The 57,671-nt window shown below is 43.4% G+C and carries 52 protein-coding genes and 4 pseudogenes (1 of these 56 running past the window's edge); 25 read left to right on the top strand and 31 right to left on the bottom strand.

Annotation, left to right across the window (positions count from 1 at the left end; genetic code table 11):
* The 3 genes in view from GVY04_13310 to GVY04_13300 are tightly spaced (at most 53 nt apart) and all read left to right on the top strand, a layout consistent with a single transcriptional unit that may run on beyond the window.
* Positions 1–451, top strand: partial view of a transposase gene (locus tag GVY04_13310; GenBank protein NBD17075.1) — the final stretch only. It extends 716 nt beyond the left edge of the window; 451 of the gene's 1,167 nt are visible here — the last part of the coding sequence; its start codon lies off the left edge, out of view; its stop codon occupies positions 449–451.
* Positions 448–969: a hypothetical protein gene (locus GVY04_13305; protein ID NBD17074.1), complete on the top strand. Its 522-nt coding sequence runs from the start codon at positions 448–450 to the stop codon at positions 967–969. Before GVY04_13310 ends, GVY04_13305 begins: the two co-directional genes overlap by 4 nt.
* 53 nt (positions 970–1,022) lie before the next feature.
* Positions 1,023–2,588 carry a hypothetical protein gene (locus tag GVY04_13300; protein NBD17073.1) on the top strand — a complete coding sequence of 522 codons (1,566 nt, stop codon included), beginning with the start codon at positions 1,023–1,025 and terminating at the stop codon, positions 2,586–2,588.
* Between the two features lie 138 nt (positions 2,589–2,726).
* On the opposite strand, the gene GVY04_13295 is transcribed toward GVY04_13300, so the two are convergent.
* The 3 genes from GVY04_13295 to GVY04_13285 all read right to left on the bottom strand — a co-directional run bounded on the left by GVY04_13295 (position 2,727) and on the right by GVY04_13285 (position 8,622).
* Entirely contained in the window at positions 2,727–4,118 is a 1,392-nt protein-coding gene (locus tag GVY04_13295; GenBank protein NBD17072.1) for an extracellular solute-binding protein, read from the bottom strand.
* A gap of 12 nt (positions 4,119–4,130) precedes the next feature.
* Positions 4,131–5,522 (bottom strand): extracellular solute-binding protein, encoded by a 1,392-nt coding sequence (locus tag GVY04_13290; GenBank protein ID NBD17071.1) that lies wholly within the window; start codon positions 5,520–5,522, stop codon positions 4,131–4,133.
* A gap of 676 nt (positions 5,523–6,198) precedes the next feature.
* The gene (locus GVY04_13285; GenBank protein NBD17070.1) at positions 6,199–8,622 is read right to left on the bottom strand and encodes a response regulator; all 2,424 of its coding nucleotides are present in this window, start codon (positions 8,620–8,622) and stop codon (positions 6,199–6,201) included.
* A 336-nt stretch (positions 8,623–8,958) separates the two neighbouring features.
* On the opposite strand from GVY04_13285, the gene GVY04_13280 reads away from it, so the two are divergent.
* The 6 genes from GVY04_13280 (at position 8,959) to dcm (ending at position 15,813) form a co-directional block, all read left to right on the top strand.
* Entirely contained in the window at positions 8,959–9,723 is a 765-nt protein-coding gene (locus GVY04_13280; protein NBD17069.1) for a phycobilisome rod-core linker polypeptide CpcG, read from the top strand.
* 186 nt (positions 9,724–9,909) lie between these two features.
* On the top strand, positions 9,910–11,295 hold the full coding sequence (gene lysA / locus GVY04_13275; GenBank protein NBD17068.1) for a diaminopimelate decarboxylase: 1,386 nt from the start codon (positions 9,910–9,912) through the stop codon (positions 11,293–11,295).
* Positions 11,296–11,418: 123 nt separating this feature from the next.
* Positions 11,419–12,354, top strand: coding sequence for a TIGR00159 family protein (locus GVY04_13270; GenBank protein NBD17067.1), 936 nt, complete (start codon positions 11,419–11,421; stop codon positions 12,352–12,354).
* Positions 12,351–13,106, top strand: a complete 756-nt coding sequence (locus GVY04_13265; protein NBD17066.1) for an isoprenyl transferase — start codon at positions 12,351–12,353, stop codon at positions 13,104–13,106. The genes GVY04_13270 and GVY04_13265 overlap by 4 nt, the downstream gene beginning before the upstream one ends.
* A gap of 213 nt (positions 13,107–13,319) precedes the next feature.
* Positions 13,320–14,441, top strand: coding sequence for a UDP-N-acetylglucosamine 2-epimerase (non-hydrolyzing) (locus tag GVY04_13260; protein NBD17065.1), 1,122 nt, complete (start codon positions 13,320–13,322; stop codon positions 14,439–14,441).
* 73 nt (positions 14,442–14,514) lie between these two features.
* Positions 14,515–15,813 (top strand): DNA (cytosine-5-)-methyltransferase, encoded by a 1,299-nt coding sequence (dcm, locus tag GVY04_13255; protein ID NBD17064.1) that lies wholly within the window; start codon positions 14,515–14,517, stop codon positions 15,811–15,813.
* Here the strand turns inward: dcm and GVY04_13250 are convergent.
* The gene (locus GVY04_13250) at positions 15,808–17,055 is read right to left on the bottom strand and encodes an aminotransferase class I/II-fold pyridoxal phosphate-dependent enzyme (GenBank protein ID NBD17063.1); all 1,248 of its coding nucleotides are present in this window, start codon (positions 17,053–17,055) and stop codon (positions 15,808–15,810) included. The genes dcm and GVY04_13250 overlap by 6 nt on opposite strands.
* A gap of 124 nt (positions 17,056–17,179) precedes the next feature.
* Between GVY04_13250 and GVY04_13245 the strand changes: the two genes are divergently transcribed.
* The 3 genes from GVY04_13245 to rplI all read left to right on the top strand — a co-directional run bounded on the left by GVY04_13245 (position 17,180) and on the right by rplI (position 19,016).
* Positions 17,180–17,992 carry an acyl-CoA desaturase gene (locus tag GVY04_13245; protein NBD17062.1) on the top strand — a complete coding sequence of 271 codons (813 nt, stop codon included), beginning with the start codon at positions 17,180–17,182 and terminating at the stop codon, positions 17,990–17,992.
* A 220-nt stretch (positions 17,993–18,212) separates the two neighbouring features.
* Positions 18,213–18,407 carry a transposase gene (locus tag GVY04_13240; GenBank protein ID NBD17061.1) on the top strand — a complete coding sequence of 65 codons (195 nt, stop codon included), beginning with the start codon at positions 18,213–18,215 and terminating at the stop codon, positions 18,405–18,407.
* 147 nt (positions 18,408–18,554) lie between these two features.
* The gene (gene rplI, locus GVY04_13235; GenBank protein ID NBD17060.1) at positions 18,555–19,016 is read left to right on the top strand and encodes a 50S ribosomal protein L9; all 462 of its coding nucleotides are present in this window, start codon (positions 18,555–18,557) and stop codon (positions 19,014–19,016) included.
* Positions 19,017–19,301: 285 nt separating this feature from the next.
* Here the strand turns inward: rplI and GVY04_13230 are convergent, their stop codons facing one another.
* The gene (locus GVY04_13230) at positions 19,302–19,940 is read right to left on the bottom strand and encodes a hypothetical protein (protein NBD17059.1); all 639 of its coding nucleotides are present in this window, start codon (positions 19,938–19,940) and stop codon (positions 19,302–19,304) included.
* Positions 19,941–20,530: 590 nt separating this feature from the next.
* On the opposite strand from GVY04_13230, the gene GVY04_13225 reads away from it, so the two are divergent.
* Positions 20,531–20,797 carry a hypothetical protein gene (locus GVY04_13225; GenBank protein ID NBD17058.1) on the top strand — a complete coding sequence of 89 codons (267 nt, stop codon included), beginning with the start codon at positions 20,531–20,533 and terminating at the stop codon, positions 20,795–20,797.
* On the opposite strand, the gene GVY04_13220 is transcribed toward GVY04_13225, so the two are convergent.
* From GVY04_13220 to GVY04_13185, 8 genes are all read right to left on the bottom strand, one after another.
* Positions 20,794–21,129 carry a ribulose bisphosphate carboxylase small subunit gene (locus GVY04_13220; GenBank protein NBD17057.1) on the bottom strand — a complete coding sequence of 112 codons (336 nt, stop codon included), beginning with the start codon at positions 21,127–21,129 and terminating at the stop codon, positions 20,794–20,796. The two genes, GVY04_13225 and GVY04_13220, sit on opposite strands and share 4 nt — an antisense overlap.
* Before the next feature lie 28 nt (positions 21,130–21,157).
* Positions 21,158–21,568, bottom strand: a complete 411-nt coding sequence (locus GVY04_13215) for an RbcX chaperonin protein (GenBank protein NBD17056.1) — start codon at positions 21,566–21,568, stop codon at positions 21,158–21,160.
* Between the two features lie 47 nt (positions 21,569–21,615).
* Positions 21,616–23,037: a ribulose-bisphosphate carboxylase large subunit gene (locus tag GVY04_13210; GenBank protein NBD17055.1), complete on the bottom strand. Its 1,422-nt coding sequence runs from the start codon at positions 23,035–23,037 to the stop codon at positions 21,616–21,618.
* A 447-nt stretch (positions 23,038–23,484) separates the two neighbouring features.
* Positions 23,485–24,207: a transferase gene (locus GVY04_13205; GenBank protein NBD17054.1), complete on the bottom strand. Its 723-nt coding sequence runs from the start codon at positions 24,205–24,207 to the stop codon at positions 23,485–23,487.
* Between the two features lie 95 nt (positions 24,208–24,302).
* Positions 24,303–26,351 carry a carbon dioxide concentrating mechanism protein CcmM gene (locus GVY04_13200; GenBank protein NBD17053.1) on the bottom strand — a complete coding sequence of 683 codons (2,049 nt, stop codon included), beginning with the start codon at positions 26,349–26,351 and terminating at the stop codon, positions 24,303–24,305.
* A 262-nt stretch (positions 26,352–26,613) separates the two neighbouring features.
* The gene (locus tag GVY04_13195) at positions 26,614–26,901 is read right to left on the bottom strand and encodes a carbon dioxide concentrating mechanism protein CcmL (GenBank protein NBD17052.1); all 288 of its coding nucleotides are present in this window, start codon (positions 26,899–26,901) and stop codon (positions 26,614–26,616) included.
* 8 nt (positions 26,902–26,909) lie between these two features.
* Entirely contained in the window at positions 26,910–27,251 is a 342-nt protein-coding gene (locus tag GVY04_13190; protein NBD17051.1) for a BMC domain-containing protein, read from the bottom strand.
* A gap of 125 nt (positions 27,252–27,376) precedes the next feature.
* A complete protein-coding gene (locus GVY04_13185; GenBank protein ID NBD17050.1) occupies positions 27,377–27,682 on the bottom strand; it encodes a BMC domain-containing protein in 306 nt (101 codons plus the stop codon).
* Positions 27,683–28,446: 764 nt separating this feature from the next.
* Between GVY04_13185 and GVY04_13180 the strand changes: the two genes are divergently transcribed.
* From GVY04_13180 to GVY04_13165, 4 genes and pseudogenes are all read left to right on the top strand, one after another.
* The gene (locus GVY04_13180) at positions 28,447–30,306 is read left to right on the top strand and encodes an NAD(P)H-quinone oxidoreductase subunit F (protein NBD17049.1); all 1,860 of its coding nucleotides are present in this window, start codon (positions 28,447–28,449) and stop codon (positions 30,304–30,306) included.
* Positions 30,307–30,393: 87 nt separating this feature from the next.
* On the top strand, positions 30,394–31,887 hold the full coding sequence (locus tag GVY04_13175) for an NADH-quinone oxidoreductase subunit M (protein NBD17048.1): 1,494 nt from the start codon (positions 30,394–30,396) through the stop codon (positions 31,885–31,887).
* A gap of 25 nt (positions 31,888–31,912) precedes the next feature.
* The gene (locus GVY04_13170; GenBank protein ID NBD17047.1) at positions 31,913–33,070 is read left to right on the top strand and encodes a CO2 hydration protein; all 1,158 of its coding nucleotides are present in this window, start codon (positions 31,913–31,915) and stop codon (positions 33,068–33,070) included.
* 290 nt (positions 33,071–33,360) lie between these two features.
* Positions 33,361–33,599 (top strand): annotated as a pseudogene (locus tag GVY04_13165) (acetyltransferase).
* A 306-nt stretch (positions 33,600–33,905) separates the two neighbouring features.
* On the opposite strand, the gene recA reads toward GVY04_13165, so the two are convergent.
* The 4 genes from recA to GVY04_13145 all read right to left on the bottom strand — a co-directional run bounded on the left by recA (position 33,906) and on the right by GVY04_13145 (position 36,839).
* A complete protein-coding gene (gene recA / locus GVY04_13160) occupies positions 33,906–35,018 on the bottom strand; it encodes a recombinase RecA (protein NBD17046.1) in 1,113 nt (370 codons plus the stop codon).
* Positions 35,019–35,195: 177 nt separating this feature from the next.
* Positions 35,196–35,522, bottom strand: a complete 327-nt coding sequence (locus GVY04_13155) for an iron-sulfur cluster assembly accessory protein (GenBank protein ID NBD17045.1) — start codon at positions 35,520–35,522, stop codon at positions 35,196–35,198.
* Positions 35,522–35,923, bottom strand: coding sequence for a cupin domain-containing protein (locus GVY04_13150; GenBank protein NBD17044.1), 402 nt, complete (start codon positions 35,921–35,923; stop codon positions 35,522–35,524). The genes GVY04_13155 and GVY04_13150 overlap by 1 nt, the downstream gene beginning before the upstream one ends.
* Positions 35,924–36,080: 157 nt before the next feature.
* Positions 36,081–36,839 carry a YebC/PmpR family DNA-binding transcriptional regulator gene (locus GVY04_13145; protein NBD17043.1) on the bottom strand — a complete coding sequence of 253 codons (759 nt, stop codon included), beginning with the start codon at positions 36,837–36,839 and terminating at the stop codon, positions 36,081–36,083.
* Between the two features lie 199 nt (positions 36,840–37,038).
* Between GVY04_13145 and gcvH the strand changes: the two genes are divergently transcribed.
* The 3 genes from gcvH to GVY04_13130 all read left to right on the top strand — a co-directional run bounded on the left by gcvH (position 37,039) and on the right by GVY04_13130 (position 40,951).
* Positions 37,039–37,428 carry a glycine cleavage system protein GcvH gene (gcvH, locus tag GVY04_13140; protein ID NBD17042.1) on the top strand — a complete coding sequence of 130 codons (390 nt, stop codon included), beginning with the start codon at positions 37,039–37,041 and terminating at the stop codon, positions 37,426–37,428.
* Positions 37,429–37,527: 99 nt separating this feature from the next.
* Positions 37,528–40,461 carry an aminomethyl-transferring glycine dehydrogenase gene (gene gcvP, locus GVY04_13135; GenBank protein ID NBD17041.1) on the top strand — a complete coding sequence of 978 codons (2,934 nt, stop codon included), beginning with the start codon at positions 37,528–37,530 and terminating at the stop codon, positions 40,459–40,461.
* Between the two features lie 151 nt (positions 40,462–40,612).
* Positions 40,613–40,951, top strand: coding sequence for a hypothetical protein (locus tag GVY04_13130; protein ID NBD17040.1), 339 nt, complete (start codon positions 40,613–40,615; stop codon positions 40,949–40,951).
* 340 nt (positions 40,952–41,291) lie between these two features.
* Here GVY04_13130 and GVY04_13125 read toward each other — a convergent pair whose 3' ends face one another.
* Both GVY04_13125 and purH read right to left on the bottom strand, forming a co-directional pair.
* Entirely contained in the window at positions 41,292–42,101 is an 810-nt protein-coding gene (locus GVY04_13125) for a DUF3800 domain-containing protein (protein NBD17039.1), read from the bottom strand.
* Positions 42,102–42,218: 117 nt separating this feature from the next.
* Positions 42,219–42,476, bottom strand: a pseudogene (gene purH / locus GVY04_13120) (bifunctional phosphoribosylaminoimidazolecarboxamide formyltransferase/IMP cyclohydrolase).
* Between the two features lie 337 nt (positions 42,477–42,813).
* Between purH and GVY04_13115 the strand changes: the two are divergent.
* A complete protein-coding gene (locus GVY04_13115) occupies positions 42,814–43,356 on the top strand; it encodes a hypothetical protein (protein ID NBD17038.1) in 543 nt (180 codons plus the stop codon).
* Positions 43,357–43,386: 30 nt separating this feature from the next.
* On the opposite strand, the pseudogene GVY04_13110 reads toward GVY04_13115, so the two are convergent.
* A pseudogene (locus GVY04_13110) lies at positions 43,387–43,658 on the bottom strand (hypothetical protein).
* A gap of 400 nt (positions 43,659–44,058) precedes the next feature.
* Here GVY04_13110 and GVY04_13105 point away from each other — a divergent pair.
* Positions 44,059–44,201, top strand: a pseudogene (locus GVY04_13105) (XisI protein).
* 107 nt (positions 44,202–44,308) lie between these two features.
* Here GVY04_13105 and GVY04_13100 read toward each other — a convergent pair.
* Positions 44,309–44,545 carry a hypothetical protein gene (locus GVY04_13100; GenBank protein NBD17037.1) on the bottom strand — a complete coding sequence of 79 codons (237 nt, stop codon included), beginning with the start codon at positions 44,543–44,545 and terminating at the stop codon, positions 44,309–44,311.
* Positions 44,546–45,035: 490 nt separating this feature from the next.
* Here GVY04_13100 and GVY04_13095 point away from each other — a divergent pair, with 490 nt between their 5' ends.
* Entirely contained in the window at positions 45,036–45,296 is a 261-nt protein-coding gene (locus GVY04_13095) for a helix-turn-helix domain-containing protein (protein NBD17036.1), read from the top strand.
* Between the two features lie 495 nt (positions 45,297–45,791).
* On the opposite strand, the gene GVY04_13090 is transcribed toward GVY04_13095, so the two are convergent.
* On the bottom strand, positions 45,792–47,216 hold the full coding sequence (locus GVY04_13090; protein ID NBD17035.1) for an MFS transporter: 1,425 nt from the start codon (positions 47,214–47,216) through the stop codon (positions 45,792–45,794).
* Between the two features lie 141 nt (positions 47,217–47,357).
* Between GVY04_13090 and GVY04_13085 the strand changes: the two genes are divergently transcribed.
* The gene (locus GVY04_13085) at positions 47,358–48,203 is read left to right on the top strand and encodes an alpha/beta fold hydrolase (protein ID NBD17034.1); all 846 of its coding nucleotides are present in this window, start codon (positions 47,358–47,360) and stop codon (positions 48,201–48,203) included.
* A gap of 99 nt (positions 48,204–48,302) precedes the next feature.
* On the opposite strand, the gene GVY04_13080 is transcribed toward GVY04_13085, so the two are convergent.
* Together GVY04_13080 and GVY04_13075 are read right to left on the bottom strand one after the other, a co-directional pair.
* Positions 48,303–49,148 carry a bacteriorhodopsin gene (locus GVY04_13080; protein ID NBD17033.1) on the bottom strand — a complete coding sequence of 282 codons (846 nt, stop codon included), beginning with the start codon at positions 49,146–49,148 and terminating at the stop codon, positions 48,303–48,305.
* A gap of 325 nt (positions 49,149–49,473) precedes the next feature.
* Complete coding sequence (locus GVY04_13075) at positions 49,474–50,148, bottom strand: Fe2+-dependent dioxygenase (GenBank protein ID NBD17032.1); 675 nt, start codon at positions 50,146–50,148, stop codon at positions 49,474–49,476.
* Positions 50,149–50,434: 286 nt separating this feature from the next.
* Here GVY04_13075 and GVY04_13070 point away from each other — a divergent pair, with 286 nt between their 5' ends.
* A complete protein-coding gene (locus GVY04_13070) occupies positions 50,435–51,484 on the top strand; it encodes an extracellular solute-binding protein (GenBank protein ID NBD17031.1) in 1,050 nt (349 codons plus the stop codon).
* A 23-nt stretch (positions 51,485–51,507) separates the two neighbouring features.
* Here the strand turns inward: GVY04_13070 and GVY04_13065 are convergent, their stop codons facing one another.
* The 7 genes from GVY04_13065 to GVY04_13035 form a co-directional block, all read right to left on the bottom strand.
* Complete coding sequence (locus GVY04_13065) at positions 51,508–52,329, bottom strand: prepilin peptidase (protein ID NBD17030.1); 822 nt, start codon at positions 52,327–52,329, stop codon at positions 51,508–51,510.
* Positions 52,330–52,515: 186 nt separating this feature from the next.
* Positions 52,516–52,884, bottom strand: a complete 369-nt coding sequence (locus GVY04_13060; protein NBD17029.1) for a rhodanese-like domain-containing protein — start codon at positions 52,882–52,884, stop codon at positions 52,516–52,518.
* A gap of 144 nt (positions 52,885–53,028) precedes the next feature.
* Positions 53,029–54,849, bottom strand: a complete 1,821-nt coding sequence (gene mrdA, locus GVY04_13055; GenBank protein NBD17028.1) for a penicillin-binding protein 2 — start codon at positions 54,847–54,849, stop codon at positions 53,029–53,031.
* 5 nt (positions 54,850–54,854) lie between these two features.
* Entirely contained in the window at positions 54,855–55,751 is an 897-nt protein-coding gene (locus GVY04_13050) for a DUF1517 domain-containing protein (GenBank protein NBD17027.1), read from the bottom strand.
* Between the two features lie 48 nt (positions 55,752–55,799).
* The gene (gene thiS, locus GVY04_13045) at positions 55,800–56,027 is read right to left on the bottom strand and encodes a thiamine biosynthesis protein ThiS (GenBank protein NBD17026.1); all 228 of its coding nucleotides are present in this window, start codon (positions 56,025–56,027) and stop codon (positions 55,800–55,802) included.
* Positions 56,020–57,075 (bottom strand): thiamine phosphate synthase, encoded by a 1,056-nt coding sequence (locus GVY04_13040; protein ID NBD17025.1) that lies wholly within the window; start codon positions 57,073–57,075, stop codon positions 56,020–56,022. The genes thiS and GVY04_13040 overlap by 8 nt, the downstream gene beginning before the upstream one ends.
* A 24-nt stretch (positions 57,076–57,099) precedes the next feature.
* Positions 57,100–57,671: acetyl-CoA carboxylase biotin carboxylase subunit (locus GVY04_13035; GenBank protein ID NBD17024.1), on the bottom strand; the 572-nt coding region annotated here is incomplete at its 5' end.

Below are 57,671 nucleotides of genomic sequence, written 5' to 3'. Positions count from 1 at the left end.
ACCCTGGGCTGTCATTACCAATACTGCTCCCTGTTTACAAACCTTCTTTCTTTATGGACAACGCTTTGGTGGGATTGAGCCTCACTTTAAGGATTACAAATCTTCCGGCTTTAGCTTACTCCGTTCCCGTCTCAGAACCCCTCAAGCTCTGCAGGGTTTACTGATGCTTCTAGCTACGGCAACGATTATTGCTATTTCCTTGGCGGTCCACTTGCTGATGCAAGGACAACGTTCTCGTCTTGATTGGCACTCTCAAAGAGGGTTCAGCTTTCTGCAACTCGGTTTACGGGAATTAAATCGACTTTGCTATCAAAGGCTTCCTCTTCCTGCTTGGATCGGGTTGCCACGAACTCATCCGCCATCAGCTTGTGCTTCACGGAAAAAAAGAGAGGAGCTCAGCACTCGCATTGAGTTTTCCAAAGTGACTGTTTTCCCTTATGGACTTCGATGAAAGTTTTCTGCACCACTAAGCTAACAAAAGTCTCAAAAGTTTCCCAAGCGTCCAAATTTACGAAGATTGGCAAACTAGCAGGACGAGCATCGGGGGTTTTAGCGGTAGCATCCGTCGGACTAGATATAGGTTTATCTATTTCCGAGTTGGAAGCCAAGAAAGACAAACTGGAGCAATATCTTAAAGAGTTAAATGATGGTATAGCAGAATCCAATCAAGACTTAACCGATTTGCGAGGGGAACTGAGAGAAATCAATCTGAGAATTAATGAACTACTCAATACCATTGAACCTAAGCAGACAGAAGAATCTTGGGATAATTGGGTCGAGGATAAAGCAGAAGCATTAAAGAAATTACGTAGTCGCTTGGTATCTTTTGAGGGCATCCGCGCTACCGCAATCAAAATAGCTCAAAGCACCAAAAGCCTACCCTATGATGTCCGCGTGGCGATGATTGTCGCCAGTGACCCGTCAATTGATGAAGAAGAAGCCAAGTCAATTATCGCTGATGTTGGTTAGTAAGTGAAAGTAACGATTGTTTTTTAGTACTTAATTGAAAGGAGAAGAAAATCATGAGCTTTATTAGTTTAATCAATGCAGCAAAAGCAGCAACTACTGCTGCGAGAGCATCTACCAAGTTTGAAAAGGCAGTGAAAATCTCTAAGGGTCTTTGGACTACCGTAGAAATTGCTGATGCTGGTATGGATGTGTTTCTGATCGGTAACGAAATTGCCAAAGCATTAGGGGTCACCGATCCAGAAATCAAGGCATTGATTGACAGGGTAACTGAAAAAGGAGTTGAGTATGACACAATGATGAGTCAGGTTACTCAAGCCAATACAGATATCACTAATTTACTGGCAGCTATTACCTCATTACACGGTATCAATGATGATTTTACCGAAAGACAAGGGTTAGCATTTGAACAGATTGCAGCATTAGATTCCTTGAAAGAGAAATTAAATAGTAGTATTCCCACAACCTATACATGGTTTGAAAATACAGCCTTACTAAGTAACAATCTAAGTGATGATAGCCAAGACAAATTAACAGCGATTCAACAACAACTCGGTCCCAATTATATGATTATTGGTCTTGCGAGTTCTGGTCTTGGTTTGAGAGCAGGATTCTTAGGTTATAGTCAGTACAAAAAGCGCGAGTCAGGAGCAAATGCTCCTGGAGCAGATACTAGTCCCAACAACATGGGTGTTGGTAGTCAAAACCCAGAGCAATTAAGCGACAGTCAGGAAGCCAAAAAAAACAGGGTCCAACAAGTCCGCTCTGGCATTACCAAATACGGAAGTATGATGTTACGGGGGGTTGATAAGCTGGTTAATGTCGGTTCTTTTGGATTCAGTATTTTCACCCTGATCCAACAGCAAAAAGCAGAAGCTGCAATAAAGCGAGATTTAAATGAAATGCTTCAAGATTATGAATCTACCATTAGTACTTATAACTTTGTGCTGAATGGTTGCAAAAATGCCGATGGCAGTGTCAATCAAGAAGCACTTGAGGCAGTTGCCACTGAATTCGATCTGGTTTTGGAAGAAGAAACTGATGAAGCCATAGAGACTTTAGTCATAGGATATTATGGCGTTCTTGAAGAATTCGACGCAACTGTAGACGATATAGTCGATAGCATGGATGATGCTTATGAATCGATGATCGAGCAGTTTAAGAGTGTAGAAATTGATTCTAAAGACTCACAAATTGTTGCCGATTTAGAAAGTTCCTACGATAGATTTAAAGACTTGAAGGATATAGGCAAGGACGAAAATTTAGCTGGAGATAAGAGAAAGACTGAGTTGGATAAAATTCGCGATGATTTTGCCAATTCCGTTGCTAAACAAATGAAGGTGATTAACCAAGAATTAGCAGTTGCGATCGCCAATCACAAGAGTTTGAGCATCTTGGAACCCTTTGCACAGGGTATCATTGACAAATGGCTGCTGTTCGTTCCGTCACTTCCTCCTTCAGAAAAATTCATAGAATTAGAAGCTGCAACAGTCAAAAGTACCCTGGATATATCTTTTCTAGAGCGCGAACGATTCAAAACAGAAGAGGAAATATTTGAGGGCTTAAAACAATTAATTCCCGAACTAGTTGCAGAAGAGTCAGCAGAGCCAGCATTAGTTTAGGAGCTTATAGCAATCACTACCCAAATACATTATTGAAGAGGAAAGATTTCAAGATTGACAATGTGATAATTTTAATCTTCTATCTTTTCCTCTTTTTTTTGGCATTGCTAGTTGGGTAAGGATTATGAACCAAGAAAATCAACTATCTCTATCCCATTCCTCAAAAATTTCTGTAATTCGAGCGATCGCTTTATCGGCAGCTTGTTCGGGAGAAATTTTATCCACAATAATACTATTAAAAGCCTCTCCCCAAATATTTTGTTCTAAGACCATACTATAAGCAGGATGTTGAGTAGAATAAAACAGTCTTGTTTGACCGTTAGTCAATGTCTTCGTTGCAGTCGAAACATGAATATTTTGAGGGTCTGTCCAGAAAGAGTCTTGTTTTGCTGCTGTTATTGCTGGTAAGTATCTTCCTCCAGCACTTTTTAGATAATTACCAATAACTTCTGGTTGAATCAGGAAAGATAGAAAATCTTTAGCTAATTTCTTATTTTTTGCTTCCGTTAAAATTACTGCTTGTCTGACAGAAACTAGATGTCGAATAGAATTTCCATCAGGCTTATAGGGAAACTCCATAGTACCTAAACTATTGGCAAAGTCTTCTCGATTTTCGTTTAAGGCAATAGCAATCGAAAGAGTTGGATTGGGTGTCATTATGACATTGCGGTTAAGAAATTCACGGTTATTGTCAGGGTCTAACCAATTTAATGCGCTAGATGGCACATAACCTTGTTGGTAGAAATTGGTATACCATTTCAAACAATCGACAATACTTTGACGTACATTCTCATCATCAACTTGTAAATTTCCGCGATCGTCAAATATTGCTACATTATAGGCTTCCAAAATCTGTTCAAATAAATAATATGTATCTGAAGCTTTTTGAGAATAAGGGATGCCAAAGGCATAAATATCTTGCTTTTGTTTTTGAAGTTCTTGCTGTATTGTCTTCCAGAATTCCCAAAATTCATCCCAGTCTTGAGGAATATCGCTAGGCTTTTTGCCGACTCGATCTAACAAGTCTTTCCAATAAAAAATATGAATAGTACCTTGATGAAGAGGAACACTATAATAGCTTTGTCTTTTGACAACGTTGTTGTAAAGATAAGCTGCTTTTCTCGAAGTATCTGTATAAAGTTGTTCTACAGGTTCAACTACTTCAGAAACGTCTGCAAGTTTACCTTGCCAAGCAAGTAGTGGATATTCAGCACGACTAGAAAATAAAATGTCAGGAGAGTTACCAGCCTGAATAGCCCTCCGAGTTTTTTGCGTTATTTTGTCAGGAGTATAAAATTTGATTTCCGCTTTTTGACCGCTTTTTTGCTGCCAACTGCTAACAATTTTCCTAAATGCTTCGTCTTCTTCAATAATATAACCCTTATCCCACCAGATTTGAAGCACATTAGGATCGACTAGCGATCGCGTCTTCACCTCATGATTCTGCAATTGAGTATCGGAGTTACAGGCAACGACTAGCATAATGGTAGTCATTGCTAGAGCAAAAGAACTTAAAAGTTTTTTGGTCATAGTTATCTTTATCTATTTCCATTCCTCAAAAATTTCTGCAATTCGAGCGGTCGCTCGATCAGCAGCTTGGGTTGGTGTCATACCTTCAAGTACAATTTTTTCTAGACTTTGACCCCAAATATTTTCTTTGAGAACAACACTATAAGCAGGACTGTTAGTAGGGTAAATCGATTTAATCTTACTTTTAGTTAAAGTTTTAGTTACTGTCGAAGTATGAGGATCTTCAGGATTAGTCCAATAAGGATCTTGAATAATTGATGAATGTGCTGGAGAGTGCCTACCTGACTCTTTGAGAAAAGTATTCATTACTTCTGGTTGTATCAAATAAGCCAGAAATTCTTTGGCTAATTTTGGATGTGCTGCATCATCAAAAATTACTGCTTGCTCTACCAGAAATATATGATTCATCGGTTCGCCGTTAGGTTTATTTGGTAATTCGACAATACCTAACCGATCGCGATAAGCATCAATATCTTGACGCAATGCAGCAGGAATTGAAAGGGACGCATTAGTAGTTGTCAGTATTTCTCGATTTAGTATTTGATGGTTGTTTGCAGCGTTATTCCAATCTACCGCATCCTTGGGGATATATCCTTGTAAATAAAACTGCGTATACCAATCTAGACATTGAATAATACCCTGACGTACTTGAGGATCGTTTACTAATAAATTACCATTCTCATCGAGCAACTTAACGTTGTAAGCTTCCAAAATATGCTCAAAGGCTTGATAAGTATCTCCCGCTTCCACAGACATAGGCAAACCGAGGGGAAAAATATTTTGTTGATGCTTAGTGTTTAAGTCTTTTCCTACATCTATCCAAAATTGCCAAAAATCATCCCAATCTTGAGGAATATCTGCTGCGGTGCGACCTGTTTTTTCTAGTAAATCTTTCCAGTAATAAACGTGCAGTGCAGCTCTGTGTACTGGAACTGCATAGTAACTCCATTTTTTGCTGACGTTATTGTAGTAGTAAGCTGTTTCGAGTGCGCCAGGGTCATAAAATTCTTTAACTGGCTCGATTAGATCGCTAACATCTGTTAATTTTCCTTCCCATGCTAAACTCGCGTTGAGAGTGCTTTCGGCTTTAAAACTCATAAAAATATCGGGAGCAATACCACTTTGAAGATATCTTTGAGGTTTTTCCGAACGTTTATCTAAAGTATAAAAATTAACTTGTACCTTGTTACCAGTTTTTTGTGACCACCCTTTGATGAGCTTTTGCAAAGCTTCATCTTCTTCTGGACTATAGCCTTTATCCCACCAAATTTGAAGCACATTAGGATCGACTAGCGATCGCATTACCACCTCATCATTTTGTAATTGAGTATCGGAGTTACAGGCAACAACTAGCATAATGGTAGTCATCGCTAGAGCAAAATAACTTAAAAGTTTTTTGGTCATGACTTCTCGAATTTATAAGCTCCTATGCATTTATTTTGATCGCTGATCAGCCTTGCTGTAAGGAGTCTGGGCTTCAAAAATCCCAATTTAAATGCGTGTCAGCTTATGCACTGTCGGATTAGATGATTAATCTCGATCTCAATTATGGTTCTATTAGAACTTACAACATGTTATGTTATGGAAAAGAAATCTTAATAGACAAATTTTATTAACCAAAATTGTTGAATAACTTCCAGGGTGATCGCATCTAATTTGGTATAAATTGTACTTGACAAATAATGAGACATACGAGTCAAAAAGTTTCCTGCTATCGAGGTTGTCTAGGAGCAGCTTAAGCGGTTAATCGGCCTAAATATAGGGTTCGTGTCACAAAGCTCACGGGGTGACAACCATACTGAACTTCTTGTCTATTAAAGATTTGTCAAAGTCCAGATTGTACAGAACATCCTCATTCTACTTGATTTTTCCTAATCAGAGAAATCGGAAAGTGACAAAAGCGGGATATACTTTCAGCTAAGTTGGTTTTTATCCAATAAAGTGCTTGAATTCTGTCTTTCTTCTGAGGATTTTTTTCTTGTTTAAGTAATGAGCGATAATGTTTCAACAGATTCAATAATTTCTATTTAAAGTTTTCCTGTCATTTCTAATGCTTTTGTTTGTTTTTTCTTTAAAAGTTCTATTTTTCTGTTGAATTGATAATGCCGTCAAAATCATAGTTATTTAGCATTTCCTCAATTGCTCGAATAATATGCTGTTGAGACATAGGAACTCGAGCGATCAACTGCCGTATTTTTTCGCCATCTACTGCGATCGCAGCTTGATTTAGTTCGGCGACTAATTCTGGAGGCAAAGATTTTAAATCGCAAAAAGTAAGAGTATTGGAAGCTTTAGCAGCTTTATTAGCAGGATGTTTAACTTCTGATTCGTAGATAAAAGTTACCCCTAGATATTGGCTTAACTTATCAAAAATAGTTTGTTCGGAAAAAGGCTTAGGCACAAAATCATCACAACTAGCCCGAACAGCTTGTTCTCTTTGTTCTTCAAATGCGGAGGCAGTTAAAGCGATAATAACTGTTTTTTTGCCTTGAGGATGACTTTTAATGGTTCGGGTTGCTTCATAGCCATTCATGACGGGCATTCTCATATCCATCCAAATTAAGTCAGGTTGCCACTCATGCCACAAAGCGATCGCTTCTACTCCATTATTAGCAGTGCGAGGTTCAAAACCAACTGACTGTAGTAATTTCAGTAAAGCCAAACGATTTGTGTCGCGATCGTCTACTATGGCAAGACGATATTTAGGTTGTCCTGGTGCAAGGTGTCTGATTACTTGAGGTGCAGGTAAAACTTTGCTCTGAGAAGACTCTGTTAATTCTACCTGGATATTAAAAGCAAAAGTCGAACCCTCTCCTAAAACACTATAGGCTTGAATTGAACCACCCATCAATTCGGCAAACTGACGACTAATAGCCAATCCCAATCCCGTACCACCTTCGGATTGAATTCCACTTTTAGTTTGAACAAAAGGATCGAATAACTTGTCTAATTCTTCTAAGGCAATACCTTGTCCCGTGTCGGCTACTTCAAAGCACAGCTTAACTTTGTCTTTCAACAAGCGATCGCTTTTTCCAGTAAATGACTTTAGAGTTACACCTCCAGTCTGAGTAAACTTGACCGCATTACTTAACAGATTAATTAACAACTGACGCAGCTTGCGAGGATCGCTGATAATATCCTGCGGTAAATTATCTGCCAGTACGAATTTAAACCACAACCCTTTAGATTCGGCTTTAATTTGGAACATTTCTTGAATTGTTTGCAACAATCGATGCAGATCGAAAGCTTCATTATTTAGGGCGATCTTCCCTGCTTCAATCTTTGACATCTCCAGCACATCGTTAATCAGATTCAGCAAATGTTCGCCACTGCGATTAATAATATCTAATGACTCTTTTTGACTATTTGTAATAGTGTCATCCCGCGACATTAGCTGGGAGAAACCCAAGATTGCATTCAAAGGCGTGCGTAACTCGTGGCTGATATTAGCTAAGAATGAGCTTTTAGCTAGGTTGGCAGCTTCCGCTTCTTGAGCCTTTAGCTGTAACTGTTGACTGGATTTTTCTAACTGTTGGCGGGAAGTAGATAGTTGTAATGCCAACCAATTCACCCCAATTAATAATCCTCCTACAGAAATCAAGCCTACTAAAACGATCGCACTAGCTAATTCACGGGCAGGAGCGAAAGCCTCATCCTGGGTGACTTCGACTAGCAAAGCAATATCCTGTTCGTTGAGCCAACTGTAAACTCCTAATACTGAATTGTTTGCATAGTTGCGATAAAGTCCATAACCACTCAAGCCACTCATAGCTGCATTAATGCCTGGGCTATCAATATCATTTGGTAAATCTTTGACCGATCTAGATTTTCCTGCAATAAAGCTATTCTTACTAATTAATGAGCCTACCAAATAACTTTCACTACTCTCTCCCAAGCCTGTTCTCTCTCTGACAATGCTATCTATACGTTCGAGATTCAGATCTACTAAAATCATTCCTTGACGATTTTCTAAAGGCTTTGCCAAAGTAATTGCGGGTTTTCTAGTAATGGGAGATACATAAAATATCGGTGCAAAACTAGCCCCCTCTTCCACCTCTTCAACATAGGTAATATTGGCTAAGATTTCATAATCTCCTTCTCGCTCTTTATTCGTCGAAAACACAATTTTATTACTGCGATCTAAGATAAATATTTCCGAGAGACTGGGCTTAATCTCATTGACTCGAACTAAATATCTCTCTAATACTTTGTATGCCTGTTGCTTTTCTGCTTCAGACTGAGAATTAAGTAAGATAGCCAAATTATCCTGCACGTCTGGCATCTGGGTAGTTTGTAAAAAATCCCTTTGCCGATCTTCAAACCACCGCCTAATTTCATTTTCCTTCAAAGTGGCAGCTACGTTTAGGCGATCGAATGCTGCCTGTTCCAAGGCTTCCCTGGCACGGAAATAAGCGACTCCACCAACAATAGCTACAGTTATTAGTGCCAATAGTAAAAAGTAGTTGGCGATCCTCGTGGTGAAGGATAACTGCGGTAATTTCATTTTGGGGAACTACGGTTAGATAGTACTCAAGGCTATCTGAATTATATATACGATGGGGGTAATGGTGAAGGCGATCAAGGCGATTTGTACTCTTTGTAAGGGGCATGAGGTAATTGCATTATTGATGTTACCCCGATAGTTTGTTTAAGATTTTTGTATTTTTTGGGGCGAGACTGAGTCGGATTAAGCCCTGAAACCTCTAGCCATCTCAGTTGAGAATTTCCCAATTCCTCGTAACAAATTGGTAAGAAGTTATAAGATTTCTGAGATTTTGCCGCCACAGTCACGTATGATGAAGGATAAACTTTTGAAAAATTTAGTAAAGGAGGTTCAACGGTGTCCTTACCTTTGTTGAACTATGTCCCTTCTAGCCAAAATCAGCGCGTAGAAGGATATGAAGTCCCTGGTGAAGAACAAATTAAACCCACTCCCGGAATGATGAATTCTGAGGAAGATGCGGAAGCGATTATTTGGGCGGCTTACCGCCAAATTTTTAGCGAACACCAAATGATTGCCAGTAACCGTCAACGTTTCCTGGAATCCCAACTCCGTTACGGTCAAATTAGTGTCAAAGACTTTATCTTTGGCTTACTCACCTCTGATTCCTTCCGTCGTCTGAACTACGAACCCAATAGCAACTATCGCTTTGTAGAACTCTGTGTTCAGCGGGCTCTCGGACGGGATGTCTACAATGAACAAGAAAAAATTGCGTGGTCAATTGTGGTCGCAACGAAAGGGATCAACGGTTTCGTTGAAGACTTACTGAATAGTGAAGAGTATCTTAACAACTTTGGCGAAGATACGGTTCCTTATCAACGGCGTCGGGTGCTTCCTCAAAAAGATGAAGGGGAAACGCCCTTCAATCTCAAAACCCCTCGCTATGGTCCTTACCACCGTCAACAATTGGGCTTCCCCCAAATTGTTTGGCAAAATCAGGTTCGTCGCTTTATTCCCCAAGAAAAGCAACCCAAAGCAGGGGATCCCAGCGCCTACTTGAATATTGCGCGTAACCTTAACAGCGCGAAAGGGAATCCTTTACCCAAAGTCTCTGCCATGAATATTGACTACGACAGGAAAGTTCCTTATCGTAAGGTTAGCTAAATTCAAAACAGACTAATTTAATTTCATCTCTACAGGGGAAAAGAAAGGGTCACTGCTTAGCAGGGTGATTTGCTCTTCCGGCAAGTTATCTTGTTAAACGGTGACTCTTTTGCTCTTTGGCCAATCAATCGAGATAATAGGAAGGTGACTGCTTTATCAAACGTTTCCAAGACAAAAGATTTAAGTATGGTTTTAACAGAAACGACGCAACAACCGACAGGAAGCCATTTTCTGCAAGAAATTGCTGATTCTCCCAATCAATCCCTCCTCCCCCTGACAGCAAAAATTAACGCTCAAGATCATTTAGAAATTGGCGGTTGTGATGTTATTGAATTGGTTAAGCAATTTGGTTCTCCCCTCTACATCATGGATGAATATAGTCTTCGCACGGCTTGTCGCCAATATCGAGATGGCTTCAGCAATAACTATTCTGGAGAGTCATTAGTAATTTATGCATCGAAAGCCCTCAACTGTCTCGCCATTTGTACCTTAGTGGCAAGTGAAGGCTTAGGCATCGATGTTGCTTCTGGTGGAGAACTTTATACCGCACTGCAAGCCGGGGTCGATCCGCAAAACATTTATTTTCATGGCAATAACAAATCTCGCGCTGAATTAGAAGAAGCCATTGCTTCTAATTGCACGATTGTTGCGGATAACTGGTTAGAATTAAAAACTTTAGCCCAACTGGCAACAGAAACTTCCCCCCGAGTCATGTTGCGGATTACACCAGGCATTGAATGTCATACACATGAGTATATTCGGACCGGACATCTTGATAGTAAATTTGGCTTTGATCCCAATCAGGTCACAGAAGTTTTTGATTTCTTAGTGAAAACATCAGCGTTAGATTTCGTTGGTGTTCATGCCCACATTGGGTCGCAAATTTTTGAACGTCAACCCCATCAGGATTTAGCCGGGGTGTTGGTGAAGTGGCTGAAAATGGCACAAGCGTTAGGCTTACCGGCGCGAGAATTAAATGTTGGCGGTGGCTTAGGAATTCGCTACACTGAAGCGGATGATCCTCCGAGTATTGGCGAATGGACAGCAACCGTGGCCAAAGCGGTTGAAGCTGCTTGTCATGAAGCAGAAGTCCCGCTACCGAAATTAATTTGTGAACCCGGTCGCTCATTAGTGGGCACAACTGGCATCACTGCCTATACCGTGGGTTCTCGCAAGCAAGTTCCTGAAATCAGAACTTATATTGCTGTCGATGGGGGAATGTCCGATAATGCACGTCCGATCACTTATAAATCTGTTTATCGATCACTGTTGGCGAATAAAATGTCCCAACCGACAACGGAAACCGTCACTGTTGCGGGAAAACATTGTGAATCGGGAGATGTGGTCATTAAAGAAGCAAAACTGCCAGAAACAACCGCAGGGGATACGCTGGTCGTGATGAGCACAGGGGCTTATGGCTATAGCATGGCATCCAACTATAATCGCTTACTGCGTCCGGCGATGGTTTTAGTGCATGAAGGACAAGCCGATATTATTATTAATCGTGAAACCTATCAAGATTTAATTAGTCAAGATAATTTACCGCCAAGACTCAATACAATTGATCATTGATCATTCAGATTCAGTTGTTGTTTCTTTTTTTGTCACCTTTAACCAGTTATGAATAACAACTAACAATTGTTCATTGTCTGTTGTTGTTAACTGTCCATTGTTTTTTGTCTGTTCTACACAACAATGCCCTCCCCAGGCTTATCCGATTTTCTTTCTTCGCTTCCCAGTTGGTTAATTTCTGCTTTTGATGTTGTTTTCGTTGTTATCTTAGTTTATGTGGTCATCCGTTTACTTGGAGAACCACAGAGCCGAACCCGTTGGATCATTCAGGGATTTATCATTTTGGTTGTGGTGTTGCTAGTCGCCATTTATCTCAGCCAATTGTTTCAATTGCGGTTGTTGCAATTTGTGTTAGAAAAAATGTTGATTGGCTCGGCGGTTGGGATTGTTGTGATTTTGCAATCTGAGTTTCGTCGCTTTCTCGAACAACTCGGGCGCGGTCAATTACGGCAGTTGTTTCCGTCGTCAACTAATGATAAGCTCCAACCTGATAATGTCTTGGATCAGATTTTAGATGCGGTACGAGAATTATCGCAAAAACGGATTGGAGCGTTGTTATTGTTAGAAACGAACGATCCGATTGATCCGAGTCAGTTTAGAAGCCCAGGGGTAACCTTAAATGCAGAAATTTCCAGTGAGTTGATTCAAACCTTGTTTCAAACAACAACCGCTTTACATGATGGGGCGGTGCTCTTACGAGGATCGCGCATTGCTGCAGCAGCGGTTATTTTACCGTTGACCGAAAAAAGTTTATCTCGACAGTTGGGAACCCGCCATCGGGCAGCGATCGGGATTACCGAACGAATCTCAGATTGCTTGTGTATTGTGGTTTCAGAAGAAACCGGTTCAATTTCCCTTGCCGAACAAGGAACCTTGCAACGACCTCTGACGCGAAGCCGACTTCGAGAGTTGTTAGAATTAAGGTTTTCGCCGACTGTAGAACGGGAAACTGTGGCTCCCGATTTGGGTCGCCTCACCCGTGAAATTGGCTCACAGGGAAAAGTGCTTTTAAAGCGAAGTTTTCGTCTTTTGTCATCAAAGTCTCATCGTAAAAAATGACTACTAAGCCCACTCTATTAGAACAGCTTCCCCCAGATTTAGATGCGAATCGTCTTCCTCGACAAGTGGCGGTGATCATGGATGGTAATGGTCGTTGGGCAGGAAAACGAGGATTTCCGCGAGTGATGGGACATCGGAAAGGCGTTGATGCGCTCAAAGATTTGCTGCGTTGTTGTCAAGATTGGGGAATTCCTGGCTTAATGGCTTATGCCTTTTCCACGGAAAATTGGGGGCGCCCCTCAGAAGAAGTGGATTTCTTGATGACCTTGTTTGAGCGTGTCTTACAGCGAGAACTCGCCGAAATGATGAAAAAACAGGTGCGGATTCGATTTGTGGGGAATTTAACCGTGCTTCCAGAGTCGTTGCAAACGGTGATCGCGCAAGCAATGGAACAAACCGCGAAGAATACAGGGATTGAATTTACGGTGGCGACCAATTATGGGGGAAGACAAGAAATTATTGCTGCTTGTCGCGCGATCGCGCAGCAAGTGCAACAAGGAAAAATCACTGTAGAACAGCTCGATGAGGAGCTATTTGCCCAACATCTCTATACTGCCAATTTGCCCGATCCCGATTTATTGATTCGCACCAGTGGTGAAATGCGGTTGAGTAATTTCTTGCTGTGGCAACTGGCTTATGCCGAAATTTATGTTACCGATACGCTCTGGCCTGATTTTGACCGCAGTGCCTTTCATCAAGCGCTCCTGGCTTATCAACAGCGCGATCGACGATTCGGTAAAATCCACAAGTAAAAATTGGGAGAGCAAGCGACTTATGTTAAACTCCCCTTATACCTCTTTCCAGGTGACAGGTTCCCCGGAATCGAATTCCGGGTGCGGAAGGCACAGCCGCTTTCCAGCTGAAATTCGATTCCAGCTGGGTCGGCAGGCTTGCCTGTCACCGCCTTCCGCGGTCAGACAATTTCATGAGTATTCTCTGCTGTCAAATGTCATTGGGGGATTGGCATGAACGTTGACTCCTGTACGGTCTGCATCACCCTAGGAACGCGTCCGGAAGCCATTAAACTGGCTCCGGTCATTCAGCAATGTCAACGTTCCTCCCAACTGAAAACCTCTGTTATTCTGACGGGACAACATCGAGAAATGGTTGCTCAGGTGATGCACCTCTTTCATCTCGAAGCGGATCAAGACTTGCAGATCATGCAAGCGGAACAAACCCTCAGTGACATTACCTGTCGCAGCTTAAAAGGGCTGGAAAACCTTTTTACTGAAATTCAGCCCAATTTGGTCATTGTGCAAGGAGATACCACCACTGCTTTTGCGGCAACACTGGCAGCATTTTATCAGCAAATTCCCACGGCTCACGTTGAAGCCGGACTCCGCTCTCACAATTTGTATAACCCTTATCCGGAAGAAGCCAATCGTCGCCTCATTGGTCAACTGGCTCAACTTAATTTTGCCCCAACAGAAGCAGCAGTTAAAAATCTAGAAAATTCAGGGGTGATCGGAGAAATTCATCTCACTGGGAATACGGTGATTGATGCCTTGCTCACCATGGCACGTCGCCACCCGCCTTGCAATATCCCCAGTTTAAATTGGAATCAATACCGCGTTTTACTCACAACCGTTCATCGCCGGGAAAATTGGGGTCAACCACTCACTCAAATCCTTGAGGGCTTGCACCTGATTTTAGAAAAATTTCCGGATACAGCGCTCTTACTGCCCCTCCATCGCAACCCAACCGTTCGTCAGCCGATTCAAGCAGCATTAGGCAATCATCCTCGTGTCTTTTTAACCGAACCCTTAGACTATTCCCAACTGGTGGGGGCAATGCAACGTTGTTATTTATTATTAACTGATTCGGGCGGCTTACAAGAGGAAGCCCCTAGTTTAGGTAAGCCTGTTTTAGTGTTGCGAGACAATACAGAACGCACTGAAGCGGTAACTGCTGGCACTGCTCGCTTAGTAGGAACAAAGCCGCACCAAATTTTGCAAGCAGCCAGTGAGTTACTCAGCAATCCTGATATGTATCAACGCATGGCAATGGCAATTAATCCGTTTGGGGATGGTCAAGCGTCTCAGCGAATTGTCAACATTATTGAGCGTTATCTTCTAGGAAAAACCTAATTTAAATTTATAAGATCGCAGTTGGTTGACGGTTTTCATTACCAAAAAGTAATGGGGAGAATAACTTGAGGAAATGGGCAACAAGTTTCAAGCTAAACGTCCCATTGCGGTTGATCTATTCGCTGGTGTAGGAGGTATGACCTTAGGGTTTGAACAAGCAGGGTTTGATGTTTTAGCTTCTGTAGAAATTGACCCCATCCATGCAGCAGCTCATGAATTTAATTTTCCGTTTTGGTCAGTGCTTTGTAAAGATGCGGCGCAATTAACAGGAAATGAAATTCGACAATCTTCTGCGATTCAAACTCAAGAGATTGATGTCGTTTTTGGTGGACCGCCTTGTCAGGGGTTTTCTTTAATTGGCAAACGCGTTTTAACCGATGATCGCAATGCCTTAGTCTTTCACTTTTTACGGTTAGTCCTCGAACTCCAACCCCGATATTTTGTCATGGAAAATGTTGCTGGCATGGCAATCGGAAAGTCACAGCAATTACTAGAAGAATTAATCGGTGCGTTTCAGGAGAATCACTATCATGTCCAACACCCGTATCAAGTTTTAAATGCTGCTAATTTTGGCGTTCCTCAAAATCGCAAACGTCTTTTTTTACTGGGATGTCGTCATGATCAAGTTCTACCTGAGTATCCTTTAGACTTGACGAGACCAGCAAAAAGCAAAGTGACATTATTAAAACATGATTTACTGGAAAGTCCGACTGTTGGGGATGCAATTACCGATTTACCGACTATTGAAAACTATCCAGAACTTTTGACACAAGATACGGTAAAAGCGGAATTTGGAACTCCCAGTTACTATAGTCATCAATTACGAAAAACTGGAGAGGTTAAAGATGATTATAGTTATTACCGTTACTATGATTCGAGTCTCTTAACTGCTAGCTTGAGAACAAAACATACAGAAAAATCAATGGCGAGATTCGCTGCAACTCCACCTGGAAAAACTGAACCGATTAGCCGTTTTTATAAACTTGATTCTGAGGGAATTTGTAATACGTTAAGGGCGGGAACGCCCAGTAATCGAGGTGCTTTTACTTCGCCCCGCCCCATTCATCCTTATCTTCCAAGATGTATTACAGTCCGAGAAGCGGCTCGACTTCATTCTTATCCCGATTGGTTTCGATTTCATGTCACAAAATGGCATGGGTTTCGACAAATTGGAAATTCGGTTCCGCCCTTACTGGCTAAAGCAGTGGCAGAACAAGTTAGACAAGCTTTAAATGTTGAACCATTACGATTAGAGCAAACGTTTCATTTAGGAAATACTGAATTATTGAACTTAGAAATGTCAAAAGCTGCTCAATTTTATGGGGTTAATTCTCATACCATTGCCCCAAGGATGAGACGTAAAAAATTATGATTCTTCTGCTTTCTCTTGCTGAGTAAAGGCATCAATAATTGCTTCTAGCGCGATCGCGCAATGAGTCCAATGGGTTCCCCCCTGCACAAAAACCAAATACGGTTCTCTTAGGGGTCCATCGGCAGATAACTCGGAAGTGCTGCCATCAATAAAGGTTCCCCCCGCCATCACCAACTGACTTTCATAACCGGGCATTTGGGCGGGAACAGGATCAAGATATGACCCCACTGGCGATTGTTGCTGCAGCGCGCGACAAAAGGTCAGCAATTTTTCTTTACTACCTAATTTAATGGCTTGAATCACATCGCGACGAGGGGTTTCAGGAAGTGGGTTCACCGGATAACCCAGTTGTTGGAAGACATGAGCAACCAAATGAGTCCCTTTAATCGCTTCTCCTACCATTTGCGGCGCCAAGAAAAGTCCTTGAAATAAGAGCCGATTCTGGTCAAACGTCGCTCCCCCCTCACTACCAATTCCCGGTGCAGTGAGACGGCAACAAGCGGCTTCTACTAAGTCTTTTCGTCCCGCGATATATCCGCCTGCCGTAACAATCGTGCCACCCGGATTTTTGATTAAAGAACCGGCAATTAAATCTGCCCCAACCACTGGCGGTTCGATGGTATCCACAAACTCCCCGTAACAGTTATCGACAAAGCAGATGGTATTGGGGTTTTGCCCCTTGACCACTTCCACAATTTTTTGAATTTCAGCAATGGATAAACTCTCGCGCCAGGTATAGCCACAAGAGCGTTGAATAAACACTAAACGAGTCTTCGGTCTGATGGCTGTTGCTAAGGCGTCCCAATCAAGACTGCCTTGAGAGGTAAGAGCCAGTTCTCGATAAGAAATTCCGAAATCTTTCAGCGATCCGGGTGCGGATTCCCGTAAACCAATGACTTCCTCAAGAGTATCATAAGGTTTTCCCGCTACTGCCAGCATTTCATCTCCGGGACGCAGGACGCCAAATAAACCACACGCGATCGCGTGAGTTCCCGAAACCAACTGTACCCGTACTGCTGCTGCTTGAGCCCCCATCACCCTAGCAAAAGCCCGATCAAGGGTATCCCGCCCTAAATCATCATGTCCATAACCGCTAACGCTAGCAAAATGATGTACGCCTACCCGTTCTTGTCGAAATGCTTCCAGAACTTTTTTTGCGTTATGCTTGACCTTGGTGTCAATTCTCGAAAAAATTGGAAAGAGTGCTGTTTGCGCTTTTTCTAACAAGAGTTGGCTGTTCATATTCTCTAGTTTGTGCAAAAATTTTGAGAAATTTAAGAATTGATTTCAATTTTTGTCTTGCATTAGAACCGCTAGAACCAGCACAATACCATTAAACTGCTCATAAGGAAACGTAATTTAGTTCATGACTGTTGCAACCGAGAAAAAACTACCTTTCGATTGGGTAACTTTTGCCTACATTACATCGATTCATTTAGTGGCACTTCTTGCTTTTTTGCCCAACTTTTTTAGTTGGTCAGCGGTGGGAGTTGCCTTGCTTATGCATTGGGTTACAGGTGGATTAGGTGTTACTTTAGGGTTTCACCGCCTTTTGAGTCACCGCAGCTTAGAAGTACCCAAGTGGCTAGAGTATTTCTTAGTTTTTTGCGGCGCTTTATCTGCCCAGGGCAGTGTGATTGACTGGGTTGGTTTGCATCGCATGCATCATAAATATTCTGATCATCAGGCTGATCCCCATGATTCTAATCAAGGATTTTGGTGGAGTCATATGGGCTGGATGCTTCATGAAATTCCCTTAAAAAAAGATATTCCTAAATACACACAAGATATTAATTCCGACCCGTTCTATCAATTTTTATCAAAATATTTTATTCTCATTCAAGTTGCCTTTGGACTTTTCCTCTATGCACTCGGTGGATGGCCATTTGTGATTTGGGGAGTCTTTGTCCGTTTAGCAGTGGTCTTTCACTGTACTTGGTTTGTTAATAGCGCCACCCATAAATTTGGTTATCAAACTCATGAATCGAAAGACCAATCCCGTAATTGCTGGTGGGTTGCATTATTAACCTATGGTGAAGGTTGGCATAATAATCATCATGCTTACCAATATTCAGCACGGCATGGTTTGCAATGGTGGGAATTTGATATGACTTGGATGATGATCCGCTTTTTAGAGCTTATTGGTTTAGCCAAAAATGTCAAGCTCGTTAAACACTAGCTCAATCTAGATCAAGGTTTACCTCACCCTAGATGGTGGGGCTTATTTTTTTTTCAAAGCTCTTGAATGTTTTCTCTGTTTTAAAAAATTCTGCTCAGGGTTTTCGATTAAACTGACTCAATCATTGATAATTTCGTCAGCATGATATTTGACTTTATAGGTGTAGTGATGGATTTAGTCACTCGGTTGCCTGTGAAAATTGGGTTTGCCGAAAATCCTCGTGCTTGCATTAACTCGTTTTGAAGAAGATTTACTAGATTTAGTTTCCCCTCAAACTCTGCTCCGGCTCGACCGAGGTTTTTATCATTTTCAGTTTTGGCAGAAGTTAATTGCTCAAGGCATTGATTTCATCACTCGTGTTAAAACTAATGCAGCGATTGAGGTGCAAATCACTGTGACCGATGGCTATGGGTGACGCGATAAAAAATAAGCCTTATCCCGGCTTTCATTCATAGAGCTTCTCCAGTTACTAATTTTGTTGGTAAAATAAAAGTTTGTGCCACCTTTTTCCAACGCCGGTGGTGATTGTTTCGGTTAATTCTAGAAAAATATAGTAAAAGTCATGGCAAAACGAGTACAAGTTGTTTTACGCAAAGATGTGAAAAAGCTCGGTCAAGCAGACGATTTGGTCGAAGTGGCTCCTGGATATGCCCGTAATTATTTAATTCCGCAGAACTTGGCGAGTGTCGCAACGCCTGGAATTTTGAAACAAGTTGAACAGCGACAAGAAAAAGAACGTCAGCGTCAATTAGCAATTCTCAAAGAAGCACAAGATCGGAAAACTGCCTTGGAAACCATTGGTCGTTTTATGATTCGTAAGCAAGTGGGTGAAGGAGAAGCCATTTTTGGGACGGTCACTCCTCAAGATGTGGTTGATGTGGTTAAGGAAACCACTGGACAAGATATTGATCGCCGAGGTGTGGTTTTACCGGATGATATTAGTCGCATTGGTTTCTATCCTGCTGAAGTCCGACTTCATCCTGAAGTAACGGCTAATATTGAAATTCAAGTGGCTTCTCTCTAACGTGATCTTCACTTGATTCGAGAGCTTTTGTCTTTTTTCATGTTGAGGAAAAGGAAACCGAGCGGTTTAATTGGGTAGGGATGAAGAGAGTTCATCCCTACTTTTTGTTCAATTAAGGGTAAATCTCTAACAGTTTTACACAACAGGTTCGGTAGAGCCGGATTATTATATACTGCTTAAGGGTTTCGAGCGAGATGAAGTGACGAAAGTAGCTATTTTCAGCTTACTACCTCTCCTTTACTGATCCCGAACTCATATTATTCAAGGTTGACACAAGAGCGCGTATCAGACTGAATTAAGAAGTTGAATCTGTCTGCTAATGATGAGTGACAAAGCCTGACGAGTCATCTCCATCGGCATAAATGGAGAGTCTGCCCAATATTTAATCACTTGTTCCGGTAAAACTGGAATGTGGATAAAACCAACTGTCATCTCAGAATGATGAAGCATTTGCCAATCAAGGAAATGATAGAAGACTTGATTACACAGATGAGTGCCGCAATCATTGGAAATTCTAGCAGGAATCTGATGATGTTCCAGTTGGGAGACTAAACCTTCTTGATCGCGTAGAGTACTCCAATAGGCAACAGGACCCTCTGGAACCACCTTTTCTCCTTTGGGCGCATTGCCCGCTCGGTCTAGAGTGACAAAATATCTCAAATTCTTTGCCATCCGTTCCAGAGCAATTTTATTATAACCTTTGGCTTGCCCGATGCCAATAACAAGATTGGGCGACAACGCTTTGAGAGTTTCATCAACGATTTCCCCAAGGGTATTGGTATTGCCAGGTAGAATCTTGAAAGCAATCTTGTCTATGTACGGAGTAAGCTCTTGAGGGGAGTTGTCACGTAACGACACTACCGTTAACTCTGAGGCATTTAACCCTTCATCATTGGGCTCAAAGCCTGTTATCAAAACTTTCATTTCTGCAGGCTATTTTAGATGAATTCCCTTAAGGTAACATGAATTTTAAGTAATCCCTACTGAGCAAGTCTAGGATTCTTAACTGACAGGCTTTTCAATAGTTAACGGGACTTAAACAATCGTGAGGCAAAAACAGTCTCAAACCCTTACACAGTAGTTATTTTACTTCGATTGAGCAGTTTTCTGGATATAGCTGGGTTTCAGCGATTTTTAGGGGGTTGGTGTAAATTCATTGCCATGACTGTGTTTGAGGCTGTTTTCTTGTTGTTTTTTTGTCTAAGTCCCGTTAATCCTTTTTCTACTGAGCGCGATGCCTACGGCTCGGTCTGGAGACCTACGCGCTTTGCTTGCTTTTCAATCGTTACGGAATCTCTTGAGAAACAGATTAGGGGTTAAAACTTGCGTCCCGTGATAAAACTTGAGAAATAATAAATGACGAGGGAAAAAGCGCCTTGTTGCCACCCCTCCAAAATTTGATTGGGAGCTGTTTTAGGGTTTCGGCTCAACAGCGCGGAAACAAACACCGATGTATCTAGAACCACCTTGATCATTAACCTTGATTTTCATAATCTTCCGCGATTAGAGTCTTAATGCGGTTAAATCTGCGCGATCGCGCTAGATCGCGCCCCCACCATAAGGAAAAACCAGGAGACTACCTCAACGCCTTGAGCAGTAACATAAAAGGTCGTTACAGCGAAAAGGAAAAACAAGCGAGAAATAGCACAAACCGAGCGAATCTGGGAACTTTGAACCTTCCCAATCAAACTATTAGCCTGATGAACGACAAGCCCTTTGAACCAATACAAAAAGCCTCCACGACAACAGTGGAGGCAAAATTCACCCGCAGAGAAAATTAGTAACGGATCCCATCGGGTTTATAAACGATAAAGCTAACCATTTGGCACTGACGAATATTATCAAAGCCTACGACACGAATATAGCAGTTGGAATATTCAGAGCGACATTCCCGGACTTCATTGAGCACATCCTGAGGAGAACTGGCATCAAATAAAGGGAGTTTCCAGAGGGTCCAGTGGTGATCTTCCGGGCTCGGAGATTCTTCAAACTCAATTGCAGGAATGAAGTCTTGATCCAACATATATTGGATTTGCTTAGCAATCTGTTGGTCAGTGAGGGGAGGTAAATAAGATAGAGTTTCGTAATGAGGCTGTTTCGGTGTTGTTTTCATGGTTTTTAATCAGATCAATACAACGAGATTATTCAGTAGAATGAGAATCATCGGGAAAAGAGGACGAATCATCTGAGTCTGGATTGTCCGAGTTTTCCGATTGGGTTTGGGTGAGCCGTTCTAAAATCTGGCAACGGTATCGTAAATTCGACTCCTCAACACCTGAGCGAACCATCTCCGGTAAAAAATCTAAGACTCGCTCAGCAAGGTCTTCTCGAACCGTCATAATTCGCATCACTAAATCTTTCCGTTCTGCCATTAAGGCTTCTAGGTAAGCTTCGCTATTTTGCAAATTATGCTGTTGAGAAAACTGTCGTAGCCAGATGGCTTGGGTGGGATTGGTTTCCGATAACTGGTCAAGAATCGTGCGCACTGCTTGATAAGTGAGGTAGTCTTGCAGCACTTTCGCTGTTTCTTGAGCCACTCGTTTTGAGTTCATAATAGTTAACCTTTCCCGACCCAAATCACAATTCTTGGCAGTAGCAATTAGAGGGTATCGACTGCTTCGTACTCGAACTTAATTTCTTTCCAGAGTTCAGAGGCTACTTTCAGTTCAGGAGACCAGCGAGCTGCTTCTTTAATGATGTCGTTGCCTTCACGAGCTAAGTTACGACCTTCGTTCCGTGCTTGAACACACGCTTCAAGGGCAACCCGGTTCGCTGTTGCACCCGGCGCATTTCCCCAAGGGTGTCCGAGGGTACCGCCACCAAACTGTAAGCAGGAATCATCACCAAAGATATCAACCAGTGCTGGCATATGCCAGATGTGAATCCCACCAGATGCAACAGGGAAGACACCTCCTAGAGAAGCCCAATCTTGGGTAAAGAAGTTACCGCGAGAGCGATCTTCTTCCACGTGGTCTTCGCGCATTTGATCCACAAAACCAAGGGTAATTGCACGTTCCCCTTCTAATTTACCGACAACGGTTCCTGAGTGGAGGTGGTCGCCACCCGACATCCGTAAGCATTTCGCGAGAACACGGAAGTGGATCCCGTGGTTTTTCTGACGGTCAATGACCGCGTGCATTGCCCGGTGAATGTGCATGAGAACGCCATTCGCGCGACACCATTTTGCTAAAGTGGTGTTCGCCGTGAAACCGCCGGTGAGGTAGTCGTGCATGAGAATGGGCATATCCAATTCTTTCACGAACTCTGCCCGTTCTAGCATTTGCTCACAGGTCGGCGCAGTCACGTTGAGATAGTGCCCTTTAATTTCGTTGGTTTCGGCTTGTGCTTTGTGAACCGCTTCCGCAACAAAGAGGTAGCGATCGCGCCAGCGCATAAAAGGCTGAGAGTTAATATTTTCGTCGTCTTTGGTGAAGTCTAAACCACCCCGGAGACACTCATACACTGCCCGACCGTAGTTTTTCGCGGATAAACCGAGTTTGGGCTTAATGGTGCAACCGAGTAAAGGACGACCGTATTTGTTGAGGAGGTCACGCTCTACAGTAATCCCATGAGGAGGTCCTTGGAAAGTTTTGAGGTAAGCAAAAGGAATCCGAAGGTCTTCTAAACGCAGCGCCCGTAAGGCTTTAAATCCAAAAACGTTCCCCACAATTGAAGTGAGCATATTCGTGACGGACCCTTCTTCAAATAAGTCGATGGGGTAAGCCACGAACATAAAGTATTGGTTATCTTCACCGGGAACCGCTTCAATTTCGTAGCAACGTCCTTTGTACCGATCTAAGTCAGTCAGGTTGTCTGTCCATACCGTTGTCCAAGTTCCTGTGGAGGACTCAGCAGCTACCGCAGCCCCTGCTTCTTCAGGAGGAACCCCAGGCTGCGGAGTTACTCGGAATGCTGCTAAAAGATCAGTGTCTTTCGGCGTGTAGTCGGGAGTATAGTAGGTCAGGGCGTAATCTTGTACCCCAGCCTTAAATCCACTAGATGATTGTTGTGCTTGTACCATTTCTTTCTCCTGAGTTTTGAGGTCTTGAGATCACCAGTTTCAGATGTTATCCCGAAAAGTTCTGTTTCTTTATTTCAGAGTGATTCTTTTCGGTTTTTGCTATTTATTAGCCTCACTTAGTTTTTTACTGTAACATGAGTTGGTTACATTTTACCTATTAATATTAATTTTTAGCAAAATAGTTTTTACTTATTTGTTTTTCAATCTAAATCTCCTTACTCGATGATTACAAATTTCGAGCATCATATTAATAATAACAGCAATTGACCCGCTTTTCCCCTAGTTTTCAGAAGCACACTCAGACTAACCAGGGGAAGGGTTTTACCGCTGTTGATCAATTTACTTTTCTTTACAAATTTTCTTTTTGTTTTAAAGGGTTTGTGAGAACATTTTTGACCATACTGATTGATTATTAGTTAGTTCTTTGACATTACTAATAACTAATCGCTATTCCGGCCCTACATTACCCGATTCGTCTTTTTTTTCTTGTTTAAAGTTCTCCTTGTGAGGAAATAAAGTCACCATCAAACGTTCAATATGGGTTTGACCATAGATCGTGGTATTGGTATTGGTCGGGGACTGCTGCTGAGAAGAGGAATCAGGGGGAGATTGCTGGTCTTTTTTATTTGTCTCCGCAGTGGGTTGAGTCGAATCTACGGGTTGACCATTGACCGGACTACCATTATTGTTGGCTTTGTTCGTGCTTGATACTGGCGGTGTCCAATCTGGCTGAGGTGGAGGATGGCTACCATTACTGGTGGGTTCGGCATGATTCGTTTCCGATTTGCTATCGGAATCACTCGGGGAAAGATTCTCCTGACGGGAGGTATCTCCCTTGAGGGTGCCTGGGGCAATCTCTTCCCGGACTGCAACGGAGGAGTCAATGAGGGTGGTTGCTGCGCCAATACAGGCGTGATCGCCAATTTTGCCAGAACCAACGACTAAAACCCCTGCCCCTAAAACCGCTCCTTCACCAATTTCGATCGTTCCCTGATTTGCCGTTAAAACGGTTCCCATTCCAATGCAAGCCCCTGCTTTAATGATGATCCGCCCGTTGGCGGTTGCTTGCAGAATCACGCCGGGCGCAATCGCTGCGGTGTCATCAATGACCACATCACCACTGACATAAATTTGGCTGTGACTGATTGTCGGCAGGGAAAGCACAGACATGGACTACAGCCACTAAATGGCTTGCAATAAGGTTTACAAAAAATTCGATTCAGGAATCAGGAGTGTTTAAAGGCAACTCCTGATCATGAATCAACCTAAGCGGGTTGCTGAATGGTTGTTTCCAGGACCCGTCGTTTGGCTTTGGGATCAATGCCCACTAAACGCACATATTCTCCTTGATGATCCGCTAAGCAACCTTCGAGGGCTGATAGGACTTCGGCTTCACGGGTACTTTCAATGGGCGCGCAACTTTGCCAAGAGTTGCGACTAAAGCGTCGTTTATCCGCGTGTTCCGTTCCAATTTGATAGCCTTGGTGCAGCAGGTTTCGCACTTGTTCAACGGTTTCTCGATCTAAGCTACTTTTGGCACCATTGCCGTTATATTGGCTATAGCTTTGACGACCATTACTGCTACGACTGGCTGCTGGTGAAGCTTGAGCCCCTTGCTGAGTAGAAGCACTCTGTTTTCCAGGCTGCTGAATCAAAGTCTCTAAGACTCGGCGCTTGGCTTTGGGATCAATGCCGACGAGGCGCACATAGTCTTTCGGATGTTGGGCTAAGCAGGCATTCAATTCTGAAAGGACTTGATTCACATTCCCTTCCAATTGTCCAGCATTTTGCCAGGAATTGCGACGGAAGCGGCGTTGATCGGCATATTCTAAGCCGATGTTATACCCTTGGCTGACCAGGGAGCGCACTTGTTCAGCAATCTCACCGCCCACTGCTTCGCTTCCGCCACGACTCGCTTGACTAGCTTGAGAAGTTCCGTGTTTGCCAGCAGTGCCATTTTGTTGTCCAGGCTCTTGAATGAGCTGTTCTACAACCCGCCGTTTTGCTTTCGGATCAATGCCAATCAAGCGGACATATTCACCGTTGTATTCTGATAAACAGGCTTCTAATTCCGCGATCGCGCCTGCAACTTGACGGCTTTGGATCGGTGCGCCATTTTGCCAAGAATTGCGACTAAAGCGTCGTTTATCGGCGTGTTCCACACCAATTTGATAGCCTTGATTGAGCAGCGATCGCACTTGTTCTGTCGTATCTTGGTCTAAACCGCCGCTGCTTTGACTGGCTCCCTGGTAGCTTTGACGACGATAACTGGGCTGATATCCGCCATTGGTGCTACTGTAACTGGTATTCGCACTGGGTTGATCGCTCGGTGTTTGAATCACCACCTCCGAAACCCGTCGTTTCGCCTTGGGATCAATCCCAAACAAGCGAACATATTCTCCTGCGTGTTCGGCTAAACAAGCTTCTAACGCTTGAATAACACTGCGTTCTTGCATTTCTTGAATCGGTGCGCAATTCTGCCAGGAATTGCGACTAAAGCGTCGTTTGTCTGCGTGTTCGGTACCAATTTGATAGCCTTGTCGCAGCAGCGATCGCACTTGTTCGATTGCTTCTGGTTTCAAGTTTGTTCCCCCCTGTGATTGCTTGCTTCCATTTGGACTGGGTTTATTCACCACTTTTTGATAACTGGTTTTTGCCCCATTGCCATTACCCGGTTGCTCTGGTCGAGCCCCTTCATTTCTGACTTGGATAATACAACTCGCATCCCGAGCACAGTGATATCCTGCTCTGAGTGCTTCATTCACTTCCACAACATGGTGAGCAAATTTGCGGTCTGACTCTTGAACATCCGGTAAGCGGTCAGCTTGTTGTTGATTGGTGATAATCGCGCCCGAAGGGATATATTTTCCGGGCGGGATTTCCACATCTTGAATGAGGGCATGCATCATCACAATGCAATCATCGCCAACACGCGCATTAAACACGGTGGAACGGAACCCAATAAAGCAATTATTACCGATATAACAAGGGCCATGGATTAGGGCCATGTGGGTAATACAAGTATCCTCTCCAATCCAGACCGAATAATGCTTCCGATCTTCCCCAACTACACGCCCTTCTTCTAAACCATGAATGACGACTCCATCTTGGATATTCGTTCCTTCTCCAATGGCAAAAGGTGAGCCTTCATCAGCGCGAATTGAAGTTCCGGGTGCAACCAGGACATTCGCTCCGACCCAAACATCACCAATAATGTTGGAAAAGGAATGGACATAAGCACTTTCGTCTATTTGGGGTTCGGCGAGGGCTTTTGACCAAGGAGTGGGTGGAGCCGCTTCACTGCGGACTGCCATTGTTTGTTCCTCCTAAATGTAAACGCTTTTGTTTTAGGCAAAAGAGCGGTATAAACGTCAATTTTGACTGTCTTGACATTTTCTCGCCCTTTCTCTCAAGCTTGCTGCCCGAGTTGACTCCCTTTGGGGTGAGATCTTCGGGCTGATTTTCTAGAGAAAGTTCGTCATTGGTTGAACAGAGCGTTAATTCACGCTAAACCGTTTGACGAGACAGGCCTTTTCATTTCTCACCCCTGCGGCGGGACTAAAATTAGTTTTTATTTTATTCACCGTATAGTCGGCGATTATTCACAGTAACAGTATCAATAATGGCAACAACCATGGCATCAAGGGGACGGTTTTGATGATTTTCTGTTTGGCGAGCAGCGCTACCGCGGTTAACCAAGACCCATTCCCCTAGTCCAGCACCAACCGGATCGGCAGCGACTTCGTATTCCGGAAGCAGTTCACCGCTAGCATCAATAAACTGCAACAAGAGTAATTTGACACCGGTCATACTCGGCAATTTTTGTGTGCCAACCACTGTTCCGCAAACTTTTGCCATCTGCATAATCTAGATTACTGGCGAGTGATGTTGCGAGGGGTACCAACGCCTTCGCGGAATTGTTCTACTTCTTCGGTATAACGAATCGGTAAGACGTATTCTAAGTTTTCGTGAGGACGAGCAATAATATGGGTGGATAAGACTTGTCCCCCATTGACTCGTTTCACAGACTCAGTACCAGCGCTCACTGAAGCCTGAACTTCGGAAACATCACCGCGCACAATGACGGTTACACGACCGGTTCCAATTTTTTCATAGCCCACTAAGGTGACACGGGCTGCTTTGACCATTGCATCGGCGGCTTCCACAACGGCGGGAAAGCCTAGCGTTTCTATCATTCCTACTGCGACTGCCATTTGTTTGGTTTCCTCCTCGGAGTTGAGCGTTGTTAATTCACGACATGGAACGGCGGGGACATCTCAATCGAGACTGATGCCAAATCACGGGATTAGGTGGGATGCTTGAAATGCCCCCATTAAAATTATCGGAACTGTTCTACTGCTTCGGTGTAGCGAATCGGTAGGACGTATTCCAGGTTTTCGTGGGGACGAGCAATAATGTGTGTTGATAACACTTCCCCGCCATTAACTCGGTTGGCAGATTCGACCCCAGCACTGACTGAGGCTTGCACTTCGGAAACATCGCCACGAACAATGACGGTGACACGACCGGTTCCGATTTTTTCATAGCCCACTAAGGTAACACGGGCTGCTTTAACCATCGCATCGGCTGCTTCCACGACGGCGGGAAAGCCTAGCGTTTCTATCATTCCAACCGCAATTGGCATATGTGTTTTCCTCGATTGTCAAGCTAGAGATTTGTCTATATAAAAGTGTCAAATTTGGCACGCTTCAGGGCAAGTTGGCTCTTCAGTTCCCATTTCGGCAACGGATGAGCTTTTCCCTAGACAAAAATTTGAAGGTGCTCATTTTTGACGGGGTGGGTTATTTTCCCTACCAAAAAAAAGCATAAATGACATTGTCGCTTTTGACAATATAAAATATCATAATATTTTCAAATTACTCTGTTTAATATTTTTTAATATTGATGATTGGTTATGATTCCGAGACGAGGAGATGCTTCTCTCTATCGAGAATGAGAAGACTGTTTTATAATTGTCTGGGGCGGGACAACTCTATAAGGAGAATTGGATAGGACCGTTTAAAAATTCTGATAATGGCGTCAAGAAAAAATCAATCTCTGAAACTTGATTGACAGGTCACGCCTGATCGCTATTGATGAAATGCTTTTTATTGTCGGATGATCACGCACCACAACAGTCTTTTTTTCTCTAGGTAATTGTCCTTATTTATAACGATAATATTTTCTAATCTTTACCATAAGCATTATCAGCATTCGAGTTTATTTAATACAAACACAGTCACAAATAAAGCACTTTACTAAGTAAAACCGATCAGAATAATTAACGGAATATTCTTGCACTTAGTTAGTCAAATTTAGGCGCTTTTTCAGGAAAAGAGGTGGTCTTAGTAGAAGATAGCAACCGATTTAATTTAAAATTAATATTGTTAGTTAAGGAAAATTTTTTGTATGGGCGATTTGTTAGTACAAGGAACCGTCTTAATCCCCTTCTATGGACTAATAGGGGCGGTATTGACCCTTCCTTGGTCAATGAGATTAATTCGTCGAACCGGACCGCGACCAGCCGCTTATATTAATTTATTGATGAGCTTGATCGCGTTTGTTCACGGGTCAGCAGCATTTATTCTAATTTGGGAAAAACCCCCCCAAGAATTGATCTTTCATTGGTTGAAAGTAGCTGACTTAGACCTGACTTTAGCCATTGAAATTTCTCCGATTAGTATCGGGGCCTTAGAGTTAGTTACAGGCATTACTGTTGTTACTCTGATCTATGGCTTAGGTTATATGGAAAAAGATTGGTCACTGGCGCGATTTTACGGTTTAATGGGCTTTTTTGAAGCCGCTTTATGTGGAATTGCCCTTAGTGATTCTTTACTGTTAAGTTATGGTTTGCTAGAGCTTTTAACCCTCTCTACCTACTTGTTAGTGGGATTTTGGTACGCTCAACCTTTAGTGGTGACTGCTGCCCGGGATGCCTTTTTAACCAAGCGTGTCGGCGATATTATTCTGCTGATGGGGGTGGTCGCGCTTTCTAGTTATGGGGTTGGCTTGACATTTACTGAAATTGGTGCTTGGAGTACCAATGCCAATTTAGCCCCTTTCAGCGCAACGTTACTTGGTTTAGCCCTAATTGCGGGACCGGTTGGAAAATGTGCCCAATTTCCTCTAAATTTGTGGTTAGATGAAGCCATGGAAGCGCCGAGTCCGGCGTCTTTAATGCGGAATTCGATTGTAGTTACCGCTGGGGCTTATGTATTGATTAAGTTGCATCCGATTTTTGAACTCTCACCGCTAGTGGGAGAAGTGTTAATTGCGGTGGGGCTAGTGACTGCTGTGGGGGCTTCTTTTGTCGCGATCGCGCAAATTGATTTAAAACGGACGCTCTCTCACTCGACGAGTGTCTATTTAGGGTTAGTGTTTGTTGCCGTTGGCTTTGGGCGCTTAGATATTGCCTTATTGTTATTGTTGATCCACGCGATCGCGAAAACCCTGATGTTTATGACTGTCGGCTCGATCATTCTCACCACCAATGACCAAAATATTACGCAGATGGGGGGATTATGGTCAAGAATGCCCGTAACGACCCTTTCTTTTTTGGTGGGTGCCTCCGGTTTAGTTGTTTTATTGCCTCTCGGTAACTTTTGGGTGATGGGACAATGGATTGAGAGTTTTAAAACGCTTCCGGAATGGCTATTACCCTTCATTATGCTGATTAATAGCCTCAGTGCGATCAACTTAACTCGAGTGTTTCGTCTCGTCTTTCTTGGAAAACCGCAAGCGAAAACGCGACGCGCCCCAGAAGTCAACTGGCCAATGGCGTTTCCGATGGTCAGTGTCATGGTGATCGCGCTGCTTGCCCCCTTAATTCCCCAGCGTTGGCAACTGTGGTTTGCCCAAACCGGTTCAATTGCTAGCACTGCCACCGTACTGAATCAACCGGAGATGTTACTACTCGTCTTATCGGGTGCCGTCGGTGTAATTTTAGGGGCAACAATCGCGCTTCCTCGCACCTGGATGCGACCGGTTCGCAGCAGTTCTCGGTTTCTCCAAGATTTTCTGGCTTACGACTTTTATCTAGAGCGGGTGTATCGTTGGACTGTGGTCTTAGCTGTGGAACTGGCGTCTAAATTTAGTGCTTGGCTCGATCGATACATCATTGATGGTGTGGTGAACTTAATTGGCTTTGGTACCCTCTTCAGTGGTCAAAGCTTGAAATATAGTGCATCTGGACAATCCCAATTTTACTTACTGACCATTTTGATTAGTGGTGCTTTATTGTTGACGCTTTTGATTAAGTGGCCGTTTTAGTCATGAGAGACGTTCCATGGAATGTCTGTACATTCGTCACCCGTGATTGGCAATGGCAAAACATAACAAATAATAAATAACGAAAAAATGCTGAGTACTTTAATTTGGATTCCTGTGATCGGTGGTATCATCATCGGTTTTTTACCGGATCAACAAGCAGAAAAGTCACGCCCTTTCGCTTTAATAATTGGTAGTCTCTTACTGGCTATAACTTTTGCCATTGGCTTGCAATTTGATCCCACCCAAGAAGGGCTCTTTATATCAGAATCCTTGCCTTGGCTGGAACAACTGGGACTCAATTATTATCTGGGCGTTGATGGCTTAGCCTTACCGCTGATTTTTATTAATAGCTTTCTCACCTTAATTGCCATTTATACCAGTCCTCCCAAAATTGCGCGATCGCGCTTTTACTATGCTCTCTTACTCCTCCTCAGTGCAGGAACAGCCGGCGCGTTTTTAGCGCAAAATGTCCTTCTCTTCTTCCTGTTCTACGAAATTGAACTCATTCCCCTTTATTTCCTCATTGCCATTTGGGGGGGAGAAAACCGAGGTTATGCAGCAACAAAATTCTTACTCTACACTGCCATTTCCGGCGCATTAGTCTTAGCCTCTTTCCTGGGTATCGTTTGGCTCACCGATGCTTCTAGTTTCGATTATGAACCTTTACAAGCACAGGTTCTGCCCTTAGGCAGTCAAATTATCCTGTTGCTGATTCTTCTGGCGGGATTTGGCATCAAAATTCCGATTTTTCCCTTCCACACTTGGCTTCCGGATGCTCACGTCGAAGCCTCAACCCCAATTTCTGTCTTATTAGCCGGTGTCCTCCTTAAACTGGGAACCTATGGCATTTTACGTTTTGGCATTGGCTTATTTCCTGATGCCTGGTCAGTTCTCGCCCCTTATTTAGCAATCTGGGCAGCAATTAGTGCGTTATTTGGTGCGTTAGCTGCCATTTCGCAAAAGGACATGAAACGCGTCGTTGCCTATTCTTCCATTGCACATATGGCGTATATTTTACTCGCCGCTGCTGCGGCGACCCCGTTAAGTTTGGTCGCTGCTGTGGCACAAATGATCAGTCATGGTCTGATTTCAGCGTTATTATTCCTCTTAGTGGGAACCGTAGGTAAGAAAACCGGAACGCGGGATGTGGAAACATTAAGAGGATTACTCAACCCAGAACGAGGTTTACCCATTATTGGCAGTTTAATGATTTTAGGGGTCATGGCAAGTGCTGGGATTCCAGGAATGGTCGGCTTTATCTCCGAATTTTTAGTCTTTCGCGCCACCTTCTCAATGTTTCCCATTGCAACTTTATTTTGTTTAGTGGGAACGGGATTAACTGCTGTTTACTTCCTACTCATGATTAACCGTGTCTTTTTTGGCCGGTTACCCCAAGCTTTTAGTAACTTACCCGCTGTCCCTTGGTCGGATCGAATTCCAGCAGTTGTTTTAGCTGTTTTGATTGTTGCTTTAGGCTTACAACCCAGTTGGCTAGTCCGTTGGAGTGAAACCGAAACCGCGGCTTTATCGCAAGTCAATACAGAAACCATCGTTAGTCAACAATTAACTGGCAATCACTAGCAAGACAGTATAAAAAATAATCATTATGGTAGCCACACAGTTTGAACCGTCTCAACATCGCCTCGCCGAAGATATCTATCGTTTAGAAGCTGGAGAAGCATTGTTAAAAGATTCTCCAACGAATTTGATTGAAGTGGTCGGAATTTTGAAAAGTTATGGGGTCGTCTTAGATGCCTATGCCCAAAACTTGAAATATATTGCAGAAGAACAGTTTTTAATCTTCTTCAATTTCTTTAAGTATTTTAATGGCAAAGTCACTCCCCAAAAATTGTTGCGTCATTGGTGGCATGATCGCATTAATTATGAATATGCTGAATATACCATGCGAGCGATGATGTGGCATGGGGGCGGGGGGTTAGATGCTTATTTAGATAGCCCTGAATTTCGCGAAGCGGCAGAGCAAGTGATTCAGGCTAAGTTTAAATGGAATCCTTTGATGAGGGGAGTTCACGCCATTTTCAATGACTTTTTACCGGAACATTTGCGTCAAATGGCTTATTATAAGGGCTTGGGCGATTTCTGGACGATTATGAGTAAGATCTTCTTAGAACTCAGCGATCGCTATTTAAAGGGAGAAATTCAATCCATTCCTGAGGTGGTTGAACACATTAAACAGGGTTTAGTGGCTGATGCGAATACACCGATCACTTATCGCGTCAAAATTCGCGGTGAAGTGTACGATTTAATTCCCAAATCAGCCGGACTCACTTTCCTCCCGGATACAGCCATTCCTTATGTTGAATCGATTTTCTTCCGTGGCACCCCTTTTCCGGGTTTGGTTTCTTTCAATGCCCAAGCCTACCAAATTCCAGTGCAACAAGAAGAGTTTGCGTATGGGGCTTTGAATGCAGATGTGATTGCGACAGGAACCGCAGGTGTTCCACCCACATTATTAATGCAGGATATGAGGCATTATCTTCCGGATTATTTGCGAGACTTTTATCAACAGTCGGGGCGCGGTGAAGGTGACTTATTAGTCAAAATTTGTCAAAGTTTCCAAAAGTCAATGTTTTGTGTAACCACAGCAGCTGTGAAAGGACTTGCGCCTCACCCCTTTGATACAACTCATTTAGAAGAAAAGCGAGAAAATCGGCGTTATCTGGAGCAATGGATGGATAAAATCCTAAATACACGCTTAAAACTCGCAAATGCTGATTATAATAATCCTGAGTCAGTCTTCTAGCTGAATCTTTAGAGGGTGAGAGCAAGATTAAAAATCGCCAGAACCCTTAACCAACGGTCATCTTCAGGGAAGGGGATATCACCAAAACTTGATTCTAGAGAGGCTTGTTGGCGTAAATTGCAATGCCACCCCTAGTCTTCTGAACCCTTACGATTTTAGAAAATGGGCACCGTAAAAAAGCTGAAACTGTAGGGAAGTGGAGTGACTATTTTTACATTTTGTGATATGCGGTGTCCCCTTTTTAGGCTACATTTAAATTATCAGGGATTCATAACATGAAGGAGGTTTTTATGTTCTTAAAACATAAACCCAGCGGTGATTTGGTAGAAGTCCTCACTGTACCTGAAATTTACAATCCTGGGGAAAAAATGATTCAAGGGCGTTTTCATGCCGGAGAAGAAATGCAAGATCCAGAAACTTTTTCTAAAGAAGACTTGACTTTCCTTCTGGAGAAAGTTTACCCCAATGCTGGCTAGATCCGGCTTATTTACAACACTTGCCTCAAAAAAAAGTGGTTGCGCGTCGGTAAGAAGAGGTAAATGCTGACCAACGGTCATCGGAAAACTCTGTTCTCTAGCCCTCATCCGAAGTGCAGAGTGGTCGTTTTCGGGTAATCTGTGACAAATCAGATTACCCTTTTTCAATTTTATTTTGACCAACAGTCACCGGAGCAAAGCGTGAGGACAGGCGCCTTCCTAAACGGAAGGAAGGCGTAATCTCTAACCAGAACTCCAGCATTGGAGACTGATCGAGAAGTCTCATTGAAGAGAAAGTAGTGCGATCTGGCAAAGCCAATAAGATATGGCACTTTTGGGAACGTAACTGAAAAAGGAACCTACTCTTCTTCTGCTTCAGACGTTTCAGAAAACTCAGCATCAGTTGCTTCACTATTTTTCTTAGATTTTTTATTCGTAGCCGAATTAGCTGGTACAAGTGCCCCCATCTCAATTTTTTCGTGAACGGCAGCTTCTATTTCAGCGACTTTTTCTGGATTGTCCTCTAAATATTTGATCGTATTGTCACGCCCTTGGGCAATATTATCTCCCTGATAGCTATACCAAGCACCTTTACGATTAATGACATCGGTTTGTTCGGCAATATCGACTAAGCAGCCCAGCTGAGAAATCCCATGTCCGAAGATAATGTCAAACTCAGCAATGCGAAAGGGAGGAGCAACTTTATTCTTAGCAACTTTTACTTTCGCCCGAATGCCATATTCTCCTTCACTTCCCTTTTTCAAGGTTTGAATCCGTCTAATGTCAAGACGTACGGAACAATAAAACTTCAGGGCATTACCACCAGTTGTTACTTCTGGACTACCGTAAGTCACCCCAATTTTTTGTCGGAGTTGGTTGAGAAAGATCACCGTACAACCCGATTTACCAATATTACCAGCAATTTTCCGCAGGGCTTTACTCATTAAACGGGCTTGTAAACCCACTTGCGTGTCTCCCATTTCCCCTTCAATTTCAGCACGGGGGGTTAAGGCTGCTACAGAATCGACAACAACAATATCCACAGCAGCTGAACGCACCAGTTGATCCACAATTTCTAACGCCGATTCACCCGTATCCGGTTGAGAGACTAAAAGGTTTTCAATATCAACGCCTAATGCATCAGAATAAGTGGGATCTAGCGCGTGTTCGGCATCCACAAAAGCAGCAACGCCTCCTGCTTTTTGGGCTTCCGCGATCGCGTGGAGGGCTAATGTTGTTTTCCCTGAACTTTCTGGACCGTAGATTTCAATAATTCTCCCCTTGGGTAATCCTCCTCCCAAGGCAATATCAAGGGTATGAGCACCGGTAGGGATGGTTTCTACCTTCATCTGCGCTGCATCCCCAAGACGCATGATCGAACCTTTACCAAAATTGCGCTCGATTTGATTGAGAACCAAGTTCAATGCTTTCTCTTTATCGGGATTATTGGTCATTGTGGTGGTTGTTGCCATTGTGGTAACGGACTCTCTCCATGAGCTTATTTGAGCAATGTTGTTCTATTGTATCTACTTTGCACTCAAATGATGAATAATTAATCAACTTTACGGATAAAATAGTGCAAAAACTCTGATGCTAGAGATTTTTGCACTGACTTGAGAGCTCTACGTTCGGAAAGAACGGGTGAGTGATTAACTCAAAGCAAAAGATAAACCACAACTGCAAGTATTAACCGCTTGTGGATTTTTAAAGCGGAAACCCCCTCCCATTAAATCTTCGGTATAATCGAGGGTCAATTGATGAAGATAAGGAAAGCTTTTTTCATCAATGACCACCGAAAAATCAGGTTGAGGGTAGACGCGATCGCTGGTGCCAATTGCTGGTGCCCAGCCTAGGGTGTAATACAGTCCAGAACACCCTCCTTCTTCGACGCCTAATCGCAGATAGCAAGCTTCTTGCCCACGAGTGGCTTGAATGCGCTTAATTTCTTTTCGAGCAGCATCACTAATTTGAATCATTAAGCTGAATGGCGAGCATAATCGTCCTGAAAGCGAATAATATCATCTTCCCCTAAATATTCTCCATTTTGGACTTCAATGAGGACCAAATTAATAACACCAGGGTTTTCGAGACGGTGAGCCGTACACTGGGGAACATATGTGGACTGATTGGTGGTTAAAATTTCTTCGTGATCGCCGCAAATAACTTTTGCTGTTCCTGACACAACAATCCAGTGTTCACTGCGGTGGTGATGCATTTGTAAACTCAAGCGATGTCCAGGCTTGACCTCAATCCGCTTGATTTTATATCCACTCCCTTCTTCAAGGGTGGTAAAGGATCCCCACGGACGAGATTCGGTTTCTGTTGCTGCAGAAAATTGGAGAGCGGAGGCAAATGTCAGAGTTTCTGTGTTAGACATAATTTTTCTCTATTAATTATTAATACTGAAGGCTGGAACACACAGCGATCTCAGAGCAAGGCAATGAGGAATCAAAAAATTTCGGAGAGATCACTTATCCTAAATTTTGCCATAACTCTCCCCTGAAAAAGTATAATCATGACTTAATTTTTTTTTATTATTTGCTATTTTCAAATATCAGGTCATCCGCCATGTCAAAATTAGCTGTTACATTTTGCACATCATCCAATTCCTCCAAAGCATCCATGAGTCTCAGCAACAATTTTGCTTGCTCTGAATCACTTATTTTAACAGAGTTATTCGCGAGCCAGCGTAATTCTGCTTCTTTCACCGGAAAACCCTGTTCCAGTAAAGTTTGATTCAGCTGTTCGAGATGGGTGGCTTCGGTAAAGACTTCAGCACCGGGATCATCATTCATCTCATAGGTTTCTGCGCCCCCTTCCACAGAGACTTCTAACAGCTCCTCTTCATCAACTTCTCCTTCTAAACGCACCACGCCCTTTTGTTCAAACATCCAACTGACACAGCCCGTTTCACCTAAGTTGCCCCCATTTTTAGAAAACGCGGAGCGTAAATCGGCTGCGGTGCGATTGCGATTATCGGTGAGGGCTTCAATGAGAATTGCTACGCCACCCGGACCATAGCCTTCATAACGAATCGCTTCGAGTTGGGCTTCATCACTTCCCATGGTTCCCGCACCTTTCGCGATCGCGCGCTCAATATTATCGTTGGGGATGCTGGCGGCTTTAGCTTTGTCGATTGCTGTTCGCAATTGAAAATTTGCTTCAGGATCCGGTCCCCCATTGCGTGCTGCCACAATGATGGCGCGAGACAGTTGGGTAAAGGTTTTCCCTTTTTTGGCATCGACACGCGCTTTTTGCCGTTTAATATTTGCCCACTTACTATGTCCTGCCATATTGGTTATTCGTCATTCGTCCTTAGTCATTGGTTATTCGTCATTCGTCGCTTGGTTATTGTAATCCGACAAAGGACGACATCATTAGGTTTCATTCCCTATCCCTAAATCTACCTCTGGCTCCGATGACGTTGTAAACTAAGCAGGGTAGGGTTACGACAACCCTCTAGCATCATACCAATTGTACTGAGGAGACGATATGGCGCTTGAATATCCTAGCGATTTGAAATACCTTGACTCCCACGAATACGTGCGAGTAGAGGGTGAAACGGCAACCATTGGCATTAGTGCCTTTGCCGTGGATCAACTGGGAGATATTGTTTTTGTTGAACTCCCGGATGTTGATGAAACGTTGGAAAAGGGAGAAACCTTTGGCACTGTGGAATCAGTGAAAGCGGTAGAAGATATGTATGCGCCGGTATCGGGCAAAGTCATTGAACAAAATACCGCTGTGGTTGATGCCCCAGAAACAATTGTAGAAGATCCCTATGGTGCGGGCTGGCTGTTGAAAGTGCAGCTTAGTAACCCAGAAGAAGTCAATGACGCCCTTTCGGCAGATGAATATCGGGCTAAAGTTGAAGGAGAATAAAGTTTGGGGAGAAAAATTAATCTTCCCCGCCAAATTTGTTACAAATTGATACAGGAGGACTCGCTAAGTTCTTTAGTGTAGTAAACATATCCGTTTTCTATGGTTAGTTTAGATTCAAGAACAAGACAAACGACAACGAAACAACAGCGTTCCCCCGTGGAAGAAGTTCTGGGATTAGAGGATCAGTTCGTGAATCGTCACGTTGATCCGACATCGGAAGAAATTGACCAGATGCTCAAGGCATTAGGCTTTTCTTCGTTGGATGCGCTCATTGATGAGACGGTTCCCAGTTCGATTCGCTTGCAAAAGCCGTTAGATCTACCGGAACAAAAAAGTGAACATGAAGCCCTGAAACAACTGCGCGCGATCGCGTCAGAAAATCAGGTGTTTCGCTCTTTTATTGGCATGGGTTATTACGACTGTATTACCCCGGCTGCAATTCAACGGAACATCTTAGAAAATCCAGGCTGGTACACCGCTTATACGCCGTATCAACCCGAAATTGCCCAAGGGCGCTTAGAAGCATTACTCAATTTCCAAACCATGATTAGTGATTTAACAGGATTGGAAATTGCCAATGCCTCCCTGTTAGATGAAGCAACCGCGGCAGCGGAAGCGATGAGCATGAGTGTCGGCGTTTCTAAAAGTAAAGCTACGACTTTCTTTGTTTCGGAGGAATGCCATCCGCAAACAATTGAAGTCCTACAAACGCGGGCGCAACCTCTAGGATTAGACATTCTGGTGGGCAATCACCGCGAATTTGACTTTAGTACGCCTATTTTTGGTGCTTTACTACAATATCCGACCACAGAAGGCAAAATTTGTGACTATCGGGATTTTGTGGAAAAAGCCCATGAACAGAAAGCGTTAGTAACGGTGGCAGCGGATCCCTTGAGTCTGGCGCTATTAACCCCTCCCGGAGAATGGGGGGCTGATATCGCAGTGGGCTCTACCCAACGGTTTGGGGTACCGTTAGGGTATGGTGGACCACACGCCGCTTACTTCGCAACGAAAGAGAAATATAAACGTCAATTACCGGGTAGACTGGTCGGCGTTTCTAAAGATACACAAGGAAAACCGGCGCTCCGCCTCGCGTTGCAGACGCGAGAGCAGCACATTCGGCGCGATCGCGCAACCAGTAATATTTGCACCGCGCAAGTGTTACTCGCGGTGATTGCTTCCATGTATGGGGTCTATCATGGTCCCGACGGTATCAAACGCATTGCGGAAAAAGTGCATCGTTTGACTGTCACCTTAGCAGAAGGTTTAAAACGTATTGGTTATACCATTGCGGATGAACCTTACTTTGACACCTTAAAAATCGAAACTGAGAACGCACCACAAACCCAGCAAGCGATTCTGCAAGCAGCAGAACAACAGCAAATTAACTTGCGCAGCTATGCTGATGGTGCAGTTGGAGTAAGTTTGGATGAAACAACAACCGTAGAAGAAGTAACCAGTCTTTTACAGTTGTTTGCTGGGAAAGATACCCTTCCGTTTTCGCTAGAGGAATTAGTTCCTGAATTAACGTTTGAATTTCCCGAACTGTTTAATCGTACTAGCAGCTATCTTACAGAAGCAGTCTTTAATCAGTATCACTCGGAAACGAAACTGGTTCGTTATCTCAACCATCTCCAAAGCAAAGATTTATCGTTAACCACATCCATGATTCCCTTGGGATCTTGTACGATGAAGCTCAATGCTGCTGCTGAGATGTATCCGGTAACTTGGGCAGAATTTGGCAAAATTCATCCTTTTGCCCCGAAATCTCAGACGAAAGGCTATCAAACCCTATTTGAGCAGCTCGAAACGTGGTTATCTGAGATTACAGGCTTTGCTGATATTTCTCTGCAACCCAATGCGGGCGCACAAGGGGAATATACAGGACTACTGGTGATCCGTCAGTACCATCAAACCCGCGGACAAGGTCATCGCAATATTTGCTTAATTCCTGAATCTGCACATGGAACCAACCCGGCTAGTGCGGTTATGTGTGGGATGAAAGTCGTTCCCATTCAGTGTAATGAACGGGGAGACATCGACCTTGATGACTTACGCACCAAAGCAGAAAAACACAGTGATAATCTCGCTGCGTTAATGGTTACGTATCCCTCTACCCACGGGGTATTTGAAACCGAAATTCAAACCATCTGCGAAACCGTTCACCAACACGGCGGACAAGTGTATCTCGATGGGGCAAATATGAACGCGCAACTGGGCTTATGTCGTCCTGGGGATTATGGCGCAGATGTTTGTCACCTCAACTTGCACAAAACCTTCTGTATCCCCCACGGTGGCGGTGGTCCTGGTATGGGTCCCATTGGGGTACAAGACCACTTAAAACCGTTCCTTCCCCGTCATCCTGTCATTGAAACCGGCGGTGAACAAGCCATTGGTGCGGTTGCTGCTGCGCCTTGGGGAAGCCCTAGTATTCTGCCGATTTCTTGGATGTTTATTGCCATGATGGGCGGAACTGGACTCACTCACGCCAGCAAAGTCGCGATTCTCAACGCGAACTATATGGCGCACCGTTTGGATGAACACTATCCGGTGTTATACAAAGGGAATGCGGATTTAGTGGCGCACGAATGTATTATTGACTTGCGTTTAGTCAAGAAGAGCGCCAATATTGGTGTGGATGATATTGCGAAGCGGTTAATGGACTTTGGTTTCCACGCACCAACGGTGTCTTGGCCTGTTGCGGGAACCATGATGATTGAACCGACAGAAAGTGAGTCGAAAGAAGAATTAGACCGCTTCTGTGATGCAATGATTGCCATCCGCAAAGAAATTGCTGCCATTGAAACGGGAGAAGTGGATGCTGAGGATAATGTCCTCAAACACGCCCCGCATACCCATGAAATGCTAATTGGGGATGATTGGCAACGTCCTTACTCTCGGGAAAAAGCAGCCTATCCCAGTGACTGGTTACGGGATTATAAATTCTGGCCCAGTGTGGGACGGATTGACAATGCTTTCGGTGATCGCAATTTAGTCTGTTCTTGTGTGGGAATGGAAGCGTACACCGAGTAACGCTTAACTGGTAAGGAGTTATTAGCACACGATAAGGTGGGTATTGCCCACCTTATTTTTATCGGTTCAGTTTGAGCGCGATGGGTTCGCCGCTACGTTAGATTTAGTATGAATTGATAAACAAAGAGTTGATAAAATTTCTGTATATGTTATGTCTGAACGTGATGAGTACATTCGCAAATTTGATCCGTATCGAGATGAGGATGGTCAAGTATTAGAAACTTCAGAAATGTATGTAAAGCGAATGCAGACGGAGCATTTGCCTCATTGGCCAGAAGAAGTGTTAACAGAGTGGTTCTACTGGCATCAAGGGCATCTTGAAAAATACGCGTTTTTGAGGTATGAAACATTTCATTTTGAACAACAAACATGGCCTCTTGCTTGGATCCCTGGGCGTGAAGCATTTGATCGTGGGGATTTCTGCGACAAATTTAGTAATATTCAGCTGCGTGCCGAAAAAAAGATGACTGGCTTGCCAATCACATGTTGAAGCACGGAACATGGAATACACCAATTGTTCTACTTCACAATCTCGATAGTGAATATAGATTTCCCTGCGGGAAACCACTAAAGTCACCTTATCATCTTCTTGAAGGGCATCGTCGCTTGTCCTTTCTTAATGGCTTACGGAATATAGATAAAGCACTTGCTGAGCATAAAATGTGGCTAGTGAGGCTTGGGTACTAGATTATGTAACTTCGCTGTTGGCTACGGCAAGCACCTGCTTGACTAATTCATAAATACTGAACTAATATAAATACTAGGGGCTATGCCCAGGGGTAGTCGTAGGACTGCCGAATTAAACCGCGCCAAATAAGGTGGTAGCGGTTTTAATTTTTTAAATTTGGATGATCAAAGCAATAGTATTTTATTCCCATTACTCCTAAATCCCTGAACTCTAAAACTGTATCAACTAACTTTTGATGCTGTTTTAGTGCTTGAAAGGCTAGGTTGTCAGGTTGTTCTTTTGACTTGGCTACTGGATACAAGCATAAGTCAGCAATTTGTAGAATAGGGTTACTTTTCGATTTACCTTCGATCCCGGTTAAGACTTGCTGAAGTTGGTTAGATGTTAGAGGTTGGTATTTACCAGAAGTTTCTGGATTGAAGGGTGCTCCCTGATACCTCACATTATTGAAGTAACTACTGATCAGCCTGTCTTCCTTTTTACCTGCTTTTTCAAAGTAAACCATCACTTTCCCATCTTGAAGACTAACATATTTGCTAACTCGCTCTAACAAGATGGAAAAAGCACTTTTCATCATTTCCCAAGTATCGCTGCCATAGCGGTTCAGGTAACGGTCAAGATAACCTTGTCGAGAAATCACGCATCCATGTACGATAATTGGACATTGAGTAATCATATCTGTCAAATCTTGCAAAAATTGATTTTGCTCTTTTTGTGATCTACGCCCTAGCCATGCAAACTTTTTCTTTCGGCTTCTAATCTCATTTCCATGAAGAGGAGTGCTTTCTTCGATCTCCCAGCGTTCCTTAAATTTAGCAACTTTTTGGCGAATCCTATCTTCATCCTCATGCTTAATCAATATTCCCCCAACAGCAAAGTATGGAGCTCTGTCTTTTGGATTAGGTTTTGGACTTCCACTTTCATCGATATAAAGAGCAAATTTTTGGCTCATTAAAGATTGACTTAAGTTACAAACTTCAAGCATCATACAATATTGAAGCGCGCCCCAAAACAAATTAAATTTCAAATTAGGAACGAACCAGTATTCGCCCCTAACAAACTCAAACCCTTAATGCAAGAAGTAACGAACTCCCGTTAAAATCATCACGCTTCCTAACTCATTGGCTGCTTTAATCGAATCTTCGTCGCCACGAGAACCGCCGAATTGAATAATCGTCGTAATTCCCACTTTGGTAGCAGTCTGAGCGGACTCATCAAAGGGGAAGAAACTATCACTTGCTAGTGTTGCGCCTTAGAGTTTCTCTCCGGCTTGTTTGAGAGCAATTTTTACTGCATCTGCGCCTACGGCAATCGTAGCGCGATCGCGTTTCTCTATGTCAAAAATTAAGTCAATTAGATTAAGAAGAAAAAGAGATTTTCCTTTGAACATGGCAAGTTGAAATTAGTTGCCAATAAAGAAGTAGCAGTCATAAGATCATACATTCAAAAATTTTAAATTAAATAAAAAAATGTATTAAATCACTTAAAACAAGTTATAATTTACCAAAATAGACTTATAATACAGTTAAGCCTAATCAAGCAAATGCACTTGGACAATAGACTTGCAGCGTTAGAAGCTTTATGCTCAAAAGTATTCTGCTTCAATTCAAGGTATTTGTCAGTGTTTGTTTTGGTTAAACATTAGCGTTAGGTAAGGTTTTGTGATGTCTCATCAGAAAAAGATTGCAGACCAAATTAGAACATGTATCAAATCTCATCCAGGTCTCAGAGCTAAAGATATTGGAAGCAAGCTTGGGCTGACTAGATCAACAGTGAATTCTTATCTTTACACTAAGAAGCCTCCTGCACTAGGCAAAGAAGTCCATCAAGATTCCAATTATGGTTGGCATATTTATTTAGAGATCGTAGAGTCACCAACTTTTATCACAGCAAATTGTGAAACTGAGAAATCTTACCCACCTGAGATAGTAGAAGAAGTTTTTCGCGACCCTAAATATTCAGAAATAAGTGATAATGATCAAGCAAAACTAGCTGACTTGCTGGAAAAGGCACGCAAACGCCAGGAAAGAGAAAAAAACTTAGCCAAAGTTCAGAAAGGACAGTTGTTAATAGTTCTGAGTTCTACTTCGTTTTGGGTTGCAGTAGCAATAGGAGGAATAGCAACGTATGCTGGATTAAAGTTGATTCCCAATTTGCTGCAACCAGCACCTATTGAACAGCCAACAAGTACGAATCAAACATCTTGAAAAGAATCCAATTTGCTTCTACAAATCAATTCAAAGTGGGATCAAATAGCGCTTTGCCCCTACTCCAGTTTGGAACTTATGCAAGAAGTGACGAATTCCCGTTAAACTCATCACGACTCCTAACTCACTGGCTGCATTAATCGAATCTTCGTCATCACGAAAACCGTCGAATTAAAGAGTTGTCGTAATTCCCACTTTCGCAACAGTCCGAACGGAGTCATCAAAGGGGAAGAAATCATCACTTGCTAGTGTTGCGCCTTTGGTTTTATTTCCTCTTGTTTGAGAGCAATTTTCACTGAACCTGCGCTTACGCCAATGGGAGGGCGATCAGTGGATAAATGTTGGCTGGCAACAGTTTCATCAAATTTATCGTTGTAAGCACCCATGCAAAATTAATTATACATCCGCTAGCTGGAAAGCTCAAGCATTGTGGTAGTTTTGAGATTGGAAAATAGGCAATTAATTCTGCGTACCTGCTTATGGTTTATTTTGATATTAAAGATGAAAAAATTGGCTCTTCTAGACTAGATATACTAATTTATACATTGATAACGGCTGAATGCCCAGTCAATTCAGGGGGTGCAACGAAACAAAAATCAAATTTTTCTAAAATTTGATTTTTACAATTCTGTAAAGCAAGCATAGCAAGCTTTTTAGGCATTATTTGCTATTATTTTGTCATAACCACCCTAGAAGAGCCAAAAAATTTAGCTTCAACAAGATCTAACTAACCAAAATCCTGCGGATGATTTAGTTGTAATGGGAGTTCCAAAAGAAGATATTGTGTTAGGGTTAGGTTACAACCTCCTCTTAAACGCAAGTACACTGATTATGGTACAGCTTGATGAAGCGTGCGCGATCGCGCTCTTCTTTTAGATTTTCTTGAGGAACAGTCTTTGAGTAAACATTTTTCGGGTGGCATTGCTCAACTGAAATGAATAGTTCGGGAAAACTATTCTTCAATTGAGGTAAGTAACTTTTCTTGAACTGCTTCTGGCAATTCCACAAGGATAAATTGACTCTGCGGATAGAGATAATCTTCTCCAGATTCATCAATCACTCGCAAACATCCAACTTCACTAGCCTTTTGATCGGGTAGAATACGATAAAGTTTCCAGACTTCTAAGTCCTCGTCTTTTTCCCTTGTAATGCAGATGGCAAATTGAGAATTTAATCCTATTGTATCCATTGGTCTTATTCCAAAATACGCTTAACTTTCATTTTGCGCCGACCGACTCCGTGCGCCTCATACCAGTGCAACTCTGCTTGACGAACCTCCCCATTGGGAAATCGAACTAGCCCAACTCCTTTCAGTTTTCGCCATCGCCGACCACCAAATTGATCTTTCAGTCTTCGTAGTTCGCGGATTGACAAATTGACGGCAATAACTTCAATCTCTTTTAGGTTGCCAATTAATTAATTCAAATTTACTCCCCATGCCTAAAGAGTAACAAGAAACGCCTAATCAAGCTAGGTTCTATTGATGTTTTTGTTGGAAATTCATGTCATCCTTCCACGTTAACTTTTATCCTTTCAAACACCAGTACACTCAATTATGGTGCAGCCTGATTCAATGTGCGCGATCTAGCTTTCCTTTTCTTAATTGTAAATAATAAAATTTTACCAGAGGAGGTTGTTGTACAAGTAGTTGATTTAACTGCCTACGACTATAGACGCAAATGAGTGAATATCAATCGGCTAAACCTAACATTAAAGTATCGCCTGGGGAATCTGTTCGTATTTTGCGAGAGTTGCAAGAACTAAGCCAAAATGAGCTAGCAGACTTAACAAGAATTCCAGAGTCCACTCTTTCCGCAATCGAGGATGATCAACTTGAGTTAGATGTAGAACGTGCCAAAATCATTGCTCGTGTTTTGAAATGTCATCCAGCAGTGCTAGTTTTTCCAGGATGGGATGTGAATGCGAAATCTGTCGCCTAAGAATTGATCAATCACCGTGCTTTTCGTTCTTTGTTCTATTTTAGAGCGCGATCGCGATGGTAGTTAGTCCGACTGGTAAGTCATAGAAAAGAGTTTGCACTGATGAGTGAGCACACAAGACAAGTTATTTTATACAAAGATGAAGACGATATGCCCATGAAATGCTAATTGGGGATGATTGGCAACGTCCTTACTCTCGGGAAAAAGCAGCGTATCCGACTAACTGGTTACGGGATTATAAATTCTGACCCAGTGTTGGACGGATTGATAATGCCTTCGGTGATCGCAATTTAGTCTGTTCCTGTGTGGGAATGGAAGCGTACACTGAGTAACGCTCAACTGGTAAGCAGTTATCAGCACACGATAAGGTGGGTATTGCCCACCTTTTTTTATCGGTTCAGTTTGAGCACGATGGATGGCTTCGCCGGTTTTTTTTTACTTCTAAAGTCACAGTTTCTCCTAATTCTGTTCAGGGCGCAATGCGTCCCTCACTGGTCATTGATCACTGAAACGACGGTGGCGTTCCGTAAGTTTTAATAGAATCTCTTCATGAAATTCCCGGGTAATGGGATAAATATAGGTAAAAATCAAGCCACCAATTAAAACTAAGCTGGGAATCGGACCAATTAACCAACGAATGGCAAGTAACGCTGAATCCGGTTGGGTTATTGTAGTTGCTTGTTCACTGCTAGAGGAGATAAATCCAGAAAAATCGAGGATTTTTCCTACCATAAACAGCGCGATCGCGATCGCGATTTTCTGCAATTGCACCACAAATCCGTAAAAAATCCCCTCCCGCCGTTGTCCGGTTTGTAACTCATCGAAGTCAATGACATCCGGTAACATCGACCAAGGAATCAGATAAGCAACGGCTAATCCCGCACCCGCTAAAATACCAATGCCATACATCGCGATCACTTGACCCGGTTGTAGTAAAAATAAGCCGGCTTGGGCAATTAATGTTAATGGAATCGCCACACAATAGACTTTTCGCTTGCCCCAACGGTGTCCCCAATAACTCCAAAAGCCTGTCATTAATAATGCCGTGACTTGTACCGCTAATGCCATTTGAGTAAAGTGACGATCCGGGAGTTGCATCCAGTTGACGACAAAGTAAGGTAACATCACTGCTGTTACTTGTACTCCCAACCAAGAACAGAGATAAATACCCACAACCAGTAAAAAGGGGCGGTTACTCAAAGCAATGCGCACTTGTTGGTGAATGGGAAGCATCGCTGGACGAGAAACCTGTTTACGTTTATTTTGTAGGAAGTGAAACCGTTGATAGGTACCCCAAACGCACAAGTAAACGGATAAAACTCCGATCGCGCCACAAATGCACCCTACCACTAAATATTTTTGTTCAGGATGGTTAATTAAGCTAAAAATTCCTTGGGCAATTAATAATCCGAGAATACTCCCGCCAATGCTAAATCCGGCTTTGTAGCTAATCAAGCTGATGCGTTCATCATAATATTCCGTTAGTTCTGCACCCAGGGTCGCATAGGGTAAAACAACGGCAGTAAAAGCAATATGAAACAGCAGCGCGATCGCGCAATAATAAATAAATAATCCGGTTTGGTTTTCAACTCCAGGAATCCACCACAACAAGGCAAAACTGATCCCTAGGGGAATTGCCCCAATCATCATCCAAGGATAACGCCGTCCCCACCGCGACTGAGTGCGGTCACTCAACCAACCAATAATTGGGTCATTAATCGCATCCCAAACTTTTCCCACGAGGATAACAGTTCCCGCTAATCCAGCATTTAAGCCCGCAACGTTAGTGAGAAAAAAGAGAAAGAAAAAGACTAAGACACTACCGGTTATTTCACTGGCAAATTCACCCACACCATAACCGAGTTTTGTGGATAAATTAATCGGAGTGCTTTTCTCGGACGATAATTGAGGATAATCCATATCAGTCAAGGTTGGCTACAGATTGATCAGAATTAATTATCAGGGGGTGACCCATTAACCCCTTGGATTAGAGAGAAAGGGACTTTCTAGTTCCCTTTACCCTTTATCCTTTTCCCTAGTGACTAATGATTAATAAAATAAATGTCAAATCGCAAAACGCTCCCCCTTGCAACAATTAAACTGTCTTATCTGGAATGGGGCAATCCAGAAAAATCCCCTTTGCTGCTCTTACATGGTTTAGCCGATCAAGCCCTGGTCTGGTCCAGTTTGGGCAAAGAATTAGCACCACACTACCATATTGTTGCCCCAGACTTACGCGGTCACGGTGAAAGTAGTAAACCTGATGAAAATCATTACACCTTTCCAGAAGTAATTGGAGATTTAGAAGCCTTATGTGATACTCTCGGTTGGCAATCTGCCGATATTTTAGGGCATTCTTGGGGAGCAAAATTAATCCCATACTGGGCACAAAAAAATCCTCAGCGTTTTCGGCGGATGATTCTGGTTGATCCCTTTTTTATTGGCAAACTTCCCAGTTGGCTGAAGATGACCTTTCCCATTCTCTATCGCACCCTTTCCACACTCAAAGGAATGGGACCTTTTACCAGTTATGAAGAAGCGGAAACCCAAGCGCGTAACTTGGGCAAATATCAGCCGTGGAATGATCTGCAACAAGCGGTTTTTGCAGCAAATCTAGAACAAAAATCAGAGGGTTGTTGGGGCAGTAAGTTTACAATTCCTGCCCGTAATGGCATTTTTAAGGAAGTGATGCGCGTCGATAGCTTAACCCATCCTTTAAATATTCCCACACTCCTCATTCTTCCAGAAAAGGGACTCAATCGTATGGAATGGCAACTGAAGCCTTATCATAAGTATTTAAAGCAGTTAGAAATTGCGTCTATTCCAGGCAATCATTGGGCGTTTTTAGGAGAACCCGAAACCTTTAATCACACCGTTGCGGAATTTTTAGGAAATAGTAATAATTAGATATTTTTGGGCAGCGATCGCGCTATTGATCAATTAAAATCAAAAAAGACAAGAGGATTTAATCCCCTTGTCTCTTGACTTAACTAAAGAAGGTAATGGTTAGGCAGTAGCTTTTGTGCCTGCCACGGGTTTTTGGGTTGGGCTATCATATCCTGACCCATTCCCATCTTCTGCTGCAGCATCAGCTTGTGACTTAATACGAGCAATGGAGAACGCGAGTAAGCCGAATACGGGTTTAGCGAGTAAGTCGGCAACGGTATAACCCATTTGGACGCTCACTGTCGCCACTGGTCCTGTAATCCCGATTTCTGGGAGTAGGTAAGCAATGGGATAAACGCCCCATGAGGCAAGAATTAACCAACGCATTCCTGAAATCAGGGTTTGTACTTGTTCCGGTTGGCGCTGAATTGCATCTTTGAGTTCAAACCACAGGACAAACAGGATGTAAGCAAAAGGAACGGTACTGACTGCTCCCCAAATGGCGCGTCCTTGAATGGTTTCAGCGACTTCACCCGGATAGCCGGTGGCAATCATTAACACAGCCGCCACGGCTAACTTAATAAACAGAGGGCGTGAGGTTTGCTTAGGTAAACCGAGAACCGCTACTGCTTCAATCAACAGTAAAGGAACAGTTAACAGCCAGTCCACATACCGATAGGCATCATTAAACACTTGCCCACTGGCGACATAGTTGCCATCTTCGAGGACATAAGCAGCTTCCCAGCTATTGAAAATACGGAAATAGTGATAAGCTGCAATGCTGACAATGAGACCCGAAATAATGACAGCGACTCGATAGCGAGTGCCAACCAACTGCTTACTATTAAAGAAAAATAGAGCAGCAGCTAGCATCGCTGCGATGGTTAGAGAAAATGCGTTGTAAACTAAGTTAAACTGCTCGACGCTCAGCAATTCTGGCGTTGCTGCCAAAGTGTAACTATTCATAATTGACTCTTAATTTTTCACTGATCTTGCTTCGCGATTAATTCCAATTTAATGAAACTTAATGCCTTTTCCCTCCCTCTTATGAAAGACGTTCTAAGGAGAAAATACATCCCTAAAAAATGATGGTTACTACTGAAAAGAAGTTGTTATAATATATCTCCCAAAGGGTAAAAAAAAGTCATTTAACGCGAGACATTAGTTTTTCAGGGCTTAAACAGAGTGTTTTCATTCAGAAAACTCAGTTAATTGTACTAGCTGAAAACAGGAAAGCACCGCTTTTTAGATAAAGCATCTGGAGTCATCTTTTTTTAAACCTTCTCAAATTCTAAAATTCTGTCCATTTTCGTAATAAATTGGCGCAACTTTTCGCAATTAAATCAAATTCCTTGGTTTTACCATATTTAGAAAAAATGGCTTGACGGGTTGTTTCTAAATCAAACAAAATCTCACGTTCATTTGGGTCACGAATCAAACTTTGCACCCAACTGACCGCCACTAAACGGACTCCCTTCGTTACCGGTTCGACCCGATGTAAGGTTGTAGAAGGATAGGTAATCATTGCGCCTGCATCGAGTTTAAAGGACTGTTCTCCCTGTGTCGTTTCCATGACCAATTCTCCCCCTTCGTATTCTTCTGGAGAATTGAGAAACAGGGTAAAAGACACATCAGACCGCATTAAATCGCTACCCTGACCCATTAAAGCATTATCAACATGAGTACCATAAGACATTCCCGTTTCGTAGCGACTAATTAGGGGCGAACGAATATTTTTGGGCTTGACTGCCATCCGAAATAACTGACTCCGATAAAGCCCTTTGGTCACGGTTTCTTTCACGGATTTGGCAACTTTATCCTTCGTTGATAGTTGCTGGTTTTCTTTGACTTGTTTGGCGTGCCAGCCTGCGGTGAGCTTACCGTCTACAAATTCGGCGTTCTTGAGGGAGGAGTGAATAGCGTGTAACTCTTCTGAGGTTAAAACATGATCTATACAGAGAATCATAACTGAATAAGAAAGATTATCAATTATAAAAATTGCCTTTTAAGTTTAAGGGATCAACTTTGACCCTCGCAACATTGTCCGACACTCATCCTTTTGCGATCAGCCTGATTTTTCCTGCTCAAGTCTGGATATAACAGAAGCTTATAAGGTTCAAGGAAAAAGGATAATTTTTGCCTCTAATTGTTCTGACTCCTTGCTTATTTCCCTCTGGCACCGGTCTACTTGTGGATTCCGTCATTAGATGCAATAATTTTTCAGTTGATGTTTATCAGTAGATACTTAATCGATGAAATTTACGAGACGATTTTTTATTGGTGCGGGAACTGCAACTGCTGCTGCTACAGTCAGCCAGCTGGCTCAAACGAAACCAAGCTATGCTCAAAATGGAGAGATTAATCTTTACTCCTCACGTCACTACGATACGGATGAACTTCTCTATCAAAATTTCACGGATCAAACTGGGATTCGAGTGAATCTATTGGAAGGAAATGCCGATGAACTGATTTCTCGAATTCAAAGTGAAGGACGTAATAGTCCGGCTGATTTGTTAATTACAGTGGATGCTGCTCGTTTGTGGCGCGCAGAAGAAGCGGGTATTTTTGCCCCGGTGTCTTCTCCAGTTTTGGAGGGGAGTATTCCCGAAAATCTCCGTCATCCCGATGGTTTGTGGTTTAGCTTGACGAAACGGGCGCGGGTTATTTTATATAACAACACTCAGGTGGATCCCTCGGAATTATCAACCTATGAAGATTTAGCGTCTTCTAAATGGCGCGATCGCATTGCGATTCGCTCTTCTAACAATGTCTATAATCAGTCTCTAGTCGCTTCTCTCATTGCTAACTTAGGCGAAGAAGCAACAGAAGAATGGTGCAGAGGAATTGTTGAAAATATGGCACGTCCGCCTCGTGGTGGTGATATGGATCAAATTAAAGCGGCTGCTTCTGGGATTGCTGATCTGGCAGTGGCGAATACGTATTACTTTGCTCGCTTTGCACCCGGTCGTTCTGCTGGTAATCCGGAAATTTTTGACAGGATTGGTGTTTTGTTCCCGAACCAAGAAGGACGCGGCACTCATGTTAATGTTAGCGGGGGTGGCGTGATTAATACAGCACCGAATCGTGAGGGAGCAATCCGTTTCTTAGAATATTTAGTTAGCCCGCCGGCGCAAGCTATTTTTGCTCAAAGTAATAGTGAGTATCCTGTAGTGCCCAATGTTCCGCTAGATCCTGTCATTGCTCGCTTTGGCGATTTCAAGGAAGATCAAGTGAATGTCTCTCAACTGGGAAGCAATAATCCTTTAGCGGTTAAAATTATGGATCGCGCTGGCTGGGCATAGTTGCTATCAGCAAGGGTAATCGACTAAAAAGTCGGAAAGAAGACAGTCACATAAGTAGCAATCAGCCTTTCCCCATAAAAAATTGCGATCGCGCCGCCTAACGCTAAAAATGGACCAAATGGCATCGGCTGCCGCCGACTAAGAATCCCAAGCGCGATCGCGCTACCGCCAACCACGGCACCGACAACACAAGCCAGAAAACAGCTCACTAACAACAGTTTCCAACCTAGCCAAGCCCCCATCATTGCCGCGAGTTTCGCATCTCCTCCCCCCATTGCTGTTTCTCCCAGAATGCCGGAAGCAACAAAAGTGATAATATCAAACAGCCAAATTCCTAAGACCGCACCCACAATTCCCAGCATCAACTGTTCCGAAACGGTAGTGTTTAAACTCTCGCCCTTCCAACCGCTTACGGCTTGATAGCCTAAGCCAACCAGGAGTCCCGATTGAGTCAGCGGATTCGGCAAGGTCATTGTATCAAAATCAATCAGGGATAAGGCTAAAAGCCAACTTAAAAGTACCCAGTAGGCCAGCGTAGCAAGGCTAAATCCAAACTGAAGATAAACGATAACAAACAACAGAGCAGTGACCGTTTCAATAATGGGATAACGAGCAGAAATTGACGTTTGACAGTGGCGACATTTGCCACGTAACCAGAGCCAACCCACAATCGGAACATTTTCCGTTTTACCTAATTTATGTTTACAAACCGGACAACGTGATGGCGGATATAGTAATGATAAATGGGCAGGAATGCGATAAATAACGACATTTAAGAAACTACCAATTGCAGCTCCCAATACAAAAACAAAACTACTGACAATAAAATTAGAAACAACGTCCATTGATAATTGGTTCGTTTCTGTCGGACAAACAACAGAAGTAACAATGATTTTATTTGTAACGTCAATTGTATAATGTCACCGTGCTACACTGCTCTCAGTAATAACCACAAAAAAACCCACCTGGTCAGGCGGGAAACAGTGTTATTCTAGTCTAGAGAGAGAGATGAATAGGTGATATCAGAAAACTTAGGCAGCGGTGGAAGTAGCTTCTACAGGATATTCTGCTGCTTTCCACGCGCCCAAACCACCGGTTAATTCAGCAACACGTTCAAAACCGGCTTCTCTGAGCACTGCTGCAGCATCTGCTGTTTCTTCGTCAGTGTCAGAATAGATGTAGATGTCGCGATCGCGCTCTAAACTGGCTTCCGTACGAGCCACTAACTCTTCACTGGGGAAAGAAATTGCACCCATGATATGAGCTTCGTTAAATGAAGCACGGTCACGTACATCAATAATTGTTAAAGCAGGTTCGCCCCAATCGAGACGACTTTTGAGATCATAAACGCGAGATTTCTCTTTAAATGAAGCGGGTTGAGGAAATAATCCAGAAACCATAATTCTAATGCCTCTTAAATAGCTGTTGTTTACAATGTAACAATTTTTTTACATTTTGCAACTTTTCCTTGCGTAACCTTTGACAAAATCTATCCAAAGTAGTAAGGAAGTTATAATAATCTATACGAACGGTTTTTTCTCTTTCTAATCCCGGTTAAAATACGTTTCCAGCACTTGTCGCACCATCGGTGCAGCAACCGAACCACCACCGCCACCGGAATGTTCCGCAAACGCAACGACGACAATTTCAGGATTATCATGAGGGGCAAACGCACCAAACCAAGCATGAGATTTACCGGGAGGAGCTTCTGCTGTGCCACTTTTACCTGCAGCAGGAGGTAAATTAGGAACTCTCAGGGCAGTTCCAGTTCCACTGGCGACCACGGCTCTTAAACCTTGACGTAAGATTTTAACAGTACTAGGTTCGAGATTCATGGAAACTTGCCATTGCTCATTATTTCCTTCTGTTTTCAGGAGGTGAGGCTTGACCTGATAGCCCCCATTCGCAGGAACAGCAAACATTACCGCCACTTGTAGAGGCGTTGCGAGGGTAAAGCCTTGTCCAATGGACATATTCACCGTATCTCCCGCTGACCACCCCCAATCAAATCGTTCTTGTTTCCAGGCGGCATCTGCAATCAAGCCTGAGGTTTCTGCTGGGAGTTCTAGCGTCGTTTCTGTGCCAAACCCATAGCGTCTCGCCCAATCAATTAAAACTTCTCCCCCAACACCGCGACCGATTTGTCCAAAAAAGGTATTACTACTCCAAGCCATGGCTTGCACATAACCCATTGGACCAAAGCCGGCTCGATTCCATTCTCCAAAGCGAACGCCAGCTACGTTTAAGTAGGCATAGGTATTTAAAACGGTGTTCGGTGGATATTTTCCGGATTCCATCCCTGCGGTTGCGGTAACAATTTTGAAAGTAGACGCCGGCGGAAACCCGCGTAACGCGCGATTGACAAAGGGATTATCTTTGGCTTGCAATTTTTGCCAAGTTTCCGGTGTAATGCGACTAGAGAAAATATTGGGGTTAAAGGTAGGACGGCTTGCCATCGCCAAAACACCACCCGTATTGGGATCTAACGCCACGATCGCGCCAATTCTATCCCCAAGCGCTGCTTCTGCTGCTTTTTGTAATTCTAAATCGAGAGTGAGCGTCACATTCCCGCCAGATTTTGCCCTTTTTTCCCCTAAAATGCGAAGGATACGCCCAGCCCCATTAACTTCCACTTGCTGACCCCCCCATTCGCCTCGCAACTGCTTTTCAAAGGCGGCTTCTGCACCCATACGCCCAATAACGTCCCCCAGGCGATATTCCCCCGTTTCATCTTGCGCTAATTCTTCTCCAGTAATCTCGCCGGTATACCCTAAAATATGGGCTGCCACTTCGCCATTGGGGTAGTCACGTACCGGTTCAATATCGAGTTCGACCCCAATTAGCTTGTAGTTATACTCCTCAATTGCCGTTACTTGTTCTGGGGTTAACCCTCTGGCAATGCGAACCAAAGAAGGGGAATTCTCTGGCACTTGTTCCACCCGACGGTTAATTTCTGGGGCTGATAGTTCTAAAATTTCTGCCAACCGCTTGACCGTGTCGTCCCAGTTCGGTTCTGCCTTGGCAAGGGGCCAAATAAAAACTGAGTAGGAGAGACGACTATCCGCCAAAATTTTTCCGTTCCGATCTAAAATATTCCCTCGAACTGGCGGCTTGGGTAAAAGGCGAATCCGGTTATTTTCCGCAAGTTGGCGATTCCGTTCTCCTTGGACCAGTTGTAAATAAGCTAAACGGGAACCAATTCCCCCTAATAATAAGGCAGTGATTGCCAGTAACAAGACCGCAGGACGGAATTGTCGTCCTACGGTACGAGATTGACGCTGACGACTTCTTGCCGATAAGTTGCCCTTACCTTTACCGCGCTTGCGATATTTCCTCGAAGGTGGGGAAGGAAGGGGACTTGCCATGGGAGTTATAGACGTTTTAAGTCCGGATAGGCAGCTAAGAGGTCATCATTGGAGAGGGTATCCTCTTCTGCTTGGGGCGTCCAAATGACTTCGACGGCTAAGAGATTTTCACTGCCGGTGCTCCCTAATTGGCGCAAGGCCTGACGAATATCATCTGCACTGTTGGTGTTAGGCAGATCGAGTTTTCCTTGGACACCAGCAAGGATCGTAACGACCATATATTCTGCTGGGGTTTCACTAGAACTGCCCTCACTTTGCTCTTGTCTCGACATTCCTTCCACATTCGAGAGGGTTTCTTCACTATACTTACTGCGTTCGGAAAGGGCAAAGCGGTTGAACTGCGATTCTGCTGCGTCCATCTGGGACACATTTGCTTCCGTTTTTCCATAGACCCAATATTCGGGATGACGCAATAGAGAAAGGGTGGCTTCTTGTAAAACCATGGCCCGACCGGCAGCAGTACCTGTATCAGCCCGTTGCGCCAGGTCATTTAACTCTTTTTGCAAGTCTTTGGCATCGGATAATAATCCCACTTGTACTTTTGAGACCGTCACTTTCGGATTAGCAGTTGCCGTGCCATCGCCACCGCCAAAACCCGCATTCTGGAAGCTTCTAACTAAGAAGTTGGCAATGGCAAAGAAAATGAGAATGGTGAAAATACTGCCAAAACCGCCGAAGCCAAAGAACGGCAACAGGAACGGAAAGCCAATACCGCCACCAGGACGACTCCCGCCTCTTGGCGCAGGCGCACTGCGACTCGGGGCGCGAAAACCGCCGCCACCAATTCGCCCGCCACTACGAGCCGCTAAAGCACCACTGACATCACTAAAAACAAAGATGAACGCTAGGGCAACAAGAAAAAACGATTTGAGGAAACGTTTCCACGAAATGTTCTGGAACATAATTCTGCTTCGATTCATTGATTATTTATCATCTACTTTCGATCATGCTCAATTTTGGCAAGAACCACCACCGACAATGGTTACAATTTCCAATTTGTCTCCGTCCTCAACGACAGTTTCTGACCAGTGCTGACGGTGCAAAATTTCTCCGTTATATTCCACAGCAACCAGACGAGGATTATAGTTCAATTGGGTAATCACTTCAATCACTGGCATTTGTGAGGCACAAGTAACCGGATCGCCGTTGACGGTGAGGGTAATGGTGTCGTTAGGCATGGTGAGGGGAATCTTTAAACGATAACAAAAGATTTTCTGTGGTTTTTTCGGGATCCGTTGCTGACATCAGGGCACGAACGACAGCAACCCCGTGCGCTTGGGCTTGGATAACGCTTTGAATGTTATCAGTATTGATGCCCCCAATGGCAAACCAAGGGAGAGGACAATGCTTGGCAGCATAGCGCACATAATCCAAGCCAGCAGGGGCTTTACCCGGTTTAGTTGGTGTTTTGTAAACCGGTCCTACCCCCACATAATCGGCTCCTTGCGCGATCGCGCTCGCCATCTCAAGCGGATTCGTTGTGGAACGGCCAATAATTTTATTCGGTCCCATAATTTGACGAGCAACGGCAATGGGGAGATCTTGTTGTCCGAGATGAACGCCATCTGCGCCAACCGCAAGGGCTAAATCAGCGCGATCGTTCATTAAAAAGAGTGCCCCATATTGATGACAAAGCTCGCAGAGTTTTTTCCCTTCATTAATTTGCACACTATCATCAGCCTCTTTATTGCGGTATTGCACCAAAGGCAACCCCCCTTTCAGAGCTGCTTCCACAATCGTCACGAGATTGGGGGTTGGCGAAGTGACGAGGTAGAGTTGGGCTGCTTTAAGTTTCCCGTGGGGAGATTGAGCAAACAGATGACTTTCGAGGGTATAGATTTGGTAACGCAGTTGTTTGCAATGACTGCCCATTTCTAGATGATAGAGTTTGCCGTATTCTTCCAACACGCGCAAGGCTTCTTGGGTTCGTGCAAGGTTAATATGTAGGACTTGTTGCGCGCTGTCTCGCCTTTCTTCTTGGGGATGGGTGAGCGTTGTTCCACAGTCATCCGGCGTATTGCGAGCCGAACGGATTGCTTCGGTATGCCACTTGGCCAAAGTTTGACGCATTGCTTTACAAGTTTGTGCCAAGGTAGGATTGTCTAAAGCAAAACGGCACCATTCTTCAATAATCCGGATGCCTTCGCGAGCGCGATCCAAGTTGGCATCTAAAATGCGGTAAGTTGCTTGCTGATCAGGAGAAAAGGCGGGTTTCGTTTCAGTCATTATTAGAGAATGGAACAATAAGTTTCAATGCTTAATCAAATGCTGCTGAATAAAGTTGGTATAAACATCCCCTTCTAGAAAAGCGGGTGTTTCTAAAATCTTCTGATGAAAACTAATAGTCGTTTTAACACCGGTAATGGCACACTCTCTCAAGGCTCGTTTCATGCGCTTAATCGCTGCTTCCCGCGTCGGTGCCCAAACAATTAATTTCCCAATCAGAGAATCGTAATAAGGGGGAATTTCATAATCTGTATAAACATGGGAGTCCATCCTAACACCCGGTCCGCCAGGAGGGAGATAGCCGCTAATCCGTCCCGGTTGCGGGCGGAAATCATGATCCGGATCTTCGGCGTTAATCCGACATTCAATGGCGTGTCCCCGAATTTCCACATCCTTTTGTCGAAGACTGAGCTTTTCCCCTTGCGCGATGCGAATTTGCTCAGCAATTAAGTCCAAACCAGTTACCATCTCTGTTACCGGATGTTCCACTTGAATGCGGGTATTCATTTCCATGAAGTAGAAGTGACCATGAGCATCCAAGAGAAATTCTACTGTTCCTGCACCGACATAGTTAATGGACTGGGCTGCTTTCACGG

Source organism: Cyanobacteria bacterium GSL.Bin1, from assembly GCA_009909085.1.
Lineage (GTDB): Bacteria > Cyanobacteriota > Cyanobacteriia > Cyanobacteriales > Rubidibacteraceae > Halothece.
This window is presented reverse-complemented; position numbering and strand designations above follow the sequence as displayed.

Coding starts and splice junctions, on each gene's coding strand:
- GVY04_13305 (NBD17074.1), top strand. CDS start 448: ATGAAAGTTTTCTGCACCACTAAGCTAACAAAAGTCTCAAAAGTTTCC.
- GVY04_13300 (NBD17073.1), top strand. CDS start 1,023: ATGAGCTTTATTAGTTTAATCAATGCAGCAAAAGCAGCAACTACTGCT.
- GVY04_13295 (NBD17072.1), bottom strand. CDS start 4,118: ATGACCAAAAAACTTTTAAGTTCTTTTGCTCTAGCAATGACTACCATT.
- GVY04_13290 (NBD17071.1), bottom strand. CDS start 5,522: ATGACCAAAAAACTTTTAAGTTATTTTGCTCTAGCGATGACTACCATT.
- GVY04_13285 (NBD17070.1), bottom strand. CDS start 8,622: ATGAAATTACCGCAGTTATCCTTCACCACGAGGATCGCCAACTACTTT.
- lysA (NBD17068.1), top strand. CDS start 9,910: ATGGTTTTAACAGAAACGACGCAACAACCGACAGGAAGCCATTTTCTG.
- GVY04_13270 (NBD17067.1), top strand. CDS start 11,419: ATGCCCTCCCCAGGCTTATCCGATTTTCTTTCTTCGCTTCCCAGTTGG.
- GVY04_13265 (NBD17066.1), top strand. CDS start 12,351: ATGACTACTAAGCCCACTCTATTAGAACAGCTTCCCCCAGATTTAGAT.
- GVY04_13260 (NBD17065.1), top strand. CDS start 13,320: ATGAACGTTGACTCCTGTACGGTCTGCATCACCCTAGGAACGCGTCCG.
- dcm (NBD17064.1), top strand. CDS start 14,515: ATGGGCAACAAGTTTCAAGCTAAACGTCCCATTGCGGTTGATCTATTC.
- GVY04_13250 (NBD17063.1), bottom strand. CDS start 17,055: ATGAACAGCCAACTCTTGTTAGAAAAAGCGCAAACAGCACTCTTTCCA.
- GVY04_13245 (NBD17062.1), top strand. CDS start 17,180: ATGACTGTTGCAACCGAGAAAAAACTACCTTTCGATTGGGTAACTTTT.
- rplI (NBD17060.1), top strand. CDS start 18,555: ATGGCAAAACGAGTACAAGTTGTTTTACGCAAAGATGTGAAAAAGCTC.
- GVY04_13230 (NBD17059.1), bottom strand. CDS start 19,940: ATGAAAGTTTTGATAACAGGCTTTGAGCCCAATGATGAAGGGTTAAAT.
- GVY04_13225 (NBD17058.1), top strand. CDS start 20,531: ATGCGGTTAAATCTGCGCGATCGCGCTAGATCGCGCCCCCACCATAAG.
- GVY04_13220 (NBD17057.1), bottom strand. CDS start 21,129: ATGAAAACAACACCGAAACAGCCTCATTACGAAACTCTATCTTATTTA.
- GVY04_13215 (NBD17056.1), bottom strand. CDS start 21,568: ATGAACTCAAAACGAGTGGCTCAAGAAACAGCGAAAGTGCTGCAAGAC.
- GVY04_13210 (NBD17055.1), bottom strand. CDS start 23,037: ATGGTACAAGCACAACAATCATCTAGTGGATTTAAGGCTGGGGTACAA.
- GVY04_13205 (NBD17054.1), bottom strand. CDS start 24,207: ATGTCTGTGCTTTCCCTGCCGACAATCAGTCACAGCCAAATTTATGTC.
- GVY04_13200 (NBD17053.1), bottom strand. CDS start 26,351: ATGGCAGTCCGCAGTGAAGCGGCTCCACCCACTCCTTGGTCAAAAGCC.
- GVY04_13195 (NBD17052.1), bottom strand. CDS start 26,901: ATGCAGATGGCAAAAGTTTGCGGAACAGTGGTTGGCACACAAAAATTG.
- GVY04_13190 (NBD17051.1), bottom strand. CDS start 27,251: ATGGCAGTCGCAGTAGGAATGATAGAAACGCTAGGCTTTCCCGCCGTT.
- GVY04_13185 (NBD17050.1), bottom strand. CDS start 27,682: ATGCCAATTGCGGTTGGAATGATAGAAACGCTAGGCTTTCCCGCCGTC.
- GVY04_13180 (NBD17049.1), top strand. CDS start 28,447: ATGGGCGATTTGTTAGTACAAGGAACCGTCTTAATCCCCTTCTATGGA.
- GVY04_13175 (NBD17048.1), top strand. CDS start 30,394: ATGCTGAGTACTTTAATTTGGATTCCTGTGATCGGTGGTATCATCATC.
- GVY04_13170 (NBD17047.1), top strand. CDS start 31,913: ATGGTAGCCACACAGTTTGAACCGTCTCAACATCGCCTCGCCGAAGAT.
- recA (NBD17046.1), bottom strand. CDS start 35,018: ATGGCAACAACCACCACAATGACCAATAATCCCGATAAAGAGAAAGCA.
- GVY04_13155 (NBD17045.1), bottom strand. CDS start 35,522: ATGATTCAAATTAGTGATGCTGCTCGAAAAGAAATTAAGCGCATTCAA.
- GVY04_13150 (NBD17044.1), bottom strand. CDS start 35,923: ATGTCTAACACAGAAACTCTGACATTTGCCTCCGCTCTCCAATTTTCT.
- GVY04_13145 (NBD17043.1), bottom strand. CDS start 36,839: ATGGCAGGACATAGTAAGTGGGCAAATATTAAACGGCAAAAAGCGCGT.
- gcvH (NBD17042.1), top strand. CDS start 37,039: ATGGCGCTTGAATATCCTAGCGATTTGAAATACCTTGACTCCCACGAA.
- gcvP (NBD17041.1), top strand. CDS start 37,528: ATGGTTAGTTTAGATTCAAGAACAAGACAAACGACAACGAAACAACAG.
- GVY04_13130 (NBD17040.1), top strand. CDS start 40,613: ATGTCTGAACGTGATGAGTACATTCGCAAATTTGATCCGTATCGAGAT.
- GVY04_13125 (NBD17039.1), bottom strand. CDS start 42,101: ATGAGCCAAAAATTTGCTCTTTATATCGATGAAAGTGGAAGTCCAAAA.
- GVY04_13115 (NBD17038.1), top strand. CDS start 42,814: ATGTCTCATCAGAAAAAGATTGCAGACCAAATTAGAACATGTATCAAA.
- GVY04_13100 (NBD17037.1), bottom strand. CDS start 44,545: ATGGATACAATAGGATTAAATTCTCAATTTGCCATCTGCATTACAAGG.
- GVY04_13095 (NBD17036.1), top strand. CDS start 45,036: ATGAGTGAATATCAATCGGCTAAACCTAACATTAAAGTATCGCCTGGG.
- GVY04_13090 (NBD17035.1), bottom strand. CDS start 47,216: ATGGATTATCCTCAATTATCGTCCGAGAAAAGCACTCCGATTAATTTA.
- GVY04_13085 (NBD17034.1), top strand. CDS start 47,358: ATGTCAAATCGCAAAACGCTCCCCCTTGCAACAATTAAACTGTCTTAT.
- GVY04_13080 (NBD17033.1), bottom strand. CDS start 49,148: ATGAATAGTTACACTTTGGCAGCAACGCCAGAATTGCTGAGCGTCGAG.
- GVY04_13075 (NBD17032.1), bottom strand. CDS start 50,148: ATGATTCTCTGTATAGATCATGTTTTAACCTCAGAAGAGTTACACGCT.
- GVY04_13070 (NBD17031.1), top strand. CDS start 50,435: ATGAAATTTACGAGACGATTTTTTATTGGTGCGGGAACTGCAACTGCT.
- GVY04_13065 (NBD17030.1), bottom strand. CDS start 52,329: ATGGACGTTGTTTCTAATTTTATTGTCAGTAGTTTTGTTTTTGTATTG.
- GVY04_13060 (NBD17029.1), bottom strand. CDS start 52,884: ATGGTTTCTGGATTATTTCCTCAACCCGCTTCATTTAAAGAGAAATCT.
- mrdA (NBD17028.1), bottom strand. CDS start 54,849: ATGGCAAGTCCCCTTCCTTCCCCACCTTCGAGGAAATATCGCAAGCGC.
- GVY04_13050 (NBD17027.1), bottom strand. CDS start 55,751: ATGTTCCAGAACATTTCGTGGAAACGTTTCCTCAAATCGTTTTTTCTT.
- thiS (NBD17026.1), bottom strand. CDS start 56,027: ATGCCTAACGACACCATTACCCTCACCGTCAACGGCGATCCGGTTACT.
- GVY04_13040 (NBD17025.1), bottom strand. CDS start 57,075: ATGACTGAAACGAAACCCGCCTTTTCTCCTGATCAGCAAGCAACTTAC.